Annotated in this window: 46 protein-coding genes and 1 tRNA gene (1 of these 47 only partly in view); 25 read left to right on the top strand and 22 right to left on the bottom strand. The window is 71.5% G+C overall.

The genetic code is table 11. From position 1 onward, the window contains the following. Positions 1 to 36 precede the first annotated feature (36 nt). Positions 37 to 2,082: a PTS fructose transporter subunit IIABC gene (locus GTY56_RS38120; protein WP_161369831.1), complete on the top strand. Its 2,046-nt coding sequence runs from the start codon at positions 37 to 39 to the stop codon at positions 2,080 to 2,082. Positions 2,083 to 2,199: 117 nt separating this feature from the next. After that, the gene (locus GTY56_RS40215) at positions 2,200 to 2,361 is read left to right on the top strand and encodes a hypothetical protein (RefSeq protein WP_202511275.1); all 162 of its coding nucleotides are present in this window, start codon (positions 2,200 to 2,202) and stop codon (positions 2,359 to 2,361) included. A gap of 13 nt (positions 2,362 to 2,374) precedes the next feature. Here the strand turns inward: GTY56_RS40215 and GTY56_RS38115 are convergent, their stop codons facing one another. The 4 genes from GTY56_RS38115 to GTY56_RS38095 form a co-directional block, all read right to left on the bottom strand. Continuing rightward, entirely contained in the window at positions 2,375 to 3,121 is a 747-nt protein-coding gene (locus tag GTY56_RS38115) for a DUF6227 family protein (RefSeq protein ID WP_161369830.1), read from the bottom strand. A 192-nt stretch (positions 3,122 to 3,313) separates the two neighbouring features. Continuing rightward, the gene (locus tag GTY56_RS38110; protein WP_346345673.1) at positions 3,314 to 4,531 is read right to left on the bottom strand and encodes a L,D-transpeptidase; all 1,218 of its coding nucleotides are present in this window, start codon (positions 4,529 to 4,531) and stop codon (positions 3,314 to 3,316) included. A 165-nt stretch (positions 4,532 to 4,696) separates the two neighbouring features. Next, positions 4,697 to 5,725 carry a P1 family peptidase gene (locus GTY56_RS38105; RefSeq protein WP_161369829.1) on the bottom strand — a complete coding sequence of 343 codons (1,029 nt, stop codon included), beginning with the start codon at positions 5,723 to 5,725 and terminating at the stop codon, positions 4,697 to 4,699. A gap of 314 nt (positions 5,726 to 6,039) precedes the next feature. Then, positions 6,040 to 7,272 carry a low temperature requirement protein A gene (locus tag GTY56_RS38095; RefSeq protein WP_161369828.1) on the bottom strand — a complete coding sequence of 411 codons (1,233 nt, stop codon included), beginning with the start codon at positions 7,270 to 7,272 and terminating at the stop codon, positions 6,040 to 6,042. Between the two features lie 56 nt (positions 7,273 to 7,328). On the opposite strand from GTY56_RS38095, the gene GTY56_RS38090 reads away from it, so the two are divergent. Beyond that, positions 7,329 to 7,508, top strand: coding sequence for a hypothetical protein (locus GTY56_RS38090; RefSeq protein WP_030845027.1), 180 nt, complete (start codon positions 7,329 to 7,331; stop codon positions 7,506 to 7,508). A 10-nt stretch (positions 7,509 to 7,518) separates the two neighbouring features. Here GTY56_RS38090 and mscL read toward each other — a convergent pair whose 3' ends face one another. From mscL to GTY56_RS38060, 6 genes are all read right to left on the bottom strand, one after another. After that, a complete protein-coding gene (gene mscL, locus GTY56_RS38085; RefSeq protein ID WP_161369827.1) occupies positions 7,519 to 7,977 on the bottom strand; it encodes a large conductance mechanosensitive channel protein MscL in 459 nt (152 codons plus the stop codon). Between the two features lie 135 nt (positions 7,978 to 8,112). Next, entirely contained in the window at positions 8,113 to 8,703 is a 591-nt protein-coding gene (locus tag GTY56_RS38080; RefSeq protein WP_524540184.1) for a hypothetical protein, read from the bottom strand. Between the two features lie 155 nt (positions 8,704 to 8,858). Next, positions 8,859 to 9,719, bottom strand: coding sequence for an S-methyl-5'-thioadenosine phosphorylase (locus GTY56_RS38075; protein WP_161369826.1), 861 nt, complete (start codon positions 9,717 to 9,719; stop codon positions 8,859 to 8,861). 77 nt (positions 9,720 to 9,796) lie between these two features. Continuing rightward, the gene (locus GTY56_RS41460; RefSeq protein ID WP_161369825.1) at positions 9,797 to 10,120 is read right to left on the bottom strand and encodes an FmdB family zinc ribbon protein; all 324 of its coding nucleotides are present in this window, start codon (positions 10,118 to 10,120) and stop codon (positions 9,797 to 9,799) included. Between the two features lie 67 nt (positions 10,121 to 10,187). Continuing rightward, positions 10,188 to 11,480, bottom strand: coding sequence for an MFS transporter (locus tag GTY56_RS38065; RefSeq protein ID WP_161369824.1), 1,293 nt, complete (start codon positions 11,478 to 11,480; stop codon positions 10,188 to 10,190). Between the two features lie 266 nt (positions 11,481 to 11,746). Beyond that, a complete protein-coding gene (locus GTY56_RS38060) occupies positions 11,747 to 13,276 on the bottom strand; it encodes a potassium/proton antiporter (RefSeq protein WP_161369823.1) in 1,530 nt (509 codons plus the stop codon). A 238-nt stretch (positions 13,277 to 13,514) separates the two neighbouring features. On the opposite strand from GTY56_RS38060, the gene GTY56_RS38055 reads away from it, so the two are divergent. Further along, positions 13,515 to 16,334, top strand: a complete 2,820-nt coding sequence (locus GTY56_RS38055; RefSeq protein WP_161369822.1) for a penicillin acylase family protein — start codon at positions 13,515 to 13,517, stop codon at positions 16,332 to 16,334. Positions 16,335 to 16,383: 49 nt separating this feature from the next. Here the strand turns inward: GTY56_RS38055 and GTY56_RS38050 are convergent, their stop codons facing one another. Continuing rightward, entirely contained in the window at positions 16,384 to 16,932 is a 549-nt protein-coding gene (locus GTY56_RS38050; protein ID WP_524540183.1) for a 5-formyltetrahydrofolate cyclo-ligase, read from the bottom strand. A 168-nt stretch (positions 16,933 to 17,100) separates the two neighbouring features. Here GTY56_RS38050 and galU point away from each other — a divergent pair, with 168 nt between their 5' ends. The 7 genes from galU to GTY56_RS38015 all read left to right on the top strand — a co-directional run bounded on the left by galU (position 17,101) and on the right by GTY56_RS38015 (position 22,667). Further along, the gene (galU, locus tag GTY56_RS38045; protein ID WP_033312152.1) at positions 17,101 to 18,003 is read left to right on the top strand and encodes a UTP--glucose-1-phosphate uridylyltransferase GalU; all 903 of its coding nucleotides are present in this window, start codon (positions 17,101 to 17,103) and stop codon (positions 18,001 to 18,003) included. Positions 18,004 to 18,007: 4 nt separating this feature from the next. Continuing rightward, positions 18,008 to 19,348, top strand: coding sequence for a molybdotransferase-like divisome protein Glp (gene glp / locus GTY56_RS38040; RefSeq protein ID WP_161369820.1), 1,341 nt, complete (start codon positions 18,008 to 18,010; stop codon positions 19,346 to 19,348). 82 nt (positions 19,349 to 19,430) lie between these two features. Beyond that, positions 19,431 to 19,940, top strand: a complete 510-nt coding sequence (moaC, locus tag GTY56_RS38035) for a cyclic pyranopterin monophosphate synthase MoaC (protein WP_051814844.1) — start codon at positions 19,431 to 19,433, stop codon at positions 19,938 to 19,940. Further along, positions 19,937 to 20,473 (top strand): MogA/MoaB family molybdenum cofactor biosynthesis protein, encoded by a 537-nt coding sequence (locus GTY56_RS38030; RefSeq protein ID WP_161369819.1) that lies wholly within the window; start codon positions 19,937 to 19,939, stop codon positions 20,471 to 20,473. Before moaC ends, GTY56_RS38030 begins: the two co-directional genes overlap by 4 nt. Before the next feature lie 17 nt (positions 20,474 to 20,490). Then, positions 20,491 to 21,117 carry a GNAT family N-acetyltransferase gene (locus GTY56_RS38025; RefSeq protein ID WP_161369818.1) on the top strand — a complete coding sequence of 209 codons (627 nt, stop codon included), beginning with the start codon at positions 20,491 to 20,493 and terminating at the stop codon, positions 21,115 to 21,117. 172 nt (positions 21,118 to 21,289) lie between these two features. Next, the gene (gene sepX / locus GTY56_RS38020) at positions 21,290 to 22,510 is read left to right on the top strand and encodes a divisome protein SepX/GlpR (RefSeq protein WP_161369817.1); all 1,221 of its coding nucleotides are present in this window, start codon (positions 21,290 to 21,292) and stop codon (positions 22,508 to 22,510) included. An 83-nt stretch (positions 22,511 to 22,593) separates the two neighbouring features. Then, a tRNA-Ala gene (locus GTY56_RS38015) sits at positions 22,594 to 22,667 on the top strand. A gap of 49 nt (positions 22,668 to 22,716) precedes the next feature. On the opposite strand, the gene GTY56_RS38010 is transcribed toward GTY56_RS38015, so the two are convergent. Beyond that, positions 22,717 to 23,208: a GNAT family N-acetyltransferase gene (locus tag GTY56_RS38010; RefSeq protein ID WP_161369816.1), complete on the bottom strand. Its 492-nt coding sequence runs from the start codon at positions 23,206 to 23,208 to the stop codon at positions 22,717 to 22,719. A 69-nt stretch (positions 23,209 to 23,277) separates the two neighbouring features. Here GTY56_RS38010 and GTY56_RS38005 point away from each other — a divergent pair, with 69 nt between their 5' ends. After that, the gene (locus GTY56_RS38005; protein ID WP_161369815.1) at positions 23,278 to 24,072 is read left to right on the top strand and encodes an exodeoxyribonuclease III; all 795 of its coding nucleotides are present in this window, start codon (positions 23,278 to 23,280) and stop codon (positions 24,070 to 24,072) included. Here GTY56_RS38005 and GTY56_RS38000 read toward each other — a convergent pair. Then, the gene (locus tag GTY56_RS38000) at positions 24,069 to 24,686 is read right to left on the bottom strand and encodes a MerR family transcriptional regulator (RefSeq protein WP_161369833.1); all 618 of its coding nucleotides are present in this window, start codon (positions 24,684 to 24,686) and stop codon (positions 24,069 to 24,071) included. The genes GTY56_RS38005 and GTY56_RS38000 overlap by 4 nt on opposite strands. Positions 24,687 to 24,843: 157 nt before the next feature. Between GTY56_RS38000 and GTY56_RS37995 the strand changes: the two genes are divergently transcribed. From GTY56_RS37995 to GTY56_RS37980, 4 genes are all read left to right on the top strand, one after another. Continuing rightward, positions 24,844 to 26,367, top strand: coding sequence for a flavin-containing monooxygenase (locus GTY56_RS37995; protein WP_161369814.1), 1,524 nt, complete (start codon positions 24,844 to 24,846; stop codon positions 26,365 to 26,367). Further along, positions 26,364 to 27,287, top strand: coding sequence for an alpha/beta fold hydrolase (locus GTY56_RS37990; RefSeq protein ID WP_161369813.1), 924 nt, complete (start codon positions 26,364 to 26,366; stop codon positions 27,285 to 27,287). Before GTY56_RS37995 ends, GTY56_RS37990 begins: the two co-directional genes overlap by 4 nt. Further along, positions 27,284 to 28,168, top strand: a complete 885-nt coding sequence (locus tag GTY56_RS37985; RefSeq protein ID WP_161369812.1) for an SDR family oxidoreductase — start codon at positions 27,284 to 27,286, stop codon at positions 28,166 to 28,168. Before GTY56_RS37990 ends, GTY56_RS37985 begins: the two co-directional genes overlap by 4 nt. A 76-nt stretch (positions 28,169 to 28,244) precedes the next feature. After that, the gene (locus tag GTY56_RS37980; RefSeq protein WP_161369811.1) at positions 28,245 to 28,463 is read left to right on the top strand and encodes a hypothetical protein; all 219 of its coding nucleotides are present in this window, start codon (positions 28,245 to 28,247) and stop codon (positions 28,461 to 28,463) included. 90 nt (positions 28,464 to 28,553) lie between these two features. Here GTY56_RS37980 and GTY56_RS37975 read toward each other — a convergent pair whose 3' ends face one another. Then, positions 28,554 to 31,784, bottom strand: coding sequence for a S41 family peptidase (locus GTY56_RS37975; RefSeq protein ID WP_161369810.1), 3,231 nt, complete (start codon positions 31,782 to 31,784; stop codon positions 28,554 to 28,556). 155 nt (positions 31,785 to 31,939) lie between these two features. Here GTY56_RS37975 and GTY56_RS37970 point away from each other — a divergent pair, with 155 nt between their 5' ends. Continuing rightward, a complete protein-coding gene (locus GTY56_RS37970) occupies positions 31,940 to 32,539 on the top strand; it encodes a TetR/AcrR family transcriptional regulator (protein WP_161369809.1) in 600 nt (199 codons plus the stop codon). A gap of 97 nt (positions 32,540 to 32,636) precedes the next feature. After that, the gene (locus GTY56_RS37965; RefSeq protein ID WP_161369808.1) at positions 32,637 to 34,841 is read left to right on the top strand and encodes an MMPL family transporter; all 2,205 of its coding nucleotides are present in this window, start codon (positions 32,637 to 32,639) and stop codon (positions 34,839 to 34,841) included. A 60-nt stretch (positions 34,842 to 34,901) separates the two neighbouring features. Here the strand turns inward: GTY56_RS37965 and GTY56_RS37960 are convergent, their stop codons facing one another. Further along, positions 34,902 to 35,303: an ATP-binding protein gene (locus GTY56_RS37960; RefSeq protein WP_161369807.1), complete on the bottom strand. Its 402-nt coding sequence runs from the start codon at positions 35,301 to 35,303 to the stop codon at positions 34,902 to 34,904. Between the two features lie 137 nt (positions 35,304 to 35,440). Here GTY56_RS37960 and GTY56_RS37955 point away from each other — a divergent pair, with 137 nt between their 5' ends. Both GTY56_RS37955 and GTY56_RS37950 read left to right on the top strand, forming a co-directional pair. Continuing rightward, positions 35,441 to 36,286 carry a helix-turn-helix domain-containing protein gene (locus GTY56_RS37955; RefSeq protein ID WP_161369806.1) on the top strand — a complete coding sequence of 282 codons (846 nt, stop codon included), beginning with the start codon at positions 35,441 to 35,443 and terminating at the stop codon, positions 36,284 to 36,286. Continuing rightward, on the top strand, positions 36,283 to 36,468 hold the full coding sequence (locus GTY56_RS37950) for a DUF397 domain-containing protein (RefSeq protein WP_161369805.1): 186 nt from the start codon (positions 36,283 to 36,285) through the stop codon (positions 36,466 to 36,468). The genes GTY56_RS37955 and GTY56_RS37950 overlap by 4 nt, the downstream gene beginning before the upstream one ends. 12 nt (positions 36,469 to 36,480) lie before the next feature. Here the strand turns inward: GTY56_RS37950 and GTY56_RS37945 are convergent, their stop codons facing one another. Then, positions 36,481 to 37,623, bottom strand: a complete 1,143-nt coding sequence (locus GTY56_RS37945) for a glutathione-independent formaldehyde dehydrogenase (RefSeq protein ID WP_161369804.1) — start codon at positions 37,621 to 37,623, stop codon at positions 36,481 to 36,483. Between the two features lie 90 nt (positions 37,624 to 37,713). On the opposite strand from GTY56_RS37945, the gene GTY56_RS37940 reads away from it, so the two are divergent. From GTY56_RS37940 to GTY56_RS37925, 4 genes are all read left to right on the top strand, one after another. Continuing rightward, positions 37,714 to 37,899 carry a hypothetical protein gene (locus GTY56_RS37940; protein ID WP_107457033.1) on the top strand — a complete coding sequence of 62 codons (186 nt, stop codon included), beginning with the start codon at positions 37,714 to 37,716 and terminating at the stop codon, positions 37,897 to 37,899. A gap of 44 nt (positions 37,900 to 37,943) precedes the next feature. Further along, complete coding sequence (locus tag GTY56_RS37935; protein WP_161369803.1) at positions 37,944 to 38,459, top strand: YbaK/EbsC family protein; 516 nt, start codon at positions 37,944 to 37,946, stop codon at positions 38,457 to 38,459. Beyond that, complete coding sequence (locus GTY56_RS37930) at positions 38,456 to 39,301, top strand: EamA family transporter (protein WP_161369802.1); 846 nt, start codon at positions 38,456 to 38,458, stop codon at positions 39,299 to 39,301. Before GTY56_RS37935 ends, GTY56_RS37930 begins: the two co-directional genes overlap by 4 nt. A 72-nt stretch (positions 39,302 to 39,373) precedes the next feature. Beyond that, entirely contained in the window at positions 39,374 to 39,649 is a 276-nt protein-coding gene (locus tag GTY56_RS37925) for a DUF1876 domain-containing protein (protein WP_161369801.1), read from the top strand. Between the two features lie 6 nt (positions 39,650 to 39,655). On the opposite strand, the gene GTY56_RS37920 is transcribed toward GTY56_RS37925, so the two are convergent. The 6 genes from GTY56_RS37920 to GTY56_RS37895 all read right to left on the bottom strand — a co-directional run bounded on the left by GTY56_RS37920 (position 39,656) and on the right by GTY56_RS37895 (position 44,542). Then, positions 39,656 to 40,819 (bottom strand): serine hydrolase, encoded by a 1,164-nt coding sequence (locus GTY56_RS37920; RefSeq protein WP_161369800.1) that lies wholly within the window; start codon positions 40,817 to 40,819, stop codon positions 39,656 to 39,658. 68 nt (positions 40,820 to 40,887) lie between these two features. Next, complete coding sequence (locus GTY56_RS37915) at positions 40,888 to 41,334, bottom strand: organic hydroperoxide resistance protein (RefSeq protein ID WP_033312106.1); 447 nt, start codon at positions 41,332 to 41,334, stop codon at positions 40,888 to 40,890. 102 nt (positions 41,335 to 41,436) lie between these two features. Then, positions 41,437 to 41,898: a transcriptional regulator, SarA/Rot family gene (locus tag GTY56_RS37910; protein ID WP_161369799.1), complete on the bottom strand. Its 462-nt coding sequence runs from the start codon at positions 41,896 to 41,898 to the stop codon at positions 41,437 to 41,439. Positions 41,899 to 41,908: 10 nt separating this feature from the next. Next, a complete protein-coding gene (locus tag GTY56_RS37905) occupies positions 41,909 to 42,676 on the bottom strand; it encodes an energy-coupling factor ABC transporter ATP-binding protein (RefSeq protein WP_161369798.1) in 768 nt (255 codons plus the stop codon). Next, on the bottom strand, positions 42,664 to 43,425 hold the full coding sequence (gene cbiQ, locus GTY56_RS37900) for a cobalt ECF transporter T component CbiQ (protein WP_161369797.1): 762 nt from the start codon (positions 43,423 to 43,425) through the stop codon (positions 42,664 to 42,666). Before cbiQ ends, GTY56_RS37905 begins: the two co-directional genes overlap by 13 nt. Before the next feature lies 1 nt (position 43,426). Further along, positions 43,427 to 44,542: an energy-coupling factor ABC transporter permease gene (locus tag GTY56_RS37895; protein ID WP_161369796.1), complete on the bottom strand. Its 1,116-nt coding sequence runs from the start codon at positions 44,540 to 44,542 to the stop codon at positions 43,427 to 43,429. A gap of 168 nt (positions 44,543 to 44,710) precedes the next feature. Between GTY56_RS37895 and GTY56_RS37890 the strand changes: the two genes are divergently transcribed. Then, a protein-coding gene (locus tag GTY56_RS37890; protein ID WP_161369795.1) for an SsgA family sporulation/cell division regulator crosses the window boundary here: on the top strand, positions 44,711 to 44,769 show its beginning. 307 nt of this gene lie beyond the right edge of the window; the window shows 59 of its 366 coding nt (coding positions 1–59); its start codon is at positions 44,711 to 44,713; its stop codon lies off the right edge, out of view.

Below are 44,769 nucleotides of genomic sequence, written 5' to 3'. Positions count from 1 at the left end.
CTCCCACCGGGCGATACGCGTGCTAAGGAGCCCGCGATGAGCGACATGATCACGGCGGACCTGGTCGATCTCGACCTGTCCGCCGACACCAAGGAAGCGGCGGCGCGAGCCCTCGCCGAGCGCATGGTGGCCCTGGGCCGGGTGACCGACCTGGACGGCTTCCTCGCCGATGTGGCAGCCCGCGAGGCCCAGATGCCGACCGGCCTCGACGGCGGCATCGGCATCCCGCACTGCCGCAGCGCGCACGTCACCGAGCCGACGCTCGCCTTCGGCCGCAGCGCCTCCGGCATCGACTTCGGAGCCCCGGACGGCCCTGCCGACCTGATCTTCCTGATCGCCGCGCCGGCCGGTGCGGACGACGCCCATCTGACGATCCTGTCGTCGCTGGCCCGGCAGCTGATGAACAGCGAGTTCACCGACGCCCTGCGCGCGGTGGGCGACGCGCCCGCCGCGGCGGCCCTGATCCGCGGCGACGAGCCCGAAGCACCCGCACCCGCGGGTTCCGAGGACACCGTGGCGTCGGCGGGAGCGGCCTCTCCCGCCGCCGCCACGGTCACCGACGACACCGCCCCCGCCGAGGAGCGGCCGTTCCGGATCGTCGCCGTCACCTCCTGCCCCACCGGCATCGCCCACACCTACATGGCGGCCGAGTCCCTGGAGAACGCCGGCCGCGAAGCGGGCGTGGAACTCACCGTCGAGCCCCAGGGCTCGGCCGGTTTCACCCGGCTCGACCCGCAGGTCATCGCGGCGGCGGACGCCGTGATCTTCGCCCACGACGTGCCCGTACGGGAGAAGGAGCGGTTTGCCGGCAAGGCCACCGTCGACGTCGGGGTGAAGGCGGGCATCAACCGCCCCGCCGAACTCATCGCCGAGGTCCGCGAGAAGGCGGCGCGCGGCGAGGTCACGTCCGGTTCCGCCCCGGCCTCCCCGGTGGACCGCGCGGGCGACTCCGGCGAGGGCTACGGCACCAAGCTGCGCAAGTGGCTGATGTCCGGCGTCAGTTACATGGTGCCGTTCGTCGCCGCGGGCGGTCTGCTCATCGCCCTCGGGTTCGCGATCGGCGGCTACAAGATCAACAAGGCTCCGTCGGTGATGGACCACTTCCTGTGGACCCAGGCCGACAGCTGGGCGGCCCTGCTCTTCCAGATCGGCGGCGTCGCCTTCGGCTTCCTCGTGCCGGTCCTGGCCGGCTACATCGCCTACGGCATGGCCGACCGGCCCGGCATCGTGCCCGGCTTCGTCGGCGGCATGATCGCGTTCAACATCAACGCCGGCTTCCTCGGCGGCCTGGCGGCCGGTCTGATCGCCGGCGGCGTGGTGATGGCGATCCAGAAGGTGAACGTCCCGGCGGCACTGCGCGGCATCATGCCCGTGGTGGTGATCCCGCTGATCTCCTCGGCGATCGTCGGGTTCCTGATGTTCGTGGTCATCGGCAAGCCCATCGCCGAGGCCCAGAAGGGCATGACCGACTGGCTGAACGGCCTGTCCGGCAGCAACGCCATCCTGCTCGGCACCCTTCTCGGCCTGATGATGTGCTTCGACCTCGGCGGCCCGGTCAACAAGGTCGCCTACACCTTCGCCACGGCCGGTATCGCGGTGGCCAGCCCCAGCGACTCGGCGATGAAGATCATGGCCGCGGTGATGGCGGCCGGCATGGTCCCGCCGCTGGCCATGGCCCTGGCGACGACCGTGCGCGGCAAGCTCTTCACCCAGACCGAGCGTGAGAACGGCAAGGCCGCCTGGGTGCTCGGCGCCTCCTTCATCTCCGAGGGCGCGATCCCGTTCGCCGCGGCCGACCCGCTGCGCGTCATCCCGGCCTCCATGGCCGGCGGCGCGGTCACCGGAGCCCTGTCGATGGCCTTCGGCGCCACGCTGCGCGCCCCGCACGGCGGCATCTTCGTGGTCCCGCTGATCGGCAACGCGTTCCTCTATCTGGTCGCCATCGCCGCGGGCGTCTGCGTCACGACGGCCCTGGTGATCGTCCTCAAGGGCCTGCGCAAGCCGGTCGAGGGTGCCGCGGCGGCGTCCGGCGAGGACGGCGCGGCACGGGCGGCGGAGAGGAAGCAGCCCGTAGCGGCGTGAAGCGGCTGGAGGTTCGCCCCTTTCGAGGCGTGTGAACCGTTCATGCCACCTGCGAGATAGATCACGAAAGTCACGGCCCGGGACCGAAGTCCCGGGCCGTGGTGTCTACTGGGGCGCATGCCCGAGCACATCTCCCGATGGCCCGAAGGCCACCCGCTCCCCGCCCTCCCGCAACAGCGGCAGTCGGGCTCCCGGTCGGAGTCCGTGGAGCTGACCACCGAGGAGAGAGCCGCCTTCGCCGAGCTGGTGCGCCAACTGGGCGACAGGGGCGTCCAGTAGAAGTCGGCCCGCCTCAGGAGTGTTGCGACGCCCGCCGCTCCATCGCATCGCGCGCCGCGTCCTCGCTGGCGTACACCTCGCACATGTGCCGCCCGTCCGGCGTCGCCGTGTGTTCGACCTCCCAGAGGGAGACCTCCTCGCCGTCGCGCAGCAGGAACGCGTGCTCGTAGAGCGAGAAGCCCAGGCCCGCCCGGCCCGCGCGGCACGGGCGGCCGAACGCCTGGGTGATCAGGTGCCCCGACGCGGTGGCCAGCCGGGCCGCCGTGTCCGCGCCCGGCCGGTCCGCGTTCTCCGCCCGGCGCAGTAAACGGCGAGCGTGGTCCGCGGAGTCCTCCGCGGCGTACGCGTGCTGGGGAGTGGGGACGGGTGACAGCTGGACCGTCACCGGCAGTTCGAAGTCCGGGGTGTCCGGCGGGAGCGGCAGCCGCAGGGTGGCGGCGCGCAGCTCCTCCTCGTCGACGTACACCTCGTGCTGCGGTTCGCTGCCCGGCGCGGTGTTGTGGACGAGCTCCCAGAGCGTGAGCGCCGAGCCGTCGGCGAGCAGCCACGTGTGCCGGTACGTCTCCCGGTGCAGGCCCGCGCTGTGGTGCGCGGAGTGCAGCGAACCGTCGTGCGCCAGCGCGCAGTCCAGGCGCCTTATCGCCTCGTCCGGTAGCTCGAAGGAGTTCAGGGCGCGGCCGAGGAGTCGCGCGAGGTGCTCCTCCGGAGTCTCGGGCGAGTCGTGGGGTTCGTACGCTGCCGTCTCGTACGGAACGCTCAAGGTTTCTCCCGGCGTTGCTGCATGTCACCTTGTGGGTGCATACGGTAGCCCCTCGGTCGGACATCATGTCCGGGAACCGAGAAAACGTACGTCCGGGAAAACGCACGGGCCGCGCGAAAAGTTCCCGCGCGGCCCGGTCGGTCCGTCAAAAACCCCAGTTGGGGCGATTTTTCAGGGGGCCTCCCCTCCCGGTCAGGAAGTGCTGCCCGCAACCCACTGGCTCCACGGCATGTTCCAGCCGTTGAGCCCGTTGTCCGGCGCCACCGTCTTGTCGGGGGAGTTCTTCACGATCACCACGTCCCCGATGAGGGAGTTGTCGTAGAACCACTTGGCCGGCGTGGCTCCGCCCGCGCCCTGGACGTCGGCGAGACCGACGCAGCCGTGGCTGGTGCCCTGGCGGCCGAACGGCGGGTTGCCCTTGTTGTACCAGTAGTTGCCGTGGAGGAACGTGCCCGACGTCGTCAGGCGCATCGCGTGCGGCACGTCCGGGATGTCGTACTCCCCGCCCAGCCCGACCGTCCGGCTGTTCATCCGGGTCTGCACGAACTTCTCGGAGATCACCATCTGCCCGTTGTACGTGGTGTGCTCCGGGCCGCCCGCCGAGATCGGGATCGTCTTGACGGTCCTGCCGTCCCGGACGACCGTCATGGTCTGGGTCCTGGCGTCGACTGTGGAGACCTGCGAACGGCCCACCGTGAAGGTGACCGTCTTCTTCTGCACGCCGTAGACGCCGTTCGCGCCCTCGACCCCGTCCAGGTCGATCTTCATCGTGACCTTGGAGCCTGCCTTCCAGTACTCCTCGGGCCGGAAGTCGAGCCGCTGCCCGTTGAACCAGTGCCCGACGACCTTCTGCCCGCTGCTGGAGGAGACCGTGATGCGCGACTGCACGGCCTTCCGGTCGGTGATGGCCTTGTCGAAGGTGAACGACACCGGCATGCCCACGCCGACCGTCGTGCCGTTGTCCGGCGTGTACGTCCCGATGAAGCTGTTCGACGTCGTCACCGTCGTGAAGATGGAGTTGGCCGCGGCCGTCCGGCCGTCCGCGTCCTTGGCGGTCGCCGATATCTGGTACTTCGTCCCGCGTTCCAGCTGCTCCTTCGGCTTCCACACCTTGCCGTCGGCGGAGACCGAACCCGCCACCGTCTGGCCGCTGCCCGCCACCGTCATCTTCACGTCCGTCAGCTTCCCGTCGCTGACCTTGACGCCGGTGGCGTTGATGGACGCGCCGGTCGACCCGTCCTTCGCCGAGATGGCGATCTTCGCGACGGACGTCTTGGGGTCGCCCTTGCCGCCCTTCTCGTCGTCCTTGGCGTTGGCGCTGCCCCCGCAGGCGGTGAGCGTCAGGGCGCCGACCATCAGGGCGGCACAGGCCCCCAGAGTGCGCCGCGCTGAAATGTTCGGCGTTGTCACGGGCTGCTCCCAGTTCGTGTGATGTTGCGTGATCCGCTCCGGTACGTGAGGGAGGAGGGGTCGGGGAGCCGGTCGGGTTCCGTCCGTTCCCCATGAAGGCCGTCACGTGACAGAACCGCGACAAAGTCCGGTTCGGCTGTGGATCCGCTGTGCCCGCAGGCCTGTTCAGCCGCCCGCGTACAGCTCCCCGTACGACGGCCACGCCCCGCCCGGACCGTCCACCGGGTGCGCCGCCCGCACGGCCCGGACGATCGCGCGCGTCACCATGTCCGCACCCGCCGCGAGGATCTCGTTCAGCGCGAGCGGGTCCGCGGAGTCCAGGGCCCGGTCGCCCGTCGCCAGCGCGAACACCGTGTCCCCGTCATTGAGCAGATGCACAGGACGCACCGCACGGGCGATGCCGTCGTGCGCCGTACCGGCCAGCTTCTGCGCCTGCGCCTTGGACAGGTCCGCGTCCGTGGCGACCACCGCGAGCGTCGTGTTGAGCGGGGGCTGCGCATTCCTCGCGGCAGCCTCGGCAAGGCGCTGCCGCGCCCGCGCGCGCACCTCCTCCGCCGGGTACTCCACCCGCCCCTGGAACAACTCCCCGTACAGCACCCCCGTTTCCGGATCCACCGCCGATCCCGCGGCATTGGCCACGACCAGGGCGGCCACCGTGATCCCCGAGCCGAGCACCGTGCTCGCGCTGCCGACACCGCCCTTCAGTACCCCGGCCACCGCTCCCGTGCCCGCCCCCACGCACCCCTGGGGCACCGGCGCGCCGGGCTCGGCCGCCGCGGCGGCCTCGACCGCGGCCCGGCCGGTCGCCGCGTCCGGCCGGGCCCGGAAGTCTCCGCCCCGCCCCAGGTCGAAGACACAGGCGGCGGGCACCACCGGCACGACCTGCCCCGCTTCCGGCCCGACGCGGATCCCGCGCCCCCGCTTCTCCAGCCAGGCCATGACCCCCGAAGCGGCGTCGAGCCCGTACGCGCTGCCGCCGGTCAGCACGACCGCCTCCACCTTCCGCACCACGTTGCGCGGATCCAGCGCGTCCGTCTCCTTGGTGCCGGGCCCGCCGCCCCGCACGTCCACGGCGGCCACGGCCCCGCCCTCCGGGGCGAGCACGACCGTGGTGCCGGTGAGCCAACCGTTGCCGGTGCGCGTCGCGTGTCCCACACGCAGACCGGAGACATCCGTCAGTGCGTCAACTGTCATGGGACACAGTCTCGACCGCGGCCGGCTCCGGCGGGCGGACCGGGCCGGTGGCTGCCGCGTCGGCCGGTTGACCTACGCACGGACCGGCTCGCGGACAGGACCGTGGGGCGGCTCGTGGGTCCGGTTGTGGACCGGATCGTGGGGCGGTCCGTGGGTTTGGCTGTGGGGCGGGTCGTGGGGCGGCTCGTGGGTCTGGTTGTGGACCGGGTCGTGGGGCGGTCCGTGGGTCCGGTTGCGGACCGGGTCGTCGAGCGGCCCGTGGACCCGGTTGCGGACCGGGTCGTGGAGCGGATCGCGCCGGATCGTGGACGCCTTCACCCGGTCCGCGTCGCCGGCCCGCTCTCCCGGGCGGCCGGGCGCGTGGCCAGGGTCTCTCCGGCCGCCACCGACAGCGCGCAGACCACTCCCGCCGCGAACACCGCCCAGTGGCCCAGGAACGTGCAGCAGATCACCAGCAGGGCCGTCGTCGGCAGCACCAGCTGCTGGGTGACGCCCCGCTTGAAGTGGCGCGAGTGCAGGGCCCACACCGTGAGCAGGTACAGGGCCGTCGGCAGTGTCACCGCGGCCGACGCCGCCAGCGTGGAGATGTGCGCCTTGCCGACCGTCTGCTCCACCGCCACCTCCAGCCCGGCCCCGATCGCCGCCGCCGAGGCGAAGACCAGGTAGTGGCCGTAGCCCCACAGGAACGCCTGGCGGTTGGTCCGCAGATGGCCGTGGATGGGCACCACGAAGTAGATCCACCACGCGGCGAAGATGACCAGAAGCCCGCCCGCCGCGATGGGCAGGAGCTCGCCCAGCGCGTCGTTCTCGTCGATGCCGGACTTCACCGCGATCGTGGCCGCCGCGATCGTCTCGCCGAGCACGATGATGGTGAACAACCCGTACCGCTCCGCGATGTGGCGGGGGTGCCAGGGCGTGGAGTGGTCCCTCTCCGCGAAGGGCGGCACACACATCTCCAGCAGCGCCATCACCAGGAACCACCAGGGCCGGGCCCCCTCGGGCAGGAACAGCAGCCCCAGCCAGCCGACCTGGCACGCCAGCACGCCGCCGGCGTACCGCAGAGCGGTCGTACGCTCCGGGCCCCCGGCGGCGTGGGCCGCCCGCAGCCACTGGGCCGCCAAGGCCACCCGCATGATCGCGTAGCCGAGCCAGACCACGAGGTACTCGTGGTCCTCGAACGCCCGCGAGACCCCCGCCGCGAGGACCAGCACACCGGCGATCTGCACCAGCGTGACGACTCGGTAGAGGACGTCGTCGTTGTCGTAGGCCGAGGCGAACCAGGTGAAGTTCATCCACGCCCACCACAGGGCGAAGAACACCATCGCGTAGTCGAGGATGCCCTGGCCCGCGTGCCCCTCGGCGACGGAGTGCACCAGCTCGATGCCCGCCTGGGCGACCGCCACGACGAAGCACAGGTCGAAGAAGAGCTCCAGGGGCGAGGCCGTCCGGTGCGCCTCGTCGCGGCCACGGGCCCGAAGCCTGCGCAGCGCCCCCCTGCTGCCGGGCCGGCGCGAGGGGACGGGCGGGGGAGCGGGGCTGGACGTCATGCGTCCCAGCAGAGCAGAAGGCACGGGTAATTTCTCCGCGACCGTACCCTGGTTGCATGAGTACCGTCCCCGGCCCCGAGCCGCGCGAGCCGAAGCCCGCGCTGGTCTTCGACGACCCGCTCGACCAGCAGTCCTCCGACGACACCGACCGAGGCTGGGGCGAGCGCACCGACTCCGGCGGCAGTGCGGCGGACCTCAAGCGCTTCCTCGACGAGAAGCCGCCCCACCACCTCTGAAGCCGTCGGGCTACTCCCGGTCGTGCCCCGAGCCGCGCTGGGCGAGCAGGGCGTCCCGGATCTCCTTCAGGACCTCCAGCTCGGTCACCTCGAGGACCTCCTGGGTGCTCTCCTTGGCCTTGCGGCGTGCTTCCTGCCGGGCGAGGTACTTCGCCATGGGAAGGACCATCAGGAAGTAGACGACCGCCGCGGTGATCACGAAGCTCAGGGCGGCGCCGAGGACGGAACCCCACAGGATCTGGATACCCTGCTCGCCCTCGCAGGTCGAGCTCAGGCACGAGCTGTAGTGGTCGAGGTTCTTGGTCCCGATGGCGCCGACGACCGGGTTGATGATCCCCTTCACCACGGCGTTGACGATGTTGGTGAAGGCGGCACCGATCACCACCGCCACCGCCAGATCGACGACGTTCCCGCGCATCAGGAAGGCCCGGAAGCCCTCCCAGACACTCGGCTCCTTCTTCTCGCTCACCTGGGGGCCTCTCCTCGTACGAGCAGCTTGTAGAGCAGCGTGTGGAACAAAACGCTCCGCAACCTACGTCACCGTTGGGCCGAACCGGGCAACCAGGTCCCTCGAACGAGGACCTTGACGAAATCATGCACGTGATCACCACAGCGTCACCGCCAACCGCCCGGTGCCGCTCGCGCCGGCCAGCCGGGCGGCCGTGGCCCGTGGCACCGACAGCACGACCAGCGCCCCGCTGTCACCCGTGCCCTCCAGCGGCTCCGGCACCTTCGCCACCCTGGCGCCGCGCGCGACCACCCGGGCATCGCCGCCCGGCACCGCCCCCTCGGCGGCGATGACGTCGACCCGGTCGCCGGGCCGCAGCAGTCGTACGGTGGCCGCGTCGGCGATCCGGACCGGGGCCGTCACCGACCCGGCGGTGCGGCGCGGGTGCGCGGGATGCTCCCCGGACACCGGGGCCGTCTGCGCGGGAGGCCGCGCCCGGGGATGGCCGCGAGCCCCGTCGCCCTCGCGCGGGCCCGCCGACACGAGGGCCGTGGCGGTGACCGCGAGCCCCACGGCCACGGCCCGCCGCCGGTGCCGGACGAACCGGCCGGACCGGTGCCCGCCGCGCACCCGTACCGGATCGAACCGCGGCACCTCACGGGTCGCGGGCACCTCCGCCCCGGGCGGGCACGCGGCGAGCGACCAGGAGGGAGACGAGGGCACGACCGAGGAACGAGCGAGGGACACGGAGACCACCACCTGCGACGAGGGACCGGCTTGCGCTCCCCACGATGAGGCCTCTCGCCACCCCCCGCTCAGGCCTGTGGATCCACCGCCGGCCTGTGGACAACTCCCTCACCCGAACGGCGACTTCCGCCCCCCAAGCTCCTACAGCCGACCCCCTACGGCAGTACGAACCCCGGGTCCATCCCACCCAGCGCGCTCACACACAAACAGTCCCGCTCACCCTCCGCGGGCAGCCCGGCCACCGCGTCGAACAGCACCCCGCGCAGCCGGTCCACATTCGCCGCGAACACCCGCAGCACCTCGTCGTGCGAGACGCCCTCGCCCGTCTCGGCGCCCGCGTCGAGGTCGGTGACGAGGGTCAGCGACGTGTAGCAGAGCTCCAGCTCCCGGGCGAGCGCCGCCTCGGGGTGGCCGGTCATGCCCACCACCGACCAGCCCTGCGCCTGGTGCCACAGCGATTCCGCACGCGTCGAGAAGCGCGGCCCCTCGACCACGACCAGCGTGCCGCCGTCCACCGGCTCCCAGTCCCGGCCGCGGGCCGCCTTCAGCGCGACGGCCCTCCCGGCGGGGCAGTAGGGGTCGGCCAGCGACACGTGCACCACGTTCGGCACGGAGCCGTCGGGCAGCGGCAGCCCGTCGAAGTAGCTGTTGGCGCGGGATTTTGTGCGGTCCACCAGCTGGTCCGGCACCAGCAGGGTGCCCGGCCCGTACTCGGGGCGCAGGCCGCCCACGGCGCACGGGGCCAGGACCTGGCGCACGCCGACCGAGCGCAGTGCCCACAGGTTGGCCCGGTAGTTGATCCGGTGCGGCGGCAGGTGGTGACCCCGTCCGTGCCGAGGCAGGAAGGCGACCCGCCGGCCGGCGACGTCACCGAGGAAGAGGGAGTCGCTGGGCGGCCCGTACGGGGTGTCGACCTGGATCTCGGTCACGTCGTCGAGGAAGGAGTAGAACCCCGAGCCGCCGATGACGCCGATCCCGGCGCCTTCCTGGTCCGCCACGTTCGCCTTGTTCGCCATGTCCGCACCCTAACCGCATGCGCGAACGCCGAGGACCCCGTCGCCCGAGGGCGACAGGGTCCCGTAAGAATCAGGCCTTACGCGGCGGTGGTGCTGCTGCTGGAGGAGCTGCTGCTGCTCGACGACGAACTCGAGGCGGAGCTCGACGAGCCGGAGTCGGAGGACGACGAGCCCGAGGACGCGGAGCTCGACGACTTCGCCGCCGGGGAGCTGCTCGACGAGGAGCCGCGGCTGTCGTTCCGGTAGAAGCCGGAACCCTTGAAGACAATGCCGACCGCCGAGAACACCTTCTTCAGGCGGCCCTTGCAGCTGGGGCACTCGGTGAGGGCGTCGTCGGTGAACTTCTGCACCGCCTCGAGGCCTTCGCCGCACTCGGTGCACTGGTACTGGTAGGTCGGCACTGTCTTCCTCCTGGCACTCTCACTCGATGAGTGCTAACGACGATCCATAGTGACGTATTCCGGCCGCTCAGTCCACTGCCACCGGCACGCGGTGACCCACGCCACGCGCGACGGTCCGCCCGCCCGCCCGCGCCGCCAGCCGGGAGCGCAGCGCCAGGAGGGTCGCCAGGGCCATCACCGTGCCGCCCATCGGCACCAGGAAACCGGCTCCCGACCAGAAGCGGTCCTCCAGCTGTCCGGCGGCCGTGACGGCGGCGGCCTGGCCGAGCGCGACCGCCCCGGTCAGCCAGGTGAAGGCCTCGGTGCGGGCACCCGCCGGGACCAGGCTGTCGACCAGGGTGTAGCCGGTGATCAGGGCAGGCGCGATGCACATGCCGACCAGCAGGCCGAGGCCGGCGAGGACCGGCACGGAGTGGGCGGCCCACAGGCCGGACGCGGCCAGGGCGAGCGCCGCGTAGCCGATGACCAGGCGCCGCTGCGGGGCCGCCTTCCAGGCGATCGCGCCGCAGACCACGCCGGAGAGCATGTTGCCCGCGGCGAAGACGCCGTAGAGGACGCCGTTCAGACCCGGTTCTCCGATCGACTCGGTGAACGCGGCCAGGGAGACCTGCATGCCGCCGAAGACCGTGCCGATGCCCAGGAAGGTCACGATCAGCACGCGCACCCCGGGGACGCGCAGCGCCGAAGCGTGCTCCACGCGCGCGTGCCCGCCGGTGGCGACCGAGGGCTGCGTGCTCTTCTGCGCGGCGAACAGCAGGCCTCCGATCAGGGTCAGCGAGGCTTCCGTGACGAGTCCGGCGGCCGGGTCGACGGCCGTGCACAGGGCGGTGGCCAGCAGCGGTCCGACCACGAAGGTCAGTTCGTCCGTGACGGACTCGAAGGCCGCGGCGGTGGTCATCAGCGGCGAGTCCTTGAGCTTCACGCCCCAGCGGGCCCGCACCATCGGGCCGACCTGGGGCACCGAGGCGCCGGTCGGGACGGCCGCGGCGAACACCGCCCACAGGGGCGCGTCGAGCAGCGCGAGCGCGGTCAGCGTCAGACCGGACACCGCGTGCAGCAGCACTCCGGGGACCAGCACGGCGCGCTGCCCGTAGCGGTCGGCGAGACGGCCGCTGTAGGGCGCGAACAGGGCCATGGAGACGCCGGTGACGGCCGCGGCGGCGCCCGCCGCTCCGTACGAGCCGGTGGTGTGCTGCACCAGCAGCACGATGGAGATGGTCAGCATCGCGAACGGCTGGCGTGCCGCGAAGCCGGGGAGCAGGAACGTCCAGGCGCCGCGGGTGCGCAGCAGCCGGCCGTATCCCGGTCGGGCGGAAGCCGTCGGGTTCTCCGACGCCTTCGAGGTGACCGTGGACGCCACGGCCCGTGCCTTTCTGCCGCCTGGTAGCGCGGCCCCGTAGCGGGCGGCGCCGAGAGCTGTCCTCTTGCGCGGAACTGCGGTAGATGCCGGGGCCCGGTGAGGAGGGGTGTCCCGACCGCCATACGGTCGCGCCAGCTCTGCGTCAGGCAGAGTTGGTTCGATCTGGGTAACGCCTTCATCGTACAGGGATCAAGGAGCTGTGCTCCTGTGAAAGTGAGCACCATGGCGGTGCGCGCCCTACAAATCCCAAACCGTGCAAAACGCCCTCAACGGGCCGCCCCGTCCGTGCCCAGCCAGCCGGCCAGCTTGCCGCCGTGCCCCACGGCCCGCAGCCGGCTCTCGGTCGCGTCCCGGACGGGGTCCGTGGCGACCACGAGGAGTTCGTCCCCGCGCTGGAGAATCGTCGTCGGCAGCGGGACGAAGGATTCGCCCCCGCGCACGATGAGCGTCACGGCCGCACCGTGCGGCAGCCGCAGCTCGGCCACCTCCACGCCGTGCATCTTCGATTCGCCGGGGATCGCCACGGACAGCAGGTGGCCCCGCAGCCGCTCCAGCGGGGCGGACTCGATGCCGAGGTCGGCGGCTTCCGAGCCGTCCCCCAGGTGCAGCTTGCGGCCCAGCCAGGGCAGCGTCGGGCCCTGGACCAGGGTGTAGACGACGACCAGCACGAACACGATGTTGAAGATCCGCCGGCTGGCGTCGACGCCCTGAACCATGGGGATGGTCGCCAGGATGATGGGCACGGCCCCGCGCAGCCCCGCCCAGGACATCAGCGCCTGCTCCTGCCACGGCACCCGGAACGGCGACAGGCAGAGCACCACGCTCAGCGGTCGCGCCACCATGGTCAGCACCAGCCCGATGACCAGCGCGGGCACGATGTCGTCGCCCAGCTCGTGCGGGGTGACCAGCAGGCCGAGCAGGACGAACATGCCGATCTGGGCCATCCAGCCGAGCCCGTCGGCGAACCCGCGGGTGGCCGGCCAGTGCGGCAGCCGCGCGTTGCCCATCACCATCGCCGCGAGGTACACCGCGAGGAAGCCGCTCCCGTGGGCGAGGGCGCCGGCCGCGTAGGCCACCACGGCGATCGCCATGACGGCGATCGGGTAGAGGCCGGAGGCGGGCAGCGCCACGTGCCTGAGCCCCCAGGCGCCCAGCCAGCCCACCGTGAGGCCGATGGCCGCGCCGATCGCCAGCTCCAGCAGGATCACGCCCAGCAGCGTGTACCAGTGCTCGACGGGCCCGGCGGTGGACAGGGACACCACGAGGATGACCACCGGGGCGTCGTTGAAGCCGGACTCCGCCTCCAGCGTGCCCATCACGCGCGCGGGCAGGGGGATCTTGCGCAGCACGGAGAACACGGCCGCGGCGTCGGTCGAGGAGACGACCGCCCCGATGATGAGGGCCTGCCGCCACTCCAGGCCGATCAGGTAGTGCGCGGCCGACGCCGTGACCCCGACGCTCACCGCGACACCGGCCAGCGCCAGTGCCGTGGCGGCCGGCAGGGCCGGCTTGATCTCCTTCCACTTCGTGCCCAGACCACCCTCGGCCAGGATCACGACCAGGGCCGCGTACCCGATGACCTGAGTCAGTTCGGCGTTGTCGAAGTGGATGTCGCCCACGCCGTCCTGGCCCATGGCGACGCCTATCCCCAGGTACACGAGCAGGCTGGGGAGCCCGCTGCGCGAGGAGATCCGTACCGCTGCGACGGCGACGAGCAGGACGAGCGAGCAGACGAGCAGGAGCTGGTTGAGGTGGTGAACAGTCAGCGGCCGATTCCTTCCCTGGCCCGCACGCACGCGCGCGTGGGCTCACGTACATCGCACATGAAGCTGTGGCGCACCGCGCCAACTACTTCGTTACCTTACCTAACTCTTGACGATTTCTTGACACTTCTTGAGGCAAGATCGAACGTCCGTCCGTACCGGTTTCCGACTCCGCGTCAAGGGGCGCAAGGCCCTGCGCCTATCGTTGCTCCAGCGCTCAGTTAAAAGCACAGCCGAACCTGCCGCTCGCGTTAGGACAGCAAGGACAGCGATGCCCCCCAACACCACCGCCTCCACGGGTCAGCAGCCCGGCAAGTCCGGCAGGAGAAAGGGGCGCAAAGCCCGACTTATCGTGCTCGTCCTGGTGCTGGCCCTCATCGGGGGCGTGGCCTACGGGTCGTACTGGTCCATCAGTACCGTCCGGGCCTCCTTCCCGCAGACCAAGGGCACCCTCACATTGAAGGGCCTGTCGGGCCCGGTCGAGGTCAAGCGCGACAACTACGGCATTCCGCAGATCTACGCCTCGTCCGACGCGGACCTGTTCATGGCGCAGGGCTACGTCCAGGCGCAGGACCGGTTCTACGAGATGGACGTCCGCCGCCACATGGCCGCCGGGCGGCTGTCGGAGATGTTCGGCAAGGACCAGGTCGACAACGACGAGTTCCTGCGCACCCTCGGCTGGGACCGGGTCGCCAAACAGGAGTACGACACCAAGCTGTCGGCCGCCACGAAGAAGTACCTCCAGGCCTACGCCGAGGGAGTCAACTCCTACCTCCAGGGCAAGGACGGCGAGGACATCTCCCTGGAGTACGCGGCGCTGGGCTTCACCAACGACTACAAGCCGCAGAAGTGGACCCCGGTCGACTCGATCTCCTGGCTGAAGGCGATGGCCTGGGACCTGCGCGGCAACATGCAGGACGAGATCGACCGCGCCCTGCTCACCAGCCGCCTCGGCCCGAAGCAGATCGCCGACCTGTACCCGAAGTACCCGTACAGCCGCAACAAGGCGATCGTCCAGGAGGGTCAGTACGACGAGCTGACGGGGGCGTTCGAGCAGGGCGGCGCGAGCGGCACGTCAGGTACGAGCGGCACCGCGGGAGCCTCCGCCGGAACCGGAACCGCGGGCACCCAGGGCGCCGCCCCGGGCGCGTCCGGCGCGGGCGGCACCGCCTCCGGCCCCTCGGGCACCGCGGGCCTGGACAGCCAGCTCGGCGGCCTCACCGACGTCCTGGACGACCTCCCGCCGGCCGTCGGCGTGAACGGCGACGGCATCGGCTCCAACTCCTGGGTCGTCGGCGGGGAGTACACCATCACCGGCAAGCCGCTGCTGGCCAACGACCCGCACCTGTCGCCCTCCCTGCCGTCCGTCTGGTACCAGATGGGCCTGCACTGCCGCAGCGTCTCCAGCGCCTGCCAGTACGACGTCAGCGGCTACACCTTCGCCGGCATGCCGGGCGTGATAATCGGCCACAACCAGAACATCTCCTGGGGCATGACCAACTCCGGCGTGGACGTCACCGACCTCTACCTGGAGAAGATCACCGGCAACGGCTACCTGTACGACGGCAAGGTCAAGCCCTTCGAGACGCGCGAGGAGACCATCGAGGTCGCCGGGGGCGAGTCCAAGAAGATCGTCGTCCGCGAGACCAACAACGGGCCCCTGCTGTCCGACCGCGACGAGGAGCTCGTGAAGGTCGGCAGGAAGGCCACCGTCGACACCGCCGCACCCGACAGAGGCGACGGCTACGGCGTCGCGCTGCGCTGGACCGCCCTCCAGCCCGGCACCACCATGGACGCCGTCTTCGCCATGAACAAGGCGAAGAACTGGACCGACTTCCGCAAGGCCGCCGCGCAGTTCGAGGTGCCCTCGCAGAACCTGGTCTACGCCGACACCGAGAACCACATCGGCTACACGCTGCCGGGGAAGATCCCGCTGCGCCAGAAGGGCGACGACGGCTCCATCCCGGCGCCCGGCTGGGACCCGAAGTACCGCTGGACCGGCTACATCCCGCAGGACGCGCTGCCCTACGAGTACGACCCGGAGCGCGGCTACATCGTCACCGCCAACCAGGCCGTGATCGACCCGGACAAGTACCCGTACACGCTCACCGCGGACTGGGGCTACGGCGCGCGCAGCCAGCGGATCACCGACCTGATCCAGTCGAAGATCAAGGACGGCGGCAAGATCTCCACGGACGACATGCGCCAGATGCAGCTGGACAACAGCAGCGAGATCGCCCGGCTGCTGGTGCCCACGCTGCTGAAGATCGACCCCGGGAACAAGGACGTCCGCGAGGCGCAGAAGCTCCTGGAGGGCTGGGACTACACCCAGGACGCCGACTCCGCGGCGGCGGCCTACTTCAACGCGGTGTGGCGCAACGTCCTCAAGCTCGCCTTCGGCAACAAGCTGCCCAAGGAGCTGCGCCCCAAGGGCCAGTGCCTGTGGGTCGAGCCGGTCAACACCACCGGTCCCGCCGACGAGGCGGAGAAGGTCCGTGAGTGCGGCCAGCGCGACCGCGACCGGGCGCAGCCGGACGGCGGCGACCGCTGGTTCGAGGTGGTCCGGGGTCTCATGAACCAGCCCGACAGCGACTGGTGGACGACCCCCGAGGTGCGCACCCGTCCCGCCGCACACAACCGCGACGAGCTGTTCAAGCGGGCCATGATCGACGCCCGCTGGGAGCTGACCGCCAAGCTCGGCAAGGACATCGACTCCTGGAGCTGGGGCCGGCTGCACCGCCTGTTCCTGAAGAACCAGACCCTCGGCACCGCGGGCCCCGGTTTCCTCCAGTACGCCCTCAACCGCGGCCCCTGGGAGCTCGGCGGCGGCGAGGCCACCGTCAACGCGACCGGCTGGAACGCGGCCGGCGGCTACGGGGTGGTGTGGGTGCCGTCCATGCGGATGGTGGTGAACCTCGGCGACCTCGACAAGTCGAAGTGGATCAACCTCACCGGCGCCTCCGGGCACGCCTACAGCGCGCACTACGTCGACCAGACCGACAAGTGGGCCGACGGCGAACTGCTGCCCTGGTCCTTCTCGGAGCAGGCGGTCGAGAAGAGCACGGCCGACAAGCTGGTGCTCAGGCCGTGAGCCGGTGAACGAAGGGCCCTCCACGCGCACGCGTGAGGGCCCTTCGGCGTCAGGACGCCGGCCGGAACCGTCGCACCCCCGCAGGCGTCACCACCGCGTCCACCGGCCGGTCGTGCGGCTCGGCGGGGACGAGCCCGACGACCTCGGAGTCGTACAGCAGCACCACCAGGGCGGGATGCGCCCCCGCCCGCTCCAGCCGTGCCAGGACCCGGTCGTAGGAGCCGCCGCCCCGGCCGAGGCGCATCCCGCGCGCGTCCACCGCCAGGCCGGGCAGCAGCACGGCGTCGGCGGTGGTCACGGCGTCGGGTCCGAGGCGCTCGCCGGCGGGTTCGAAGAGGGCCATGCGGCCGCCGTGTTGCACGCGCGCCAGGGAGCCCTGGCCCTCGTACGCGCCCCAGTCCAGGTCGTTGTCGGGCAACAGGGCCGGCAGCAGCACGCGCACGCCCCGGGCGCGCAGCGCGTCCAGGAGCGCGAGCGTCCCGGGTTCGCTCCCCACCGAGACGTACGCCGCCACCGTCCCGGCCCGCGCCAACTCGGGCAGCTCCAGCGCCCGCCCGGCCAGCGCGGCCGACTTTTCCCGCAGGTCATCGGCCGTCAACCTGTTCCTCACCGCGAGGATCTCGCGCCGCAAACTCCGCTTGTCAGGCTCGCCCGGACGTGCGATAGGCCTCAATGGTTGCTCCCGTACCGTCGCAATACGCTCATATGAGCGCCTATGAACCGGAGCCGCAGATTCCATGCAAAGGCACCGGATAGGGTGGCCGACATGACTCAGTTGCACCCTCGGATCAGCAAGGCTGTCATTCCCGCAGCAGGCCTCGGCACCCGGTTCCTGCCGGCCACCAAAGCCACTCCCAAGGAGATGCTGCCGGTCGTGGACAAGCCCGCGATCCAGTACGTGGTCGAGGAGGCCGTCGCCGCGGGTCTCGACGACGTCCTCATGGTGACGGGCCGCAACAAGCGCCCCCTGGAGGACCACTTCGACCGCAACTACGAGCTGGAGTCGGCCCTCCAGAAGAAGGGCGACGCCGGCCGTCTCGCCAAGGTGCAGGAGTCCAGCGACCTCGCGACCATGCACTACGTCCGCCAGGGCGACCCCAAGGGCCTCGGCCACGCCGTCCTGTGCGCCGCCCCGCACGTGGGTGACGAGCCCTTCGCCGTCCTCCTCGGCGACGACCTCATCGACCCCCGCGACCCCCTGTTGCAGCGCATGGTCGAGGTCCAGGAGCAGCGCGGCGGCAGCGTCATCGCGCTCATGGAGGTCGCCCCGGAGCAGATCCACCTCTACGGCTGCGCGGCCGTGGAGACCACCGAGGACAGCGACGTCGTCCAGGTCAGCGGCCTCGTGGAGAAGCCCGACCCGGCCGACGCCCCGTCCAACTACGCCATCATCGGCCGCTACGTCCTCGACCCGCACATCTTCGAGATACTGCGCCGGACGGAGCCGGGCCGCGGCGGCGAGATCCAGCTCACGGACGCCCTTCAGGAGCTCGCGGCCGACGAGAAGATCGGCGGCCCGGTGCACGGCGTGGTCTTCAAGGGCCGCCGTTATGACACCGGCGACCGCGGCGACTACCTGCGTGCCATTGTCCGACTCGCATGCGAACGTGAAGACCTGGGACCGGACTTCCGGACCTGGCTTCGCAGTTACGTAGCCGAGGAGATGTAGCCCGTTGAGCAGCGCCGCGCCCCACGTCACCGGCCAGGACCACGCCGGCCCCGACCCCCTGTGGTCGGTGGACGAGCACCTGGAGGACATCCTCGCCACCGTCCGCCCCCTGGAACCCATCGAGCTGCACCTGCTCGACGCCCAGGGCTGCGTCCTCGTCGAGGACATCACGGTGCCGGTGTCCCTGCCGCCCTTCGACAACAGCTCGATGGACGGCTACGCGGTACGGGTCGCGGACGTGGCGGGCGCGAGCGAGGAGTTCCCGGCGGCCCTGGAGGTCGTCGGAGACGTCGCCGCGGGCCAGGCCGGACTGCTCCACGTGGGCCCCGGCCAGGCCGCCCGCATCATGACCGGCGCCCCGCTGCCGCCCGGCGCCGAGACGGTCGTGCCCGTCGAGTGGACCGACGGCGGGCTCGGCGAGGGTCCGGTGCGCGGCATGCGCGCCCGCAGCCTCGGCCCCGAGGGCGCCACCGGGCACGTGCACGTGTACCGCGCTGCCGAGGCCCGCGCGCACGTGCGCGCCAAGGGCAGCGACGTGAAGGCCGGCGACCGTGCCCTGGAGGCCGGCACCGTGCTCGGCCCGCCCCAGATCGCCCTGCTCGCAGCGATCGGCCGCGGCACCGTCCGGGTCCGCCCGCGCCCACGCGTGGTGGTGCTCTCCACCGGCAGCGAACTCGTCCAGCCGGACACGGAACTGGGCACCGGTCAGATCTACGACTCCAACAGCTTCGCCCTCACCGCCGCCGCCCGGGACGCCGGCGCCATCGCCTACCGCGTGGGCGCCGTCGCCGACGACGCCGAGACCCTGCGCTCCACCATCGAGGACCAGCTGGTCCGCGCCGACCTGATGGTCACCACGGGCGGCGTGAGTGTCGGCGCGTACGACGTGGTGAAGGAAGCCCTGTCCCACGTCGGCGACGAGGACGAGGCCGGCAGCGGCATCGACTTCCGCAAGCTCGCCATGCAGCCCGGAAAGCCCCAGGGCTTCGGCTCCATCGGCCCCGACCACACCCCGCTGCTGGCCCTGCCCGGCAACCCGGTGTCGTCGTACGTCTCCTTCGAACTCTTCGTCCGCCCCGCGATCCGCACCCTGATGGGCCTCCAGGACGTCCACCGCCCCACGACCCGGGCGACCCTGGCCGCCGAGAAGGCGCTGACCTCCCCGAAGGGCCGCCGCCAGTTCCTGCGCGCCGGCTACGCCGACGGCAAGGTCACCCCGGTCGGCGGCGCCGGATCCCACCTGGTCGCCGCCCTCGCCCACGCGGACGCACTGATCGTCGTCCCCGAGGACACCGAGTCCGTCGAACCGGGCGCCGAGGTCGAGGTGGTCCTGCTCGGCCGGTAGCCGCTGGTTGGGAGTACCGTGTCGCGCACAGCAGGCCCGTGCGCCGCACCGCGACGGGCCCGGACCGGGAGCGCCACACAGCATGAGCACGCAGGACCCACCCCCGCAGGACGGCCCCACGCAGGACCGGCTGACGCACATCGACGCGGCGGGCGCCGCCCGCATGGTCGACGTGTCGGAGAAGGACGTGACCGCGCGCACCGCCCGCGCCAGCGGGCGTGTCCTCGTCTCGCCCCGCGTGATCGAGCTGCTGCGCGGCGAGGGCGTCCCCAAGGGCGACGCCCTCGCGACCGCGCGGATCGCCGGGATCATGGGCGCCAAACGCACCCCCGATCTGATCCCGCTCTGTCACCCGTTGTCGGTGTCCGGTGTGAAACTGGACCTGTCGGTCGCGGACGACGCCGTGGAGATCCTCGCCACGGTGAAGACGACGGACCGCACGGGTGTCGAGATGGAGGCCCTCACCGCGGTCTCCGTCGCCGCGCTCACCGTGATCGACATGGTCAAGGCGGTCGACAAGGGAGCGGTCATCACGGACGTACGGGTGGAGGAGAAGACGGGCGGCAAGTCGGGCGACTGGAGCCGGGCATGACACTGGACGCTTCGACCGGCGGTGCACTGCCCGCGCCGTACGCCGCCCTCGTCGTCACGGCCTCGAACAGGGCCGCCGCAGGTATCTACGAGGACAAGGGCGGCCCGATGGTCGCGGACGGCCTGAAGCGCTTCGGCTTCGAGGTCGACGGCCCCCAGGTCGTCCCCGACGGCGACCCGGTCGAGGCCGCCCTGCGCGCCGGTGTCGACGCCGGCTACGACGTCATCGTCACCACCGGCGGTACGGGCATCTCGCCCACCGACCGCACCCCCGAGGCGACCCGCCGCGTCATCGACCACGAGGTGCCGGGCATCGCCGAGGCCATCCGGGCGTACGGCCGGGAGAAGGTGCCGACCGCGGCGCTCTCCCGGGGCCTGGCCGGAGTGGCGGGCGGCACCCTGATCGTCAACCTGCCCGGTTCCAGCGGCGGCGTGAAGGACGGCCTCGCCGTCCTGGAGCCGTTGCTCGCCCACGCCGTCGAGCAGCTGCGGGGCGGCGACCACCCCAGACCCGCCAGCGGGGGTGCGAGCTGAACAGCCCATCCTGGCCCGTGGAGCTGGTGGACGGCGACATCGTCCTCAGGCCGATAAAGCTGCGCGACCAGCGGGCATGGCGCGAGGTCAACCGGCGCAACCGCGACTGGCTGCGCCCCTGGGAGGCGACGATTCCGCCCCCCACGCCCGGCGGGCCGATGACGCACCGCCCGACCTTCCGCCAGATGGTCCGCCATCTGCGGTCGGAGGCGAAGGCGGGCCGGATGCTGCCCTTCGTCATCGAGTACCAGGGGCGGCTGGTGGGGCAGTTGACGGTCGCCGGGATCACTTGGGGCTCGATGTGCTCGGGCCACGTCGGTTACTGGGTGGACGAGTCGGTGGCCGGCCGCGGCGTGATGCCCACGGCGGTGGCGCTCGTCACCGACCACTGTTTCCGCACCGTCGGACTGCACCGCATCGAGGTCTGCATTCGCCCCGAGAACGGGCCCAGCCGCCGGGTCGTGGAGAAACTCGGATTCCGTGAGGAGGGCCTGCGGCCGCGTTATCTCCACATCGACGGGGCCTGGCGCGACCATCTCGTCTTCGCCCTCACCGCGGAAGAGGTGCCGGACGGCTTGCTGAGGCGCTGGCAGCGGGCGCGGTCGCAGAGTAATCCGGGAATGCGGCACCACCCCGGAAATTGAATAAGTGTTCGAAATTGATCGACCGGTGACCATCTCGGGGCAATGAATTCCCGGCCTGGGCGGTCTGCTGATCGCATCGGTCACAAGAAAAGTTCGAAATATCAGCCAGATCGTGCGACACACCGGCTCAATTGGCAGATGGCCTCACGCAAACCCCTCTACGGTGTGAGGCGTGAGCAGCAGCGGCCTCATCTACGCAGTCATTGTCGGGGCCTGGGCCGCCTACTTGGTGCCGATGTGGCTCCGTAGGCAGGACGAGCTGAACGAGGCCCGTCCGACGGAACGCTTCAGCACCGCCATCCGGCTGCTGTCCGGACGGGCGGGGATGGAGCGCCGGTACGCCAAGGACCTGCGGGCGCGCTCCACCGACGAGGGGGAGCAGGACGCCGACGACCTGGACGCCGTCACCGACTCGGTGGACGTCCGGGCCTTCGCCGTGTCCAAGACCCGTCCCCAGACCCAGGCACCCGTACCCTCGCCCGGCCCCGAACAGCCCGCCCGCCCGGCGGCCCCCGAACCCCCCGCCCGTCAGTCGCCCGCACCGCACGCGGCGACGCCCGGACGCCCCCGGGAACGTGTCCCCGCCGCCCGGCGCAGCGCCTCGGCGCAGGCGGACCAGGCGGCCGCGGCACGAGCCCGGCGCTCGAAGGTGCTCGCGCGCCGCCGGCGCACCACCACCATGCTGTTCCTCGCCTTCACCCTCGGCGCGATCGTCGCCGCGGTCGGAGGGCTCGCCTTCCTGTGGGCACCCGGCGTGCCCGCGGTCATGCTCAGCGTCTACATCGCGTACCTGCGCTCCCAGGAGCGCCGCCGCTTCGCCTACCAGATGGACCGCCGCATGGCCGAGGCCGCGGCGCAGCGCCTGCGGGAGCGCCAGCGCCAGCCCCGCCGCCGCACCCTCGCGGCCGAGGAGAGCGACGAACCGGAGGAGGGACCCGAGCCGGCGACCGACCCCGGCCTGTCGGCCCTCGCGGCGGACCGGCGCGCCCTCGTCGAGCAGACCGACCACGCGGAGTGGGTCGACCAGCAGCGCGAGCGGCAGCGGCGGCCCGGGCAGGGCGGCGACAGCTGGGAGCCGGTACCGGTGCCCCTGCCGACGTACGTGACCGCCCCGGTCGCCCCGCGGGCCACCAGCGACGTGGATCTCGGCGCCCCGGACACCTGGAGCTCGGCGCGGTCGAGTGCGGTCACGCCCAACGCGGAGAGCGAGTCCGCCGCCCCGGACCACCCGGGCGAGCCGCAGCACCCCGCCCAGGACGCGGGCGACGACGACGGGGACGGACGCACCGACGCCCGCCGCGCGGCCTCCGCCCGCCGTGCCCGCGAGCGCGGCCGCACCCCGCTCTTCGACCAGTACGAGGACGGGGAGCGCCCCCGGGCGGCCAACGAGTAGGCCGCGAAAGCCGCAGGTGACCGCCCCTGGGGAACGGATTTCCAAGCAGGCCGATCGGGGTGCTAAAGTTTCACTCGTTGCAAGGGCCTGTGGCGCAGTCCGGTAGCGCACCTCGTTCGCATCGAGGGGGCCAGGGGTTCAAATCCCCTCAGGTCCACGCAGCTCAGAGCCCCGGTCGGGAAACCGACCGGGGCTCTGACGTGTGTTCAGCGCCCCATGCCCTGGAGACTCTTGGCGAAGCAGCGGCTCGACTCGTAGTGGCGGTAGTAGCCGAACTTGGCGCACGGCTCGTAGCCACTGGACCTGTACAGGGCTATGGCCTCCGGCTGCTTGGTGCCGGTCTCCAGGACCATCCGGACGCGGCCGGCCGCGCGGGCGTCCTCCTCCAGGGCGGCCAGGATGCGCCGGGCCAGGCCACGGCCGCGCATGCCGTCCACCACGTACATGCGCTTCAGCTCGGCGTCGCCGTCGAGGTTGCCCTCGTCGTTGGTGTCCTGGGCGCGCCAGCCGCCCGAGGCGACGGGGGTGCCGTGCTCGTCGTAGGCGATCAGGTAGATGCCGTTGGGCGGGTCGAAGTCCGCGGCGGCCATGGGGGTGGCGTCGCCGTCGTCGCCGTAGCGGACGACGTACTCGGCCTGCACCTGGTCGTTCAGCTTCATGGCGTCGGGGTGGTCGAAGGAGACCCGGCGTATGTGCATGCCCGCTACCGTATTCGATCCGGAACTGGACCTCGTCCAGGGTGCCGGTATCGTGCCCGGGTGCTCACTGTGACCTCTGTGAATGTGAACGGGCTGCGTGCCGCCGCGAAGAAGGGCTTCGTGGAGTGGCTCGCGGACACCGAAGCCGACGTGCTGTGCCTCCAGGAGGTGCGCGCCGAGCCGGAGCAGCTGCCCGGGTCCGTCCGCGCGCCGGAGGGCTGGCACGTCGTGCACGCGCCGGCCGCCGCCAAGGGGCGGGCCGGAGTGTCCCTCTACAGCCGCCGCGCGCCCGACCGGGTCCGGATCGGGTTCGGCTCGGCAGAGTTCGACGGCAGCGGCCGGTACGCGGAGATCGACCTGCCGGGCCTCACCGTCGCCTCCCTCTACCTGCCCTCCGGCGAGGTCGGCACCGAGCGGCAGGACGAGAAGGAACGCTTCATGGGCGAGTTCCTCGCCCACCTGAAGGGGCTGCGGGAGCGTGCCGCCGCCGAGGGGCGCGAGGTGCTCGTCTGCGGCGACTGGAACATCGCCCACCAGCGGGCCGACCTCAAGAACTGGCGCGGCAACCAGAAGAACTCCGGCTTCCTCCCCGAGGAGCGGGAGTGGCTGACCCGGGTCCTCACTCCCGAGGACGGCGGCTACGTCGACGTCGTCCGCGCACTCCACCCGGACACCGAGGGGCCGTACTCCTGGTGGTCGTACCGGGGGCGGGCCTTCGACAACGACACCGGATGGAGGATCGACTACCACGTGGCCACGCCTGGGCTCGCCGGGCGGGCGGTCAAGGGGTTCGTGGAGCGGGCGGCCACGCACGCGGAGCGGTGGTCGGACCACGCGCCGGTGACCGTCGTCTACGACCGTTAGGGCTTCCTCATCCTCCGGTCCAACGCCAGCGACAGCTCCGCCTCCACCACGCTGCGGGCCAGGGGGCGCAGGCGGGGCAGGTCCTCCGGGGAGGCGTGGCGAAGGACCAGGGTGGTGAAGAGGTCGGCGAGGGCGTCGGCGTGGGTGCGGACCTGCTGGGCCGCGGCGAGGACGTCCGCGAGGGGGATGCCCTCGTGGACCAGGGCGGAGGAGACGTCCAGGAGGCGGCGGCTGACGTGGACGATCTCGCCGCCGTCGGTGCCGAGGTAGCCGAGTTCCATCGCGGCGGCGAGGTTCTCCGGGGTGGCCTCGCCGGCGAAGTGGTCGGCGAGTTCCTCGGGGGTGAGGTGGACCGGTTCCTCTTCGGTCGGGCCGCCGACGCCGAGCAGGTCGCCGACGTCGCGGCCGTGGTCGAAGGCCTCCGCCAGTTCCGCGATGCCGCTGAGGGTGTGGCCGCGCTCCAGCAGGGCCGTGATCGTGCGCAGCCGGGCCAGGTGCTGGTCGTCGTACCAGGCGATGCGGCCCTCGCGGCGGGGTGGCGGGATCAGTTTGCGTTCGCGGTAGAAGCGCAGGGTGCGCACCGTGATCCCGGCGAGGCGGGCCAGCTCTTCCATGCGGTATTCACGCTTCTCGGCCACCTGGGCACCTTAAGGCGTACCAGGGGTAACTTTCCTCGTCCCGCCCCCTACCCATCGGTACGCCGCTGCCCTACGCTCCCACTGCGCCAGTGTTCACTGGCATGGTTCTCGTGGTGTGTGTGGAGGTGTCGGCATGGGCGAGCGCGAACACGAGCATGTGCGGGTCGCGGTGGTCGGGTCCGGGTTCGGCGGGCTGGGGGCCGCCGTGCGGCTGCGTCGCGAGGGCGTGACCGACTTCGTCGTCCTGGAGCGGGCGAGCAGTGTCGGCGGGACCTGGCGGGACAACAGCTACCCGGGGTGCCGGTGCGATGTGCCGTCCCATCTGTACTCGTTCTCCTTCGCGCCCAATCCCGACTGGCCGCGCGCCTTCTCGGGGCAGGAGCACATCCGCGCCTACCTGGAGCACGTGACGGACGTGTTCCGGCTGCGCCCGCACATCCGCTTCGACTCGGAGGTGAAGCGGATGAGCTGGAACGCCGAGCGGTTGTGCTGGGACATCGAGACCAGCAGCGGGAGCCTGTCGGCGGACATGGTCGTGTCGGCGACCGGGCCGCTGTCGGACCCGAAGATTCCGGACATCCCGGGTCTTGACTCCTTTCCGGGCGAGGTCTTCCACTCGGCCCGCTGGGACCACGACTGCGACCTGCGCGGCAAGCGGGTCGCCATGGTGGGGACCGGGGCCTCGGCCGCCCAGATCGTGCCCGCCATCCAGCCCGAGGTCTCGCGCCTGACCCTGTTCCAGCGCACGCCGCCCTGGGTGATGCCCCGCGTCGACCGGAACATCAGCGGCGCCGAGCGCTGGCTGCACCGGCAGCTGCCCTTCACCTCGCAGCTCAGGCGCGGACTGCTGTGGGGCATCCGGGAGTTGCAGGTCCAGGCGTTCACCAAGCATCCGGGGCAGCTCGGTCTCGTCGAGGAGCTGGCGCGGCGCAACATGGCCCGTTCGATCAAGGACCCGGCGCTGCGCGCGAAACTGACGCCGGACTACCGCATCGGCTGCAAGCGGATCCTGTTGTCGAGCGACTACTACCCCGCGCTCGCGCAGCCCAACGTGGACGTGGTCGCCGGCGGGCTCACCGAGGTCCGTGGGTCCACCCTGGTCTCCGCCGACGGCAGCGAGGCCGAGGTGGACGCGATCGTCTTCGGAACCGGCTTCCACGTCACCGACATGCCCATCGCCGAGCGTGTCGTGGGCGCCGACGGGCGGACCCTCGCCGAGACCTGGAAGGGCGGCATGGAGGCCCTGCGCGGCGCCTCCCCGGCCGGCTTCCCCAACTGGATGACGATCATCGGGCCCAACACGGGCCTCGGGAACTCCTCGATGATCCTGATGATCGAGTCGCAGCTGAACTACCTGGCCGACTACGTCCGTCAACTCGACGTGCTCGGCGGCCGGGTGGCCCTCGACGCCCGGCCGGACGCGGTGCGCTCCTGGAACCACCGGGTGCAGGAGCGCATGCGGCGCACGGTGTGGAGCACCGGTGGCTGCACCAGCTGGTACCTCGACGCGAGCGGCCGCAACACCACCATCTGGCCCGGCACGACCGGCGAGTTCCGGCGGGCCACGCGGCGCGTGGACCTCGCGGAGTACGACGTCCTGCGGGCTCCGGCGGCGAAGAAGGGCACCGTGCAGGAGAAGGCCGGGGTGGAAGCGTGAGCCGTCTCCTGCATGCCGACTCCGGCCCCTACGCCCCGCCCGCCCCGGCGCGTGAACTGACCGCCGTCTCCGCCGACGGCGCCCGGCTGCACGTCGAGGTCCACGGGCCCGAGGGCGCCCCCGCCGTCGTCCTGGCCCACGGCTGGACCTGCTCCACCGCCTTCTGGGCCGCGCAGATCCGCGACCTGGCCGCCGACCACCGGGTCATCGCCTACGACCAGCGCGGCCACGGGCGCAGCCCCGCGAGCCCGGCGTGCAGCGCGGACGCGCTCGCCGACGATCTGGAAGCCGTCCTCGAAGCCACCCTCGCGCCCGGCGAGGAGGCCGTGATCGCCGGGCACTCCATGGGCGGGATGACCGTGATGGCCGCCTCCGGGAGAGCCGCCTTCCGGGCGCACGCCGCCGCCGTCCTGCTGTGCAGCACGGGCAGTTCGCAGCTGGTCGCGGCCTCCACCGTCGTGCCGATGAGGGCCGGGCGGGTACGGACCTGGCTGACCCGGCGGATTCTCGGCAGCCGTGCCCCGCTCGGGCCGGTCACGCCGCTGGCCCGCAGGATCCTCAAGTACGGGACGATGGGCCCCGCTTCGGCCCCGGACATGATCGATGCGTGTGCCCGGATCGTGCACGCCTGCCCCCGCACGGTCCGTCACTCCTGGTCGCAGGTGCTGGATCTGCTGGACCTCGACCATGGGGTGCGCGCACTGGACGTGCCCACGGTCGTGATCGTCGGGACGGCGGACCGGCTGACGCCGCCGGTGCAGAGCCGGGCCCTGGCCGCCGCGCTGCCGCATTGCACCGGCGTCGTCGAACTGCCCGGTATCGGCCACATGACGCCCGTCGAGGCGCCCGAGCTGGTCAACGGCACGGTCCGGGACCTCGTCCGCACACACATCCAGGTCGTATCCGAGGAGAGCGCATGAGCAGGGTGAGCCTCGAAGGCAAGGTCGCCGTGGTGACCGGGGCGGCGCGCGGTGTCGGGGAGTTGCTGGCCCGCAAACTGTCCGCGCGCGGGGTGAAGGTGGCGCTGGTCGGGCTGGAGCCGGACGGGCTCAAGCAGGTCTCCGGGCGGCTGCACAGCGACAGTGACCACTGGCACGCCGACGTCACCGACCATGAGGCGATGGCGCGGGTCGCGAGCGAGGTCGAGGAGCGCTTCGGGAGGGTCGACATCGTCGTCGCCAACGCCGGTGTGGCGACCGGCGGGCCCTTCGTCGACTCCGACCCGGAGTCCTGGCGGCGGGTGATCGAGGTCAACCTGATCGGCTCGGCGGTGACCGGCCGGGCCTTCCTGCCGGCGCTGCTGGAGAGCCGGGGGTATCTGCTCCAGATCGCGTCCCTCGCCGCGATCACCCCGGCGCCGATGATGAGCGCGTACTGCGCGTCCAAGTCGGGTGTGGAGGCGTACGCGCACAGTCTGCGGGCCGAGGTCGGGCACCGGGGCGTGAAGGTGGGCGTCGGGTACCTGTCGTGGACCGACACCGACATGGTGCGCGGGGCCGATCAGGACGACGTCATGCGGGAGTTGAGGCAGCGGCTGCCCTGGCCGTCGAACAAGACCTATCCGCTGGGGCCGGCCGTGGACCGGCTCGTGGAGGGGATCGAGCGCCGGTCGAGCCATGTGTACGGGCAGTGGTGGCTGCGCGGGATGCAGGGCGTGCGCGGCTACCTGCCCGCGGTCATCGGGACGGTGGGCCAGCGCGAGATGCGGCGGTTCGCGGACCGGCTGACCGACATGCGCACGGGCCTGGTCGGGGCGGGTGGTGCGGCCGACGAGCAGCAGCGCACTACGCTCCGTAAGTGATCGACATGCGCAGCGTCACGGCCCATGTGAATCTGATCGAGCCAGATCCCCTCACCCCCAACGGGAGTGAACCCACATGGGTATGAAGGACCAGTTCCAGGAGAAGTCCGAGCAGTGGCAGAACCAGGCTCGCCAGAAGGCGGAGCAGGCTCGTGAGCAGGTGCCGGGCCGCAACCGCCGGCGCGACGAGGACATGGACCCCTCGCAGCCGCAGCGCGACCGTGAGCGCACGGAGCCGCACCGCGACCGTGAGCGCGAGCAGGAGGACCGCTTCGACCAGGACTTCGACGCCTGACGTTGCGTGCTGAGCGGACTGGGGCGTCCCCGTGCGGGGCGCCCCTTTCCGCTGTGCGGGCGCCCCTTTCCGCTGTGCGGGGCCGGGCGTTCACGTCCTGGGCGGCAGCTTCGGGCGGGAGCGGTCCGGTACGTCGCTGTAGGTCGGCGGTGTCGCGGGCGGGTTGCTCTCCAGCAGTCCGAGCGCCAGCTCCACCGCGTCGGCCAGCTGGGCGTGCCGCCCCTCGGCCCAGTCCAGCGGGGTGCGCAGGACGTCGATGTCGGGGGCGACGCCCTTGTTCTCCACCGACCAGCCGTAGGCATCGAACCAGGCCGCGTTCATCGGCACCGTGATCACCGTGCCGTCGCCCAGTTCGTGCCGGCCGGTCATGCCGACCACCCCGCCCCAGGTGCGCTGCCCCACGACCGGGCCGAGCTTCAGCAGCTTGAACGCGGCGGTGATCATGTCGCCGTCGGAGGAGGTCGCCTCGTCGGCCAGGGCCACCACCGGGCCGCGCGGCGCGTTCGAGGTGTAGGACACCGGCTGGGCGTCGCGGGTCAGGTCCCAGCCCAGGATGGTCCGGCTCAGCGTCTCGATGACCAGCTCGCTGATGTGACCGCCGGCGTTGCCGCGCACGTCCACGATCAGGGCCGGGCGGGACACCTCCATGCGCAGGTCGCGGTTGAACTGGGCCCAGCCCGAGCCGCCCATGTCGGGGATGTGCAGGTAGCCGCAGCGCCCGCCGCTCAACTCGCGCACCACTGCCCGGCGTTTGGCCACCCAGTCCTGGTAGCGCAGCGGTCGTTCGTCGACGAGCGGGACGACGGCGACCCGCCGGGAGGGGCCCGTGCCCTCCGCCGGGTCGAAGGTCAGCTCCACCGTCGTACCGCCCGCGCCGGCCAGCAGCGGATAGGGGCCCGCGTCCGGATCGACCGGGCGGCCGTCCACATGGGTGAGGACCGCGCCCTCCCGGATGCCCGAACCGGCCAGCGGGGAGCGGGCCTTGGAGTCGGAGGAGTCGCCGGGAAGGATCCGCTTCACGGCCCAGCCGCCGTTCCTGCGGACGAGGTTGGCGCCCAGCAGGCCCTGCCGGCGCTGGTAGTGCGGCGGGCCCTCGTTGCGCCGGGCGGCGGTGACGTAGGCGTGGGACGTGCCCAGTTCGCCGAGGACCTCGCGGAGCAGGTCGGCGAACTCGTCGGGGGAGGCGACCCGTTCGACGAGCGGGCGGTACTGGTCGAGCACCCCGTCCCAGTCGATGCCGCACATGCCCGGATCCCAGAAGTGGGCCCGGATCAGCCGCCCCGCCTCCTCGTACGACTGCCGCCACTCCGCCGCCGGGTCGACCGTGTGCAGGATGCGGCGCGCGTCGATCCACACGGTGGAGTCGCTGTCGCCCTGCTCGCCCGCCGGGACCGCGCGCAGCTCGCCCTCGTCGACGATCACCAGCCGGCTGCCGTCGCCGCTGACGGCGAACCAGTCGAGGTGCTGGGCGAGTTCGGTCCTCCTCGCTTTGGTGATGCCGAAGTGCTCCAGGGTCGGCCGGCCGGTGGTGTCGTCGGGGTTGGCGAACGTCTCGCCGAGGGCGCCGGAGATGGGCCAGCGCAGCCAGACCAGCCCGCCGCCCGCCACCGGGTGCAGCGCGGAGTACTTGGAGGCGGCCACCGGGAACGGCGTGACGCGGCTCTCCAGCCCCTCGGCCTCGACGGTCACGGCCCCGTTGTCGCCGTTGTCGTCGTCCTCCACCGGGTCCAGGCCCCCGGCGGCCGGGCGGCCCTCGGGGTTCACCGCGAACGGGGAGGGCGTCGCGGAGGACAGCGGCACGAGGTACGGGCGGCAGCCCAGCGGGAAGGACAGGTCGCCGGTGTGCACGTCGTAGACGGGGTCGAAGCCGCGCCAGGACAGGAAGGCGAGGTAGCGGCCGTCGCGGGTGAAGACCGGGTTCTCGTCCTCGAAGCGGCCGCCCGTCACGTCGACGATCAGCCGGTCGGCGAGCCGGGCCATCTTGATCTGCCGCAGGGTCCGCCCGATGCCCGGGTGGGACCAGGTCAGCCAGGCCCCGTCCGGGGAGAACGCGAGGTCGCGCACGGGTCCGTTGATGGACCGGATCAGCTCGGTGACCTCCCCGTCGGAGTCCTCCGTGACGTCGACGAGGAGGAGCCGGCCGTCGTGCGAGGCGACCGCCAGCCGCTCGCCCTCGGGGTCGGAGATCAGTTCGCGCACCCGGCCCAGCGCGCCCGGGGCGTGACGCCGGGGCGCCCGCTCGCCGCTCGCCCGGGGCAGGGAGGCGATCTCGATGGCGTCCTCGCCCTCGGCGTCCGTCACGTACGCCACGCGCCCGCTCGCGCCGAGCATCTCGGGCAGCCGCACCCGGACGCCGGGGGTGTCGGTGAGGGTGCGGGCGGGGCCGTCCCGGTGCGTCAGCCAGTACAGGCTGCCGCGTACCACGACGGCACTGGCCCGGCCGGTCTCGTCGACGGAGAGCCCGTCGACGTGCCGGGACGCCGCCACCTGGTAGGGGCGACGCCCCGCCCGCGGCCCGCTGAGGCGTACGTCCAGCCGCCGTGGTTCGGAGTCGGGGGAGAGGTCGTCGATGATCCACAGGTCGCCCGCGCACTGGTACACCACCCGGGTGCCGTCGCTCGCGGCGTGCCGGGCGTAGAAGGCGTCGTGGTCGGTGTGCCGGCGCAGGTCCGAGCCGTCGTGGGCGATGGAGTAGAGGTTGCCGACGCCCTCGTGGTCGGAGAGGAACGCGATGCGGCCGCCGACGAACATGGGCGAGTGCAGATGGCCGCCGATGCCTTCGAGCAGCCGTTCGCCGTGCAGCCAGAGCCGGCCCGTGGCGCCGCCGCGGTAGCGCTTCCAGGAGGCCGGTTCGTGCGGCGGGGTGCCGGTGAGCAGCAGGGACCTGCGCTCACCGGCCACGTCGGCGACCTGGATGTCGGAGACGGGCCCCCAGGGCAGTTTGCGGCCCGGGTCGCCGGCGGCGGAGATCTTGTAGGCCCAGGTGAAGAAGGAGAAGGGCTCGCCGTGCGAGGCCACGGCCAGGATCTCGCCCTCCGGGGTCCAGCCGCAGACCCGGGTGTCGGCGCTGCCCCAGTGGCTCACCTGGCGGCCCGGGCCGCCGTCCACCGGGACGACGTGGACCTCGGGCACCAGGCTGCGCCAGCTCGTGTACGCGAGCCGGCGGCCGTCGGGCGAGAAGCGGGGGTGGCCCAGCTTGGTGCGGTCGACGGTGATCCGCCAGGCCCGGCCGGGGGCGTCGAGCGGGGCGAGCCAGAGGTCGTCCTCGGCCACGAAGCACAGCAGGTCGTCATGGAGGTGCGGCAGACGCAGATAGGTCACGTCCTCATGCTTTGCCGGGGGACGGACCAGGGCAACTCAAGACATTGACCCACCCGTGACCCAGCACACGTACGAAACTGTTTCGTTTCTATCCGGGGTGCGCTACCTTCGTCACGTACGAAACCGTGTCGTTCGGAGTCAGGAAGGTGAGCGAGATGACTGAGGTCGCCACCGCGCGTCGCAGTCGGATCACCCCCGAGCGGGAGGCCGAGCTCTACACGGCCGTGCTCGACCTGCTCCGTGAAGTCGGCTACGACGCCCTCACCATGGACGCCGTCGCCGCGCGCACCCGGTCCAGCAAGGCCACCCTCTACCGCCAGTGGGGCGGCAAGCCCGAGCTGGTGGCCAGGGCGATCCGGCACAACAAGCCGGGCAGCATCGCCGACATCGACACCGGCTCCCTGCGGGGCGACCTGCACGCCCTCACCTCCCGTGAGGACGACTGCACCATGCAGCAGAACGCCGCGCTGATGCGGGGCCTGTTCATGGCGGTGCACGCCAACCCCGACCTCCTCCGGGCGTTCAAGGAACTCCTCGTGGAGCCGGAGATGGAGGAGTTCCACCGGGTGGTGCAGCGGGCCGTCGACAGAGGCGAGGTCCGCGCCGACTGCCCGGCGCTGGGCTACGTCGTCCACATGCTCATCGGCGCGTTCGCGACGCGCACGCTGATCGACGACCAGCCGCCGACACAACAGTTCCTCATCTCGTACATCGACGCCGTGGTCCTCCCCGCCCTCGGCGTGCCCACCGAGTAGTCCCCCTCAGCCAGCACCTACCTGACGTATCCGCTCACGTCGTCGGGCCGATCACCCCTGCCCTGAACACCCCACGACTGACCGGGAGTACGCCCTCGTGGCCACTTTCCTCTACAAACTCGGCCGGCTCTCGTTCCGGCGGCGGCACTTCGTCGCCCTGATATGGGTGGCGCTGCTGACCCTCGCCGGTGTCGGCGCGGCCGGCGCCCCCGCCGCGGGCAACAGCTCGTTCTCCATCCCCGGCACCGAGGCCCAGAAGGCCTTCGACCTGCTGGAGCAGCGCTTCCCCGGCACCAGTGCCGACGGAGCCACCGCACGCGTCGTCTTCAAGGCGCCGAGCGGCGAGAAGATGACCGACCCCGGCAACAAGGCGACGGTGAAGGAGACGGTGAAGGAGCTGTCCGACGGCTCCGAGGTCGTCCGCGTCACCGACCCGTACCAGGCGAAGGCCGTCAGCAAGGACGGCACGATCGCGTACGCGCAGGTGTCGTACAAGGTCTCCGGCATGGAGCTGGACGACGCGGCGAAGGACGCCCTCAAGGACAGCGCGCAGGACGCGCGCGCGGCCGGGCTGACCGTCGAGATCGGCGGCGACGCGCTCCAGGCCGTTCCGCACACCGGCTCCAGCGAGATCATCGGCATCGCGGTCGCCGCGGTCGTCCTGGTCATCACCTTCGGCTCACTGGTCACGGCCGGGCTGCCGCTGCTGACCGCGCTGATCGGCGTGGGCATCGGCGTCTCCGCGATCACGGGCCTGGCCAGTGCGCTGGACCTCGGCTCGACCACCTCCATCCTCGCGATGATGATCGGCCTGGCCGTCGGTATCGACTACGCCCTGTTCATCGTCTCCCGCTACCGCGCCGAACTGGCCGAGGGCCGCGAACGCGAGGAGGCGGCGGGCCGAGCCGTCGGCACGGCGGGCTCCGCCGTGGTCTTCGCGGGTCTGACCGTGGTCATCGCACTGGTGGGCCTGTCCGTCGTCAACATCCCGATGCTGACGAAGATGGGCATCGCGGCGGCCGGCACGGTGGCCATCGCGGTGCTGATCGCTCTGACGATGGTCCCGGCCCTGCTCGGCTATGCGGGCCGCAAGGTCAAGCCGGCGGGGGAGAAGGGCAAGCTCCTCGGCCGGGCGAAGAAGAAGGACCGGCCGGCCAAGCCGAACCTGGGCACACGCTGGGCGAGCTTCGTCGTACGCCGCCCGGTCGCCGTCCTGCTGCTCGGCGTCATCGGGCTCGGCGCGGCCGCCGTCCCGGCGACCTCCCTCGAACTGGGCCTGCCCGACGACGGCTCCCAGCCCACCTCCACCACCCAGCGCCGCGCCTACGACCTGCTGTCCGAGGGCTTCGGGCCGGGCTTCAACGGCCCGCTGATGGTCGTCGTCGACGCGCAGGACAGCGACGACCCCAAGGCGGTCTTCGCCGAGACCGGCGACGAGATCAAGGGCCTGAAGGACGTCGTCACGGTCACGCCGGCACAGCCCAACAAGGCCGGTGACACCGCCACCATCACCGTCATCCCCGGCTCCAAGCCGTCCTCCGTCACCACGGAGAACCTGGTGCACGGCATCCGGGACGCGGGCGCCGGCATCAAGGCCGACACCGACGCGAACGTCCTGGTCACCGGCAGCACGGCGATGAACATCGACGTCAGCGAGAAGCTCAACGACGCGCTGGTGCCGTATCTGGTGCTGGTCGTCGGGCTGGCCTTCCTCCTGCTGATCGTGGTGTTCCGCTCGATCCTGGTCCCGCTGAAGGCGGCCCTCGGCTTCCTGCTGTCGGTGATGGCGGCCCTCGGCGCGGTCGTCGCGGTCTTCCAGTGGGGCTGGCTGTCCGGCCTGATGGGCGTGGAGCAGACCGGGCCGGTCATGTCGATGATGCCGATCTTCATGGTCGGCGTGGTCTTCGGCCTCGCGATGGACTACGAGGTGTTCCTCGTGACCCGGATGCGGGAGGCCTACGTGCACGGCGAGAAGCCCGCGCAGGCCGTGGTCACCGGGTTCCGGCACGGCGCGCGGGTCGTCACCGCCGCCGCGGTCATCATGATGGCCGTCTTCGCCGGCTTCATCGGCTCGTCCGAGTCCATGGTCAAGATGATCGGCTTCGGCCTCGCGATCGCGGTGTTCTTCGACGCGTTCGTCGTCCGCATGGCCATCGTCCCGGCCGTCCTGGCCCTCCTCGGCCGCAAGGCCTGGTGGCTGCCGAAGTGGCTCGACCGCGCGCTGCCCAACGTGGACGTGGAGGGCGAGGGCCTGCGCGCCGCCTCCGGCGATGACGGAGACAGGGAACTGGTGCGCGTCTGACAGCCCGTGAGAGACCGGCCGGTGAGGGCACCGTGGGGACGGAGCGCCCTCGCCGGCCTCTCACCTGGACACGCCGACTTCGGCCCACACCGTCTTGCGCGGGTGCGGGCCCGGGATCACGCCCCAGCGGTCGGCGAGGGCGGCCACCAGCAGGAGGCCCCGGCCGGTGGTGGCGTCCGGGGCCGGCCGGGCGAGGTGCGGAAGCCGGTCACCGCGCGTGTCCGTGATCTCGATACGCAGGGTGCCGCCGACGACGTAGAGCGTCATCCGGAAGTCCCGCCCGGGGACGCGCCCGTGGGTGGCGGCATTGGCCGCGAGCTCGGCGACGATGTGCTCGGCAGGGTCCAACGGCAGCCCCCAGGAGCGGAGTTGCTCCGTGGCGAGGAGCCGGGCGAGCCGGGCTCCCCGCGGTGTGGGGGAGAGCAGCAGGCTGATGTTGCGGATGGCGGTCTCCTGGTTCATGTGACTCAGCGTGGCGGAGCCCGCGCGCAGCGATCGGCCGCAGCAGCGGTGCGTACCACTACTGTCCGGAGCTTGTCTCGTGCTGTCTCGGCTGTCCCGGTCGTTGTACGGGTACGGCTGCGCGATGGAGGTGGGGCATGAACGAGGCTGTCGACGAGGCCGGCTGGGATGTCGAGCCGGGCGACGAGATCGAGCCGCTGGTCCAGGCGGTGGGGAAACTGCTGAAGGTGTGCCGGGAGGCGGCGGGGATGCGGGTCGCCGAGCTGGGCGAGGTGCTCGGCTACGGCGAGGACATGATCCGCAAGATGGAACGGGGAGCGCGGATTCCCCGCCCGGAGTACCTGGACAGGGCGGACCACGTGCTGAATGCCCAGGGGCATCTGAGGGCTTTCACGAAGGAGATGGAGAGGGCTCGGTACCCGAAGAAGGTGCGGGAGCTGGCGCAGTTGGAGGAGCGGGCGGTGGAGATGCTGCTCTACAGCCACCACAACATCCACGGGCTGCTCCAGACGCCGGAGTATGCGAGGGCGTTGTTCGAGATGCGCCAGCCCGCTCTCTCTGCCGATGTGATCGAGCGCGAGAGCGCCGCACGTATGGCTCGCAAGTGTGTCTTCGAGCGGGACCCCGTCCCGGATCTCAGTTTTGTCCAGGAACAGGTGACGCTCGAACGGCCGCTCGGGGGCAAGATGGTGTTGCGCCGCCAACTCGAACACCTGCTGGAGGTAAGCCAGTTGCGGAACGTGGCGCTCCAAATCATGCCGACAGACCGGGAAGAGCACGCGGGTACGCAGGGCCTGATCGAGGTGTTGAAGTTCGCCGACGGCACGGCCATCGGACGGTCCGAGGGCGCGTTCAACGGCCGCCCGGTCTCAAGCCCTCGTGATCTAAGGGTCCTTGAACTGCGCTATGGCATGATCCGGGCGCAGGCTCTCACGCCAAGGGAGTCGCAGACCTTCATCGAGCAAGTGCTGGAGAGACTATGAGCACGCCGGAACTGCACTGGTTCAAGAGCAGCTACAGCAGCAGCAGCGAACCCGGCGACTGCGTAGAGGTCGCCCACACCCCCGCCATGATTCACGTCCGGGACTCCAAGACCCCGGGGACCCCCCACGTGACGGTCGCCTCCGCCACGTGGGAGTCGTTCCTCGGGTACGTCACCGAGTGACAGCCGGGCCTCCTACGCCGCCTGCGGGTGGAGGACCACCTTCGTGTAGCCCTCGACGCGCTTGTCGAACTTCTCGTACGCCGACGACGCCTCGTCCAGAGGCAGCTCGTGCGAGACGACGAAGCTGGGCTTCGCGCGGTCCTCGATGATCATGTCCCGCAGGTGGCGGTTGTACCGCTTGACGTTGCACTGGCCGGTGCCCAAGCGGAGCCCCTTCTCGAAGAGGCGCCCGACGGACACCATGAGCATGCCCTTCTTGGACTGCTCGTCAGGACCGCCCGGATCGCTCGGCACGTACAGGCCGGGGATGCCGAGCGCGCCCGTCGGGCGGACCGTTTCGACCAGGGAGTTCAGAACGATCGCCGGTTCCTCACGGTCCTCGCCCTGCGCCTGCGCCTGGTAGCCCACGGCGTCGATGCCCTTGTCGGTTCCCTCGCCGCCGGTCTGCTCCTTGATCTGCTCCGCCGGGTTGCCCTGGGTGAAGTCGATCGGGATCGCGCCGATCTCCTCGGCCTTCTGGAGGCGTTCCGCCACCCGGTCGACCACGAACACCTTGCTCGCACCGCGCAGCATCGCGGAGTAGGCGGCCATCAGCCCGACCGGACCGGCGCCGTACACGGCGACCGTGTCACCGGGGCGCACGTCGGCCAGCTCGTTGCCGTGGTAGCCCGTCGGGAAGATGTCCGCGAGCAGGACGAAATCGGTCTCCTTCTCGGTGCCCTCCGGGAGCTTCAGGCAGTTGAAGTCGGCGTACGGGACCCGTACGTACTCCGCCTGGCCGCCCGTGTACGGGCCCATGGCGACATAGCCGTAGGCGCCGCCCGCGAAGCCCGGGTTCACCGTCAGGCAGAAGCCCGTGAAGCCCGCCGAACAGTTCTTGCAGAACCCGCAGGCCACATTGAACGGCATGACCACCCGGTCGCCCTTGCTGAGGGTCGTGACCCCCTCTCCTGTCTCCTCGACGACGCCGAGGTTCTCGTGGCCGAACACGATGCCCGGCTCCGCGGCCGTGCGGCCCTCGTACATGTGCAGGTCGGAGCCGCAGATGGCCGTTGACGTGACCCGGACGAGCACATCGTTCGGGTGCTGAATCCGTGGATCCTCCACTTGCTCTATCGCTACCTCGAAGGGCCCCTTGTATACGACAGCCCTCATCGTCAAGCACCTCCGTCTGTGCCGTGGCTCATATACCAGGCTGGTGCATGATGAGACGATTTGCACCCAGAGGAGAAAGGAAGTAGGGCTTTGTCTCGTCGTATCGGCACACTTCTCGTGGCGGTCTCCGGACTGTCCGGCACCACCTACCCGGTCGGGACCCGCGTGGCCATCCAGGGCACCGGCGGATCCGTCGACGGCTTCGTCGACGGCGACTGGCTGCCGCTCGCCTGGTGGGAGTTCGCGGACGTCCGGCCGGAGGAGGCCACCGGCTGAAACGTTCTCGCTTGTCCTCTACACGTACCGCTAGCGTGCAGGGCATGACGACGACAGCCACCACTGACGCCGAGGGCTCCGGAGCCCACCCCCGATTCGCCGAGGCCCTGCGGGAGCTCGGGCTCGGGGACCTCGTGGGACAGGTCCGCCGGTTCCCGGATGCCACCCGTACCGCATCCGAGGCCGCCGCCGCGATCGGGTGCGAGCTGAGCCAGATCTGCAAGTCGCTGATCTTCGCGGCGGACGGCGTTCCCGTACTGGTGCTGATGGACGGTTCCTCCCTGGTCGACCTCGAACTGGTCCGCAAGGAACTCGGCGCCGACCAGGTCACGCGGGCCAAGGTGGACGTCGTGCGGGAGACCACCGGATACGCCATCGGCGGGGTGCCGCCCTTCGGGCACCGGACCAGGACCCGGGTGCTCGCCGACCGGTCCCTGCTGGAGCACGACGTCGTCTGGGCCGCGGCCGGGACGCCGTACGCCGTGTTCCCCATGGCCCCCGAGGACCTCGTGGCCCACGCCGGCGGCACTGTGGTGGACGTGCGCGAGCGCACCGCGTGACTCCGCTGGTCACGGCTGCCGTCCTGCTCGCCGCCGTCACCCACGCCAGCTGGAACGCCATCGCCCACAAGATCACCGACAAGCTGGCCGGCTTCACACTGATCTCGGGCGGGGGCGTCCTGATCGGGCTGGCCCTCGCGCCCTTCGTGGCCTTTCCGGCGGCTGCGGCCTGGCCGTACCTGATCGCCTCCGCCGCCGTCCACATCGCCTACTACGCCCTGCTGATGACGTCCTTCCGGCTGGGCGACTTCGGGCAGGCCTATCCCATCGCCCGGGGCACCGCGCCCCTCGTCGTGACCCTGCTCGCCGCCCTGTTCGCACACGAGGTGCCCGACGGGTGGGCCGCCGCCGGGATCGCCCTGTCCTGCGCGGGGCTGACCGGCGTCGCCCTGTGGGGACTGCGCGGGCGGCGGCCCGACTGGGCGGCGATCGGCGCGGCCCTGGCGACCGGGCTGACCATAGCGGTGTACACCGTCCTCGACGGTCTCGGTGTGCGGGCCTCCGGGTCCTCCCTCGGCTACATCGCCTGGCTGATGGCGGTGCAGGGGGTCGTCATCCCGGCGTACGCCGTGTGGCGCCGGCGCGGGGAGACCGTCGCCCTGCTCCGGCCCTTCGCCGGGCTCGGGCTGCTCGGCGCCGCGCTGTCCGTCGCCGCCTACGCCCTCGTCCTGTGGGCCCAGACCAGGGCCGAGCTCGCGCCCATCGCGGCCCTGCGCGAGTCGTCGATCATCGTGGGCGCGGCCATCGGGGCGGTGTTCTTCAAGGAGCGGTTCGGCGCGCCGAGGATCGCGGCGGCCGGGCTGCTGGTCGTCGGCATCGGGCTGATGCTGCACGCCGGATAGGGGACCGTCAGGCGGGTGCGGCCGGCCCGTGCGAGGAGCACTCTGGAACTAAGCGTTCCGGAGGTGATCGTCATGATGCACACCACCGTGGGGTGGCACGTCGAGATGGAGTTCACGGAGGACGACCAGCACACGAAAGCGGCCGCGATGGTCCGCCTGCCCGATGGCACCGAGGTACGGGCGCACGGCCACGCGAGCCGGCACCGGACCGACGCCAATCAGCCGAGGGTCGGGGAGGAGATCGCCGGGGCGAGGGCGCTCAACGAACTCGCCATGCAGTTGCTGACCAAAGCCCACGAGGAGATCGACCAGGCCTCCGGGCGCACCTCGCACCCCATCCACGTATAGACGCTCCTAGAGGTCCAGCACACCCCGGACTGCCCGCACCAGCCCCTGCGCCCGCGGGTCCGCCGTCACGGTCTTGCGGAAGCCGTTGGTGACGTAGCCGAAGGCGATTCCCGTCTCCGGGTCGGCGAAGCCGAGGGCGCCGCCGCGGCCCGGGTGGCCGAAGGAGGCCGGGGTGAGGAGCGGCGACGCGCTGCCGTGCAGCATGTAGCCGAGGCCGAAGCGGGTGCCCACCACCAGGACGCGGTCGGGGCCCGCCGACTCCTCGGCCCGGGCCAGGTCCACCGTCTCCGGTGTGAACAGGCGCGCGGCGCCGGCCGTGTCGCCGATCAGGGTCGCGTAGAAGCGGGCCAGTCCGTCCGCTGTCGCCACGGCGTTCGTCGCGGGGAGGGCGGCCGCGCGGTAGGCGGGGTCGTTCTGGTCCGGGAACGGGGAGATCGCGGCGAACGCCCGGCGGGTGAGGGAGGCCGGGTCCTCGTAGGCCTCGGTGACCGAACGCTTCGGGCGGGCCCGCAGACCTCCGGTGGGCTCGGCCCCCTCGACGCGGCCCACCCGCCCGGCCCGGCCGGCCTCCGACTCCGGCAGGCCCAGCCAGAGGTCCAGGCCCAGCGGGCCGGTGACCTGGGAGGCGAGCCAGGCCCCGGTGCCCTGCCCGGTGACGCGCCGCACCAGCTCGTCGAGCAGCCAGCCGTAGGTGAGGGCGTGATAGCCGTGGTCGGTGCCGGGCTCCCAGACGGGAGCCTGCGCGGCGACGGCCTCGGGGCCCTTCAGCGGGTCGAGGGCGTCCTGCGGGGTGAGCGGCCGGTCGAGGACGGGCAGACCGGCGCGGTGGTTCAGCACGTGCCGGACCAGCACCCGCTCCTTGCCCCGCGCCTTGAACTCGGGCCAGTAGTGCCCCACCGGCGCGTCCAGGTCCAGCTGACCGCGCTGGTGCAGCAGCAGGAGTACGGCGGCGGCGACCCCCTTCGTCGCCGAGCGCACGACCTGGGCGGTGCCGCGCTCCCAGGGAGCGGTGCCGTCGACGTCCTTGGTGCCGCCCCACAGGTCGACGACCTTGCCGCCGTCCCGGTAGACGGCGACCGCCGCGCCCCGGTCCCCGAGCGTCGAGAAGTTCCGTACGAACGCGTCCCTCACCGGCTCGAAGCCCTCGGCCACTGTGCCGTGCACGTCCACGCCCGTACTCCTCGTCTCGCCGCTGTGCCCGCTGTGCCCGCTGTGCCCGCGTGCCCGCTGTGTTCCCCCTAGCCAAGCAGGATGGTCACGTCGATGTTCCCGCGGGTCGCGTTCGAGTACGGGCAGACCTCGTGGGCCGCGTCCACCAGCCTGGTCGCGAGGTCGGCGTCGACGACCGGCAGCGAGACGCTGAGGGCGACCGCCAGGCCGTAGCCGCGCTGCTGGTTGGGGCCGATGCCGACCTTCGCGGAGACCGTGGAGCCGGTCAGGTCGTAGCCCTCGCGGTTGCCGACGAGGATCAGGGCGTTGTGAAAGCAGGAGCTGTAGCCGGCGGCGAAGAGCTGTTCCGGGTTGGTGCCGTTGCCGTCGCCGCCGAGCTGCGGGGGCATGGCGACCTTGAGGTCGAGCTGCCCGTCCTGGCTGGTGACGTAGCCTTCGCGGCCACCGTGGGCGGTGGCCTCCGCCACGAACATGATCTTCGTCGGGCGGGTGTCGACGGCGGGGCCGTCAGTCATGCTGTCCTCCACCGGAACCAAGTGCGCACAAACACATCGTGCACAAGGTACTGGCCGGTAACTCCCCTGTCATGCCCAGGGGATGGCAACCGCGGGTAACCCTCAGCGGGCCCGGGCCGCCGCCGACTCCGCCCGCTCGGCCAGCCGCCACAGCTCCGCACGCAGCCGCCCGGCCTCCGTGCCGTCGAGTCCCGTCGCCGCGGCCAGCACGCCGGGCACCCGCCCCGCCCGCTCCCGGAGTTCCTCCCCGCGCCCCGTCACCGCCACGAGCACCGACCGCTCGTCCCGCGCCGACCGCTCACGCCGGATCAGACCGGCCGCCTCCAGCCGCTTCAGCAGCGGCGAGACCGTGCCGTAGTCGAGACGCAGGGCCGCGGCCAGCTCCTTCACCGGCGTCTCACCGCGCTCCCAGAGGACCAGCAGCACCAGGTACTGGGGGTAGGTGAGGCCCAGGTCGTCGAGGAGCGGGCGGTACGCCGCCGTCACCGCGCGCTGGGCGGCGTACAGCGCGAAGCACAGCTGGTCGTCCAGCCGCGGTGATCCGTCGCTCTCCTCGTTCGTCACGCGGCCATTGTCACGGACGGGCCGGAGCCGCCGGGACGGAACGCGGATCGAAACCGAACGGCAGCTCCAGACGGTGGGCCCGCATCAGCTCCTCGTCGGAGAGCAGCTCGCCGGTCGGCCCGTCGGCCGCGATCACGCCGTCGCTGAGGATCAGGGAGCGCGGGCACAGCTCCAGGGCGTAGGGCAGGTCGTGCGTCACCATCAGTACGGTCACGTCCAGGGAGCGCAGGATGTCCGCCAGTTCGCGGCGGGAGGCCGGGTCGAGGTTGGAGGACGGCTCGTCCAGCACGAGGATCTCCGGCTCCATCGCCAGCACGGTCGCGACGGCCACCCGGCGGCGCTGGCCGAAGGAGAGGTGGTGCGGGGGCCGGTCCTTGAACTCCGCCATGCCCACCCGCTCCAGCGCGCGCTGCACGCGCTCCTCCAGCTCCGGCCCCTTCAGCCCGGCCGCCGCCGGTCCGAACGCCACGTCCTCCCGGACCGTCGGCATGAACAGCTGGTCGTCCGGGTCCTGGAAGACGATGCCGACCCGGCGCCGGACCTCGGCCATGTTCCGCTGGTCCACGGGCAGCCCGGCGACCTTCACCGTGCCCGCGCCGCCGGTCAGGATGCCGTTGAGGTGCAGGACGAGGGTCGTCTTGCCGGCGCCGTTCGGCCCGAGCAGCGCGACCCGCTCACCGCGCGCGACCGAGAAGTCGACGCCGAAGAGGGCCTGGTGCCCGTCGGGGTAGGCGAAAGCGAGGCCCGAGACCTCCAGAGAAGCAGTCACAGGGTCCATCCCAGCAGACAGACGAGCAGCGCGGCGCAGGGGAGGGCGAGGGCGTACGACCACTGCGCCCGGGACGCGGTCACCTCGTCGATGACGGGCATGGAACCGGCGTACCCCCGGCTGACCATGGCCAGGTGCACCCGCTCGCCGCGCTCGTAGGAGCGGATGAACAGCGCCCCGGCCGACTTGGCGAGCACACCCCAGTGCTTGACGCCCTTCGCCTCGAAGCCGCGGGACTCCCGGGCGATCCGCATGCGCCGCATCTCGTCGGTGATGACGTCGCCGTAGCGGATCATGAAGGACGCGATCTGCACGAGCAGCGGCGGGAGTCTGAGACGCTGTAGGCCCAGCAGCAGTTCGCGCAGTTCCGTCGTGGCGGCCAGCAGCACCGAGGCCGCGACGCCCAAGGTGCCCTTGGCCAGCACGTTCCAGGCGCCCCACAGGCCGTTCACGCTCAGGGACAGGCCGAGGACGTCGACCCGCTCGCCCTCCGCCACGAACGGCATGAGCACCGCGAACGCGACGAACGGCACCTCGATCAGCAGCCGCCGGAGCAGGAAGCCGGCGGGCACACGGGCGACGCACGCGACGGCCCCGAGCAGCACGGCGTACAGCCCGAACGCCCACATCGCCTCGCGCGGCGTCGACACCACGACGACCACGAAGGCGAACACGGCGGCGAGTTTGGTGTGCGGCGGCAGGCCGTGCACGGGCGAGTGCCCGTGCCGGTACAGCTTGTGCGCGTGCCCGGCTCCCACGTCAGACGCTCGTGCTCGTCGTGCTCGTGGTGTCCGGCGTGCTCGTCGTGTCCGGCGTGCCCGTCGTGCTCGACGTCTCCGTCGGGGAGGCGTCGTCCGTGCGGCGGCGGCGCACCGCCCAGAACACGCCGGTGCCCGCGACGACCGTGACGCCCACGCCGATGACACCCGCCAGCCCTCCGGACAGACGGGCGTCGTCGACGTCCTCGACGCCGTAGTCGGCGAGCGGGGAGCCGGCCGTGGAGTGCTCCTCGGTCTTCTTGTCGATGCCGTGGTCGGCGGCGACCTTCTCCAGGCCGTCGGGGTCGGCCGAGGCGTAGAAGCTGACGAACCCGGCCAGCACGAGGGAGGCGACCAGGCCGGCCGCCCACACCTTGCGGTGCGAGGTCCGGGCGGCGGCCGGTACGGGCTCGGGACCGGCGGTGGGGGCGTCGACCAGTTCGCCGTTCACCCGCAGCTTGAGATTCTGCGTCAGCCCGCGCGCCCCGTACACCAGGTCCGGGCGGACGGCGATGACCGCGCCGACGGTCAGTGCGGTGATCACGGCCTCGCCGATGCCGATCAGGACGTGCACGCCGACCATGGCGGTGGCGACCTTGCCGATCGAGACGTCGGTGGTGCCGCCGATCGCGTACATCAGCGTGAAGGCCAGCGCGGCGGCCGGGACGGAGACCAGGGCCGCGACGAAGGCGGCAGAGGTGACCGACCGGCGGGTGCGGGGCAGCACCTTCACCAGGCCGCGGAAGAGGGCGTAGGCCACGACCGTCGTGACGATCGCCATGTTGGTGATGTTCACGCCCAGCGCGGTCAGACCGCCGTCCGCGAACAGGATGCCCTGCATCAGCAGGACGACGGAGACGCACAGCACCCCGGTGTACGGGCCGACGAGTATCGCCGCCAGCGCACCGCCGAGGAGATGGCCACTGGTCCCCGCGGCTACCGGGAAGTTCAGCATCTGCACGGCGAAGATGAACGCCGCCACGAGCCCGGCCAGCGGCGCCGTGCGCTCGTCGAGTTCGCGGCGTGCGCCGCGCAGGCTCACGGCGATGGCGCCCGCGGCGATCACACCGGTGGCGGTGGAGGTGGGCGCGTCGATGAATCCGTCAGGTACATGCACCGTTCGATGATGTGGCTTGATGCGAACGGTTTGCAAGAGCGTGCCGCTCGTTTTATCTCACTCGTGCTATATCCGGCTCCAGAAGCGCAATCCAGAAAATATGCGACATTGGAGAGGGAGTGGACGCACGGTTTCCACTCGGATTGCGCACGGTGAAGGGGCCGTCCGATGTCCGTAGTCGAGCAGTACGCGCGAGCCCACATCGTCTCGGACGCGGCCGTGCCGCT

Origin of the sequence: Streptomyces sp. SID5643 (assembly GCF_009872555.1) — a bacterium.
Classification (GTDB): Bacteria; Actinomycetota; Actinomycetes; order Streptomycetales; family Streptomycetaceae; genus Streptomyces; species Streptomyces iakyrus.
The sequence above is the reverse complement of the archived record's forward strand: the minus strand, read 5'-3'. Positions and strand labels throughout refer to the sequence as shown.

Bases quoted from the DNA above. Each gene is read 5' to 3' on its own strand.
- GTY56_RS38120 (WP_161369831.1), top strand. From the start codon at position 37: ATGAGCGACATGATCACGGCGGACCTGGTCGATCTCGACCTGTCCGCC.
- GTY56_RS40215 (WP_202511275.1), top strand. From the start codon at position 2,200: ATGCCCGAGCACATCTCCCGATGGCCCGAAGGCCACCCGCTCCCCGCC.
- GTY56_RS38105 (WP_161369829.1), bottom strand. From the start codon at position 5,725: ATGACAGTTGACGCACTGACGGATGTCTCCGGTCTGCGTGTGGGACAC.
- GTY56_RS38095 (WP_161369828.1), bottom strand. From the start codon at position 7,272: ATGACGTCCAGCCCCGCTCCCCCGCCCGTCCCCTCGCGCCGGCCCGGC.
- GTY56_RS38090 (WP_030845027.1), top strand. From the start codon at position 7,329: ATGAGTACCGTCCCCGGCCCCGAGCCGCGCGAGCCGAAGCCCGCGCTG.
- GTY56_RS38075 (WP_161369826.1), bottom strand. From the start codon at position 9,719: ATGGCGAACAAGGCGAACGTGGCGGACCAGGAAGGCGCCGGGATCGGC.
- GTY56_RS38055 (WP_161369822.1), top strand. From the start codon at position 13,515: ATGCCCCCCAACACCACCGCCTCCACGGGTCAGCAGCCCGGCAAGTCC.
- galU (WP_033312152.1), top strand. From the start codon at position 17,101: ATGACTCAGTTGCACCCTCGGATCAGCAAGGCTGTCATTCCCGCAGCA.
- moaC (WP_051814844.1), top strand. From the start codon at position 19,431: ATGAGCACGCAGGACCCACCCCCGCAGGACGGCCCCACGCAGGACCGG.
- GTY56_RS38030 (WP_161369819.1), top strand. From the start codon at position 19,937: ATGACACTGGACGCTTCGACCGGCGGTGCACTGCCCGCGCCGTACGCC.
- GTY56_RS38010 (WP_161369816.1), bottom strand. From the start codon at position 23,208: ATGCACATACGCCGGGTCTCCTTCGACCACCCCGACGCCATGAAGCTG.
- GTY56_RS38000 (WP_161369833.1), bottom strand. From the start codon at position 24,686: ATGGAAGAGCTGGCCCGCCTCGCCGGGATCACGGTGCGCACCCTGCGC.
- GTY56_RS37995 (WP_161369814.1), top strand. From the start codon at position 24,844: ATGGGCGAGCGCGAACACGAGCATGTGCGGGTCGCGGTGGTCGGGTCC.
- GTY56_RS37985 (WP_161369812.1), top strand. From the start codon at position 27,284: ATGAGCAGGGTGAGCCTCGAAGGCAAGGTCGCCGTGGTGACCGGGGCG.
- GTY56_RS37980 (WP_161369811.1), top strand. From the start codon at position 28,245: ATGGGTATGAAGGACCAGTTCCAGGAGAAGTCCGAGCAGTGGCAGAAC.
- GTY56_RS37970 (WP_161369809.1), top strand. From the start codon at position 31,940: ATGACTGAGGTCGCCACCGCGCGTCGCAGTCGGATCACCCCCGAGCGG.
- GTY56_RS37960 (WP_161369807.1), bottom strand. From the start codon at position 35,303: ATGAACCAGGAGACCGCCATCCGCAACATCAGCCTGCTGCTCTCCCCC.
- GTY56_RS37955 (WP_161369806.1), top strand. From the start codon at position 35,441: ATGAACGAGGCTGTCGACGAGGCCGGCTGGGATGTCGAGCCGGGCGAC.
- GTY56_RS37950 (WP_161369805.1), top strand. From the start codon at position 36,283: ATGAGCACGCCGGAACTGCACTGGTTCAAGAGCAGCTACAGCAGCAGC.
- GTY56_RS37945 (WP_161369804.1), bottom strand. From the start codon at position 37,623: ATGAGGGCTGTCGTATACAAGGGGCCCTTCGAGGTAGCGATAGAGCAA.
- GTY56_RS37935 (WP_161369803.1), top strand. From the start codon at position 37,944: ATGACGACGACAGCCACCACTGACGCCGAGGGCTCCGGAGCCCACCCC.
- GTY56_RS37925 (WP_161369801.1), top strand. From the start codon at position 39,374: ATGATGCACACCACCGTGGGGTGGCACGTCGAGATGGAGTTCACGGAG.
- GTY56_RS37915 (WP_033312106.1), bottom strand. From the start codon at position 41,334: ATGACTGACGGCCCCGCCGTCGACACCCGCCCGACGAAGATCATGTTC.
- GTY56_RS37905 (WP_161369798.1), bottom strand. From the start codon at position 42,676: ATGGACCCTGTGACTGCTTCTCTGGAGGTCTCGGGCCTCGCTTTCGCC.